General features: G+C 42.1%; 59 protein-coding genes and 1 pseudogene (1 of these 60 running past the window's edge). 38 read left to right on the forward strand and 22 right to left on the reverse strand.

Annotated features, from left to right (window positions below; translation table 11 throughout):
* Both CYK47_RS09015 and CYK47_RS15475 read left to right on the forward strand, forming a co-directional pair.
* Positions 1-194: transposase domain-containing protein (locus tag CYK47_RS09015; protein WP_164709117.1), on the forward strand; the 194-nt coding region annotated here is incomplete at its 5' end.
* 122 nt (positions 195-316) lie between these two features.
* Entirely contained in the window at positions 317-493 is a 177-nt protein-coding gene (locus CYK47_RS15475; RefSeq protein WP_164709173.1) for a DUF7230 family protein, read from the forward strand.
* On the opposite strand, the gene ptsP is transcribed toward CYK47_RS15475, so the two are convergent.
* Positions 490-2,784 (reverse strand): phosphoenolpyruvate--protein phosphotransferase, encoded by a 2,295-nt coding sequence (ptsP, locus tag CYK47_RS09020; RefSeq protein WP_122900977.1) that lies wholly within the window; start codon positions 2,782-2,784, stop codon positions 490-492. The genes CYK47_RS15475 and ptsP overlap by 4 nt on opposite strands.
* Positions 2,785-2,872: 88 nt before the next feature.
* A complete protein-coding gene (locus CYK47_RS09025; RefSeq protein ID WP_122900979.1) occupies positions 2,873-3,355 on the reverse strand; it encodes an RNA pyrophosphohydrolase in 483 nt (160 codons plus the stop codon).
* 182 nt (positions 3,356-3,537) lie between these two features.
* Here CYK47_RS09025 and CYK47_RS09030 point away from each other — a divergent pair, with 182 nt between their 5' ends.
* The 3 genes and pseudogenes from CYK47_RS09030 (at position 3,538) to CYK47_RS09040 (ending at position 6,111) form a co-directional block, all read left to right on the forward strand.
* Positions 3,538-4,188, forward strand: a complete 651-nt coding sequence (locus CYK47_RS09030) for an HAD family hydrolase (RefSeq protein ID WP_122900981.1) — start codon at positions 3,538-3,540, stop codon at positions 4,186-4,188.
* A gap of 119 nt (positions 4,189-4,307) precedes the next feature.
* Complete coding sequence (locus CYK47_RS09035; protein ID WP_122900983.1) at positions 4,308-4,553, forward strand: DUF2789 domain-containing protein; 246 nt, start codon at positions 4,308-4,310, stop codon at positions 4,551-4,553.
* Between the two features lie 166 nt (positions 4,554-4,719).
* Positions 4,720-6,111, forward strand: a pseudogene (locus CYK47_RS09040) (GntP family permease).
* Positions 6,112-6,139: 28 nt separating this feature from the next.
* Here the strand turns inward: CYK47_RS09040 and ovoA are convergent.
* From ovoA to CYK47_RS09055, 3 genes are all read right to left on the reverse strand, one after another.
* A complete protein-coding gene (gene ovoA / locus CYK47_RS09045) occupies positions 6,140-8,251 on the reverse strand; it encodes a 5-histidylcysteine sulfoxide synthase (protein ID WP_122900985.1) in 2,112 nt (703 codons plus the stop codon).
* Positions 8,252-8,342: 91 nt separating this feature from the next.
* Positions 8,343-9,215 (reverse strand): LysR family transcriptional regulator, encoded by an 873-nt coding sequence (locus CYK47_RS09050; protein WP_122900987.1) that lies wholly within the window; start codon positions 9,213-9,215, stop codon positions 8,343-8,345.
* Positions 9,216-9,412: 197 nt separating this feature from the next.
* On the reverse strand, positions 9,413-9,640 hold the full coding sequence (locus CYK47_RS09055; RefSeq protein ID WP_122900989.1) for a DUF2061 domain-containing protein: 228 nt from the start codon (positions 9,638-9,640) through the stop codon (positions 9,413-9,415).
* Positions 9,641-9,890: 250 nt separating this feature from the next.
* Between CYK47_RS09055 and leuC the strand changes: the two genes are divergently transcribed.
* From leuC to CYK47_RS09080, 5 genes are all read left to right on the forward strand, one after another.
* The gene (leuC, locus tag CYK47_RS09060; RefSeq protein ID WP_122900991.1) at positions 9,891-11,324 is read left to right on the forward strand and encodes a 3-isopropylmalate dehydratase large subunit; all 1,434 of its coding nucleotides are present in this window, start codon (positions 9,891-9,893) and stop codon (positions 11,322-11,324) included.
* Positions 11,325-11,338: 14 nt separating this feature from the next.
* A complete protein-coding gene (leuD, locus tag CYK47_RS09065) occupies positions 11,339-11,989 on the forward strand; it encodes a 3-isopropylmalate dehydratase small subunit (protein WP_122900993.1) in 651 nt (216 codons plus the stop codon).
* Between the two features lie 67 nt (positions 11,990-12,056).
* Positions 12,057-12,620: a hypothetical protein gene (locus CYK47_RS09070; protein ID WP_122900995.1), complete on the forward strand. Its 564-nt coding sequence runs from the start codon at positions 12,057-12,059 to the stop codon at positions 12,618-12,620.
* Between the two features lie 40 nt (positions 12,621-12,660).
* Entirely contained in the window at positions 12,661-13,740 is a 1,080-nt protein-coding gene (gene leuB / locus CYK47_RS09075; protein WP_122900997.1) for a 3-isopropylmalate dehydrogenase, read from the forward strand.
* Between the two features lie 124 nt (positions 13,741-13,864).
* Positions 13,865-14,233, forward strand: a complete 369-nt coding sequence (locus tag CYK47_RS09080) for a lysozyme inhibitor LprI family protein (protein WP_122900999.1) — start codon at positions 13,865-13,867, stop codon at positions 14,231-14,233.
* Between the two features lie 63 nt (positions 14,234-14,296).
* Here CYK47_RS09080 and infA read toward each other — a convergent pair whose 3' ends face one another.
* Positions 14,297-14,518 (reverse strand): translation initiation factor IF-1, encoded by a 222-nt coding sequence (gene infA, locus CYK47_RS09085; protein WP_001284370.1) that lies wholly within the window; start codon positions 14,516-14,518, stop codon positions 14,297-14,299.
* A 221-nt stretch (positions 14,519-14,739) separates the two neighbouring features.
* Between infA and CYK47_RS09090 the strand changes: the two genes are divergently transcribed.
* A complete protein-coding gene (locus tag CYK47_RS09090) occupies positions 14,740-15,747 on the forward strand; it encodes an AraC family transcriptional regulator (protein WP_122901106.1) in 1,008 nt (335 codons plus the stop codon).
* A gap of 95 nt (positions 15,748-15,842) precedes the next feature.
* Here the strand turns inward: CYK47_RS09090 and truA are convergent, their stop codons facing one another.
* The 5 genes from truA to asd form a co-directional block, all read right to left on the reverse strand.
* Positions 15,843-16,640, reverse strand: a complete 798-nt coding sequence (truA, locus tag CYK47_RS09095) for a tRNA pseudouridine(38-40) synthase TruA (protein ID WP_122901001.1) — start codon at positions 16,638-16,640, stop codon at positions 15,843-15,845.
* Positions 16,641-16,647: 7 nt separating this feature from the next.
* Positions 16,648-17,622 (reverse strand): asparaginase domain-containing protein, encoded by a 975-nt coding sequence (locus tag CYK47_RS09100; RefSeq protein ID WP_122901003.1) that lies wholly within the window; start codon positions 17,620-17,622, stop codon positions 16,648-16,650.
* A gap of 51 nt (positions 17,623-17,673) precedes the next feature.
* The gene (gene fimV, locus CYK47_RS09105) at positions 17,674-19,041 is read right to left on the reverse strand and encodes a T4P machinery localization factor FimV (protein ID WP_122901005.1); all 1,368 of its coding nucleotides are present in this window, start codon (positions 19,039-19,041) and stop codon (positions 17,674-17,676) included.
* Between the two features lie 77 nt (positions 19,042-19,118).
* Positions 19,119-20,459, reverse strand: coding sequence for a FimV/HubP-related protein (locus CYK47_RS09110; RefSeq protein ID WP_122901108.1), 1,341 nt, complete (start codon positions 20,457-20,459; stop codon positions 19,119-19,121).
* A 137-nt stretch (positions 20,460-20,596) separates the two neighbouring features.
* A complete protein-coding gene (gene asd, locus CYK47_RS09115; RefSeq protein ID WP_122901007.1) occupies positions 20,597-21,715 on the reverse strand; it encodes an aspartate-semialdehyde dehydrogenase in 1,119 nt (372 codons plus the stop codon).
* Between the two features lie 188 nt (positions 21,716-21,903).
* Here asd and CYK47_RS09120 point away from each other — a divergent pair, with 188 nt between their 5' ends.
* The gene (locus CYK47_RS09120) at positions 21,904-23,031 is read left to right on the forward strand and encodes an endonuclease/exonuclease/phosphatase family protein (RefSeq protein WP_122901009.1); all 1,128 of its coding nucleotides are present in this window, start codon (positions 21,904-21,906) and stop codon (positions 23,029-23,031) included.
* A gap of 266 nt (positions 23,032-23,297) precedes the next feature.
* Here the strand turns inward: CYK47_RS09120 and CYK47_RS09125 are convergent, their stop codons facing one another.
* Together CYK47_RS09125 and CYK47_RS09130 are read right to left on the reverse strand one after the other, a co-directional pair.
* Complete coding sequence (locus CYK47_RS09125; protein ID WP_122901011.1) at positions 23,298-24,401, reverse strand: glycosyltransferase family 4 protein; 1,104 nt, start codon at positions 24,399-24,401, stop codon at positions 23,298-23,300.
* A 14-nt stretch (positions 24,402-24,415) separates the two neighbouring features.
* Complete coding sequence (locus CYK47_RS09130; RefSeq protein WP_122901013.1) at positions 24,416-25,351, reverse strand: LpxL/LpxP family acyltransferase; 936 nt, start codon at positions 25,349-25,351, stop codon at positions 24,416-24,418.
* Positions 25,352-25,499: 148 nt separating this feature from the next.
* On the opposite strand from CYK47_RS09130, the gene CYK47_RS09135 reads away from it, so the two are divergent.
* The 8 genes from CYK47_RS09135 (at position 25,500) to ureG (ending at position 31,901) form a co-directional block, all read left to right on the forward strand.
* A complete protein-coding gene (locus tag CYK47_RS09135; protein ID WP_122901015.1) occupies positions 25,500-26,375 on the forward strand; it encodes an urease accessory protein UreD in 876 nt (291 codons plus the stop codon).
* Between the two features lie 149 nt (positions 26,376-26,524).
* Positions 26,525-26,827, forward strand: a complete 303-nt coding sequence (ureA, locus tag CYK47_RS09140) for an urease subunit gamma (protein ID WP_122901017.1) — start codon at positions 26,525-26,527, stop codon at positions 26,825-26,827.
* A gap of 9 nt (positions 26,828-26,836) precedes the next feature.
* On the forward strand, positions 26,837-27,145 hold the full coding sequence (locus CYK47_RS09145; RefSeq protein WP_122901019.1) for an urease subunit beta: 309 nt from the start codon (positions 26,837-26,839) through the stop codon (positions 27,143-27,145).
* Positions 27,146-27,157: 12 nt separating this feature from the next.
* Positions 27,158-28,858, forward strand: a complete 1,701-nt coding sequence (gene ureC / locus CYK47_RS09150; protein WP_122901021.1) for an urease subunit alpha — start codon at positions 27,158-27,160, stop codon at positions 28,856-28,858.
* Positions 28,859-29,053: 195 nt separating this feature from the next.
* Positions 29,054-29,893, forward strand: coding sequence for a DUF2971 domain-containing protein (locus CYK47_RS09155; protein ID WP_122901023.1), 840 nt, complete (start codon positions 29,054-29,056; stop codon positions 29,891-29,893).
* A gap of 98 nt (positions 29,894-29,991) precedes the next feature.
* Positions 29,992-30,477, forward strand: a complete 486-nt coding sequence (gene ureE, locus CYK47_RS09160) for an urease accessory protein UreE (RefSeq protein ID WP_122901025.1) — start codon at positions 29,992-29,994, stop codon at positions 30,475-30,477.
* Positions 30,464-31,129, forward strand: coding sequence for an urease accessory protein UreF (locus CYK47_RS09165; RefSeq protein WP_122901027.1), 666 nt, complete (start codon positions 30,464-30,466; stop codon positions 31,127-31,129). The genes ureE and CYK47_RS09165 overlap by 14 nt, the downstream gene beginning before the upstream one ends.
* A 157-nt stretch (positions 31,130-31,286) precedes the next feature.
* Positions 31,287-31,901, forward strand: coding sequence for an urease accessory protein UreG (gene ureG / locus CYK47_RS09170; RefSeq protein WP_122901029.1), 615 nt, complete (start codon positions 31,287-31,289; stop codon positions 31,899-31,901).
* Positions 31,902-31,957: 56 nt separating this feature from the next.
* On the opposite strand, the gene CYK47_RS09175 is transcribed toward ureG, so the two are convergent.
* The gene (locus CYK47_RS09175) at positions 31,958-33,862 is read right to left on the reverse strand and encodes an ATP-binding cassette domain-containing protein (RefSeq protein WP_122901031.1); all 1,905 of its coding nucleotides are present in this window, start codon (positions 33,860-33,862) and stop codon (positions 31,958-31,960) included.
* 33 nt (positions 33,863-33,895) lie between these two features.
* Between CYK47_RS09175 and CYK47_RS09180 the strand changes: the two genes are divergently transcribed.
* From CYK47_RS09180 to CYK47_RS09230, 11 genes are all read left to right on the forward strand, one after another.
* Positions 33,896-34,141 (forward strand): SlyX family protein, encoded by a 246-nt coding sequence (locus tag CYK47_RS09180; protein WP_122901033.1) that lies wholly within the window; start codon positions 33,896-33,898, stop codon positions 34,139-34,141.
* 117 nt (positions 34,142-34,258) lie between these two features.
* Positions 34,259-35,272 carry a hypothetical protein gene (locus CYK47_RS09185; RefSeq protein WP_122901035.1) on the forward strand — a complete coding sequence of 338 codons (1,014 nt, stop codon included), beginning with the start codon at positions 34,259-34,261 and terminating at the stop codon, positions 35,270-35,272.
* 16 nt (positions 35,273-35,288) lie between these two features.
* Complete coding sequence (locus CYK47_RS15610) at positions 35,289-36,290, forward strand: PIN domain-containing protein (RefSeq protein WP_122901037.1); 1,002 nt, start codon at positions 35,289-35,291, stop codon at positions 36,288-36,290.
* A 70-nt stretch (positions 36,291-36,360) separates the two neighbouring features.
* Positions 36,361-36,810 carry an ammonium transporter gene (locus tag CYK47_RS09195; RefSeq protein ID WP_122901039.1) on the forward strand — a complete coding sequence of 150 codons (450 nt, stop codon included), beginning with the start codon at positions 36,361-36,363 and terminating at the stop codon, positions 36,808-36,810.
* Positions 36,811-36,841: 31 nt separating this feature from the next.
* Entirely contained in the window at positions 36,842-39,481 is a 2,640-nt protein-coding gene (gene topA, locus CYK47_RS09200; RefSeq protein WP_122901041.1) for a type I DNA topoisomerase, read from the forward strand.
* Positions 39,482-39,561: 80 nt separating this feature from the next.
* Positions 39,562-40,320: a hypothetical protein gene (locus tag CYK47_RS09205; RefSeq protein WP_122901043.1), complete on the forward strand. Its 759-nt coding sequence runs from the start codon at positions 39,562-39,564 to the stop codon at positions 40,318-40,320.
* Between the two features lie 75 nt (positions 40,321-40,395).
* Positions 40,396-41,526, forward strand: coding sequence for a glycerate kinase (locus tag CYK47_RS09210; protein ID WP_122901045.1), 1,131 nt, complete (start codon positions 40,396-40,398; stop codon positions 41,524-41,526).
* A gap of 53 nt (positions 41,527-41,579) precedes the next feature.
* On the forward strand, positions 41,580-43,568 hold the full coding sequence (locus CYK47_RS09215; protein WP_122901048.1) for an ATP-dependent helicase: 1,989 nt from the start codon (positions 41,580-41,582) through the stop codon (positions 43,566-43,568).
* A gap of 77 nt (positions 43,569-43,645) precedes the next feature.
* Positions 43,646-43,900, forward strand: coding sequence for an RNA recognition motif domain-containing protein (locus CYK47_RS09220; RefSeq protein ID WP_122901050.1), 255 nt, complete (start codon positions 43,646-43,648; stop codon positions 43,898-43,900).
* A gap of 171 nt (positions 43,901-44,071) precedes the next feature.
* The gene (locus tag CYK47_RS09225) at positions 44,072-44,575 is read left to right on the forward strand and encodes a DUF6586 family protein (RefSeq protein ID WP_122901051.1); all 504 of its coding nucleotides are present in this window, start codon (positions 44,072-44,074) and stop codon (positions 44,573-44,575) included.
* Positions 44,576-44,672: 97 nt separating this feature from the next.
* Positions 44,673-44,951: a hypothetical protein gene (locus tag CYK47_RS09230; RefSeq protein WP_122901053.1), complete on the forward strand. Its 279-nt coding sequence runs from the start codon at positions 44,673-44,675 to the stop codon at positions 44,949-44,951.
* 46 nt (positions 44,952-44,997) lie between these two features.
* Here the strand turns inward: CYK47_RS09230 and CYK47_RS09235 are convergent, their stop codons facing one another.
* The 4 genes from CYK47_RS09235 to CYK47_RS09250 form a co-directional block, all read right to left on the reverse strand.
* Positions 44,998-46,713, reverse strand: coding sequence for a cation:proton antiporter (locus tag CYK47_RS09235; RefSeq protein WP_122901055.1), 1,716 nt, complete (start codon positions 46,711-46,713; stop codon positions 44,998-45,000).
* A gap of 144 nt (positions 46,714-46,857) precedes the next feature.
* On the reverse strand, positions 46,858-47,013 hold the full coding sequence (gene rpmG / locus CYK47_RS09240) for a 50S ribosomal protein L33 (RefSeq protein WP_003654787.1): 156 nt from the start codon (positions 47,011-47,013) through the stop codon (positions 46,858-46,860).
* Positions 47,014-47,025: 12 nt separating this feature from the next.
* Positions 47,026-47,262, reverse strand: a complete 237-nt coding sequence (rpmB, locus tag CYK47_RS09245; RefSeq protein ID WP_000048256.1) for a 50S ribosomal protein L28 — start codon at positions 47,260-47,262, stop codon at positions 47,026-47,028.
* A gap of 163 nt (positions 47,263-47,425) precedes the next feature.
* Positions 47,426-48,874, reverse strand: a complete 1,449-nt coding sequence (locus CYK47_RS09250) for a coniferyl aldehyde dehydrogenase (protein WP_122901057.1) — start codon at positions 48,872-48,874, stop codon at positions 47,426-47,428.
* A 105-nt stretch (positions 48,875-48,979) separates the two neighbouring features.
* Here CYK47_RS09250 and CYK47_RS09255 point away from each other — a divergent pair, with 105 nt between their 5' ends.
* From CYK47_RS09255 to CYK47_RS09275, 5 genes are all read left to right on the forward strand, one after another.
* The gene (locus tag CYK47_RS09255) at positions 48,980-49,678 is read left to right on the forward strand and encodes a TetR/AcrR family transcriptional regulator (protein WP_122901059.1); all 699 of its coding nucleotides are present in this window, start codon (positions 48,980-48,982) and stop codon (positions 49,676-49,678) included.
* 80 nt (positions 49,679-49,758) lie between these two features.
* Entirely contained in the window at positions 49,759-50,625 is an 867-nt protein-coding gene (gene purU / locus CYK47_RS09260; protein WP_122901061.1) for a formyltetrahydrofolate deformylase, read from the forward strand.
* A 210-nt stretch (positions 50,626-50,835) separates the two neighbouring features.
* On the forward strand, positions 50,836-51,675 hold the full coding sequence (locus CYK47_RS09265) for a TonB family protein (protein WP_502697056.1): 840 nt from the start codon (positions 50,836-50,838) through the stop codon (positions 51,673-51,675).
* Positions 51,676-51,695: 20 nt separating this feature from the next.
* Positions 51,696-52,316: a MotA/TolQ/ExbB proton channel family protein gene (locus CYK47_RS09270; RefSeq protein WP_122901063.1), complete on the forward strand. Its 621-nt coding sequence runs from the start codon at positions 51,696-51,698 to the stop codon at positions 52,314-52,316.
* Complete coding sequence (locus tag CYK47_RS09275) at positions 52,316-52,720, forward strand: ExbD/TolR family protein (RefSeq protein ID WP_122901065.1); 405 nt, start codon at positions 52,316-52,318, stop codon at positions 52,718-52,720. The genes CYK47_RS09270 and CYK47_RS09275 overlap by 1 nt, the downstream gene beginning before the upstream one ends.
* Before the next feature lie 25 nt (positions 52,721-52,745).
* Here the strand turns inward: CYK47_RS09275 and CYK47_RS09280 are convergent, their stop codons facing one another.
* Positions 52,746-53,525, reverse strand: coding sequence for an AraC family transcriptional regulator (locus CYK47_RS09280; RefSeq protein WP_122901067.1), 780 nt, complete (start codon positions 53,523-53,525; stop codon positions 52,746-52,748).
* A 105-nt stretch (positions 53,526-53,630) separates the two neighbouring features.
* Between CYK47_RS09280 and CYK47_RS09285 the strand changes: the two genes are divergently transcribed.
* Entirely contained in the window at positions 53,631-54,551 is a 921-nt protein-coding gene (locus CYK47_RS09285) for a DMT family transporter (RefSeq protein ID WP_252150269.1), read from the forward strand.
* Between the two features lie 11 nt (positions 54,552-54,562).
* On the opposite strand, the gene CYK47_RS09290 is transcribed toward CYK47_RS09285, so the two are convergent.
* A complete protein-coding gene (locus tag CYK47_RS09290; protein WP_122901069.1) occupies positions 54,563-55,810 on the reverse strand; it encodes a YihY family inner membrane protein in 1,248 nt (415 codons plus the stop codon).
* Between the two features lie 110 nt (positions 55,811-55,920).
* On the opposite strand from CYK47_RS09290, the gene wrbA reads away from it, so the two are divergent.
* Positions 55,921-56,517, forward strand: a complete 597-nt coding sequence (wrbA, locus tag CYK47_RS09295; protein ID WP_122901071.1) for an NAD(P)H:quinone oxidoreductase — start codon at positions 55,921-55,923, stop codon at positions 56,515-56,517.
* A 20-nt stretch (positions 56,518-56,537) separates the two neighbouring features.
* Here wrbA and CYK47_RS09300 read toward each other — a convergent pair whose 3' ends face one another.
* Positions 56,538-56,921 carry a hypothetical protein gene (locus CYK47_RS09300; protein WP_164709174.1) on the reverse strand — a complete coding sequence of 128 codons (384 nt, stop codon included), beginning with the start codon at positions 56,919-56,921 and terminating at the stop codon, positions 56,538-56,540.
* A 355-nt stretch (positions 56,922-57,276) separates the two neighbouring features.
* A protein-coding gene (locus CYK47_RS09305; protein ID WP_122901075.1) for a xanthine phosphoribosyltransferase crosses the window boundary here: on the reverse strand, positions 57,277-57,671 show its 3' portion. 181 nt of this gene lie beyond the right edge of the window; 395 of the gene's 576 nt are visible here — the last part of the coding sequence; its start codon lies off the right edge, out of view — the gene reads right to left on this strand; its stop codon occupies positions 57,277-57,279.

A 57,671-nucleotide genomic window follows, 5' to 3' on the forward strand; every position in this document is an offset into this window, starting at 1 on the left:
AGAACTGGCTGTTTGCTGGCTCGCTGCGCAGTGGCCAACGAGCTGCCAATATCATGACTTTAATCCAGTCAGCAAAGCTCAATGGCTTGGATCCGTATGCCTATTTAAGTGATGTGCTGAAAAGGCTACCGACACACAAAGTGACCCAAATTGAAGAATTACTGCCACACCGGTGGCAACCCGACCAAAATTAAAAAATAGGTATGGGGTTCAGCGGATGCTTACAGCTTTAAAAGATTGCTATACAACTTGAAATTTTAATTCTAAGGTGCAATATAAGCTTTCACTAATCATTCAATTCAAATGAGGAAATGCAATGGCTAAGAAAAAACAGCCTGAAATCATGGTGCATAATTTTGTGGCGAAACATATGCATGAAGTCAACAAAAGCCAAGTGTTTGTAGACCGTAAAAAGAACGCCAAACGTGGTTATAACAAACACAAAAAAGGGGGATACTCAAATGAATATCTCCCTTTTTTATGCGCGGCTTAAACGCTGACTAAACGATTAGTTTTCACCATATCGCTTAAACCATGGGTTTTAAAATAATATTCAACCCAGCTTTTGACCATTAAAGGATTATTCATTTTTAATACTTTATCGAGCAACTGTTGTGCATCTGTCATTGGAATATGACAAATGGCTTTACGTACACGCAAAATATTACTCGAACTCATCGACAGTGTATTAAAGCCCATTGCCATTAATAAGACTGCCGAAAGTGGATCACCTGCCATTTCACCACATAAACTAATAGGTTTGTCATATTTATGACATTCTTTGACTAAGCGGCTTAAAGCACGTAACACCGAAGGGTGGAAATGTGAGTAGACGTTGGCGACACGCGGATTATTACGATCGACTGCCAACAGATATTGGGTTAAGTCATTAGAACCCACCGAGAAGAAATCGACGAGTTCGGCAAACTCTTCAATTTGTAATAGCACGCTTGGCACTTCGACCATAATGCCAATTTTAGGTTTTTGAATTTTAACCTGCTCTTCTTCTTGTACTGCATGCCAATCACGATCAAGCAAATATAAAGCTTCTTCGACCTCACTAACACTGGTGACCATTGGCAATAAAATATGCAAGTTGTTTAAACCAATACTGGCTTTGAGCATCGCGCGAATTTGTGCAGAAAAAATTTCTGGATGATCGAGGGTAAAGCGAATGCCACGCCAACCCAAAGCGGAATTTTCTTCTTCAATAGCAAAATACGGTAGGTCTTTATCGGCACCAATATCTAAGGTGCGCATGACAACAGGTTTGTTGGCAAAATGACTGAGCTGTTGGCGGTAAATGGTACGCTGTTCTTCTTCACCAGGGAAGCGATCACGCAACATAAACGGAATTTCAGAGCGGTATAAACCCACGCCTTTAGCACCGCGTTGTACACCGCGAACCACATCAATCATGAGGCCTGTATTCACGAATAATTTAACTGCAACGCCATCAGGCGTAATGGCATCGCGGGTTTCATATTGGCGTAAATCTTTCGCGATTTGTTCTTCTTCTTTTTGAATTTCTTTATAACGCGCACGTAAACGTCGTGGCGGATTAATAAAGACGCGTCCTTGATGTGCATCGACAATCATCTCGACATCATCAAGACTATTAATCGGTAGTTCAGTGACACCCACGACAGTAGGAATACCTAAGGCGCGTGCCACGATCACCATATGCGAGTTCATCGCGCCTTCAGTGGTGACAATGGCGGCAATTTTATCGACAGGTAATTCAACCAATGCTGCGGTGGAAATTTCTTCGCCAATTAAAATACTTTCATCGGTCAATTCACGGTGGCTAGCATCGGCCTCTTGTAAAAAGGCCAAAATACGACGGCCTAAATCTTTGAGGTCAGACACCCGTTCGCGTAAATACTCATCTTCCATTTGCGCAAACAAAGCGGTATGTTTTTCAATGACTAACCGCACAGCACCTTGTGCCCAGTTACCATCGCGAATTTCGTCCTTAATTTCCGCAGGCAAGGCATTTTCATCGAGCATACGCAAAAATACACTAAACAAAGCGCGTTCTTCTGCCATTAAGGCATCTTGCATTTTGTCATCAAGCGATTGAATTTCACTGCGTACCGCGGCTACAGCACGGTCGAGCAAAGCCAACTCTTCGCTAATGTCGTCTGCTTCACGATCTGGCACTGCAGCTAAGTCCGCAGGTGGGTAGAGGATAATGGCGCGGCCTAAAGCAATCCCGCCTGAACCTGCCACCCCTTGAAAGGTTTTATAGGCAGGGAGGTTATTGGGTTTACGAAACACATCAATATTACCCACAGCATGGGCATGGGCAATGACCCCTGAAAGCTGGGCGCACAGCGTGACTAAAAACGATTCTGCTGCTTCACTAAAATCTTGTTTTTCTTTGTTTTGTACCACCAGTACGCCCATTACTTTACGGCGATACATCACAGGCACGCCTAAAAATGAGCTATACAGTTCTTCACCCGTTTCTGGCAAATATAAAAAACGCTCATGGCTAGGTGCATCATCTAAATTAACAATTTCTTCACGTTGCCCCACTAAGCCAATCAAACCTTCACTGGTTTGTAGGGAAACATGCCCCACCGACTCAGGTTTTAAACCTTTAGAGGCCATGAGCACATAGCGTTGATTACGTTCATCTAAAAGATAGATGGAACACACATCAACGTGCATGGCCTCGGCCACTTGATTGACCATAATGTCGAGTGATTCATGCAAACTGGTGGACGCATTAATCTCTTGTACAATGCGTCGTAAGGTGTCCAGTTGCATATTCGACATAAAGGCGACTCCCAAGCAGAAGGGGTTAAATTTAAATTTTATTTATAACAAGACTTCACTAAAAAATCTGCATGACATTCAGATTTTTTTAGGGTTTCGCAATGGGTAACTGCTGACACAGTTCGACCATCGCCTTACGGTATACGTCGCGTTTAAAGTTGACAACTTGACCGAGCGGATACCAGTAACTCACCCATTGCCATTGATCAAATTCAGGTGGATCGGAGAGATTCAACTGAATATTTTGTACAGGCGCGGTTAATTTTAATAAAAACCACTTCTGCTTTTGACCAATACATACGGGGTCTGAATCCGTTCGGATATACCGATGTGGCAAACGATAACGCAGCCAACCTTTCGTTTGCGCTATTATTTGGACGTGTTCGGGCAGTAAGCCAACTTCTTCTCTTAGCTCACGATAAAGTGCTTGCTCCGGAGTTTCTCCATGTTGGATCCCTCCTTGTGGAAATTGCCATGCATTGTGACCAATGCGTTTTGCCCATAAAACTTGTCCAGAATCGTTTGCCAAAATGATCCCGACATTGGGTCGGAAACCTTCAGAGTCGATCATTTGGCTACCTAAAATATGTGTAATTTATTTCTTTGCCTTCGGGGATTGTTATTTCTGTGTCCAACGCGAAAAAAGCAAAGTTTAAAAATATTAAAACTGCTATGATCTTAACGAATTTCTATCGACTAGCCGAGATAGATTTACATTTTTTTTCTTAAATTTCAGCTTTTACGAGTATTTTCATGAAATTGGCACTGTTTGATCTCGACCATACCTTACTGAATACCGATTCAGACCACTCTTGGGGCGAATTTTTAGTAAATGAGGGCTTGGTTGATCCAGTACGCCACCGTGCCATGAACGACAAGTTTTATGAAGATTATAAAGCTGGTCAACTTGATCCAATTGCTTATAACGAATTTGTATTTGAGTTTTTAACTCAGCATGAGCATGCTTATTTAACTGAGTTGCATGAGTTATTTATGCAAAAAGTGATTCGCGCGCAAATGCGCCCTGAAGGCTTTAAAGCCATTCAGCGTCACAAAGATGCAGGCCATCAGTTGGTGGGGATTACCGCAACGTCTGATTTTATTACTGCGCCGATTTTCCGTGAGTTTGGGATTACTGAAATTATTGCCACTAATGCAGAAGTAATTGATGACAAATACACGGGTAAAGTGATTAATACGCCGTGTTATCAAAAGGGTAAACTTGAACGTCTAGATCAATGGCTAGAAGGGCGTGATGTAACTGAATCTTGGGCTTATTCGGACTCCATTAATGATCGTTTCTTGCTTGAGTATGCAGACCATGCTATTGCAGTGAATCCTGATGATCGTCTAGAGGCTTTAGCCAAACAACAAGGCTGGGATATTCAAGATTGGTCAATCTAAGCTGATTTTGACTGTAAAAAAGCACTCATCATGAGTGCTTTTTTACATTTTTATACCGATCAAAACACAAATTTGCGTATGCTACTTATACAAATCTAAATAACAAGAAGGATAAAAACATGACGCAAGTACGGCCACGTATGACCCATTTATTTGAGCAATTGGGTTTGGATAGTTCAGAAGAAGGCATTGCCTTATTTATTAGTACCCATCAACTCAATGCCCAGACTAAAATTACCCAAGCCGATTATTGGACTGAGGCACAGCGCCAATTTTTAGCTGAAAAAATCAAATCTGATGGTGAATGGGCTATTATTGTTGATCAATTAAATGAATCTTTACATGAAGATTCCCTCATAAAATGATTCACGCTTTTACCCATCTGTCTGTAGGTGGGTAAAACTTGATTGTCTTAGATTATAAAATCAAGCAGCCAAAAATCATGTCTGGCCCTGAAATATGCGAGCTGGCCATTAAAAATGATGATAAAAAAGTTACGGATAACAATAAGATAAAAATCATGGAGTTAGAATGGGTACATTTGCAATTATTATTTCATTGGCATTACTGATGTTTTTTGCTTATCGGGGGATTTCAGTATTAATTTTGGCGCCCATTATGGCAGCAGTTGCTATTTTACTCTCGGGTGATATGGCCTACCTGATGCCACAATACACTGAAACCTTTATGTCAGCCTTGGGCGGCTATATTTTAAAATTCTTTCCCATTTTTTTACTGGGTGCCTTATTTGGGCAGTTGATGGTGGACTCAGGGGCTGCATCGAGTATTTCTCAATGGATTATGCGCAAATTAGGGCATAAACGCGCTATTTTGACTGTGGTCACGGCATGTGGTGTATTGACTTATGGTGGGGTGTCTTTGTTTGTGGTGGCTTTTGCCATTTACCCGATTGCTAAGTCGATGTTTCAAGCCGCCAATATTCCAAAGCGCTTAATTCCGGGTGCGATTGCTTTGGGCGCATTTACCTTTACTATGACTGCATTGCCTGGTTCACCTTCGATTCAAAATGCGATTCCAATTCCATTTTTTGGCACGAATGTTTTTGCTGCCCCAGGTATTGGAATAATTGCAGGGTTGATTATGTTTGCTTTGGGCTGCATGTGGCTACAGAGCCGTGCTAATAAAGCCTATAAAAATGGTGAAGGCTATGGTGTGGATACCCAAGAGGCAGAGCAGCTACACGCGAGTGTAAGCAGTGCAAGCGAGATGCCCATATTTTTAGCATTTTTACCATTGCTGTTGGTGATTGGAGTTAATGCTTTGTTTACCTATATCTTGTTTCCTCATATGGATTTGAGTGCTCTAAAAGAAGTTTATCCACAATTAGATCCGAGTAAACAAACAGGTTTATGGGCTTTGGTCATTGCATTGATGGTGGCATGTTTAAGCTTGATTTTATTGCGTTTAGGTAAGTGGCATAACCTAAAAGAAACGGTGAATAAGGGGGCATTGGGTTCAATGCTACCGATTTTTAATACTGCTTCTGAAGTAGGTTATGGCGCTGTGATCGCGTCTTTAGCAGGTTTTGTGATTATTCGCGACATGGTGTTAAATGTATCCAGCAATCCATTGATTTCTGAAGCGATTGCCATGAATATTTTGGCAGGTATTACGGGTTCTTCCTCTGGCGGGATGTCGATTGCTTTATCCACCTTGGGGAGTGACTATCTAGCCATGGCAACTGCTGCGGGCATTAACCCAGAATTATTACATCGTATTGCAACTTTGGCCGCAGGCTGTTGAGGTACTCTACCTCATTCAGGTGCAATTATTACCTTATTGTCGATTTGTGGCATGACGCATAAACAATCTTATGGCAACGTCGCCATGTGCACAGTCGCAATCCCGATGGTCGCGCTTGGTGTGGCGATTAGCTTGGGAACGTTATTTGGATCATTCTAAACCGCAAGCGCCTAAACAGGCGCTTGTGCTAAGCTTTACGCCGCCATAGTGTGATTTCACTTAAACTATGCTGAAATTTACGCTGCGTTTCACGAATAACAAATTCCACATGCTGCGGCGCATGCAGCAGTTCAAAATGTGGACTAAGCAAAGCTGTTAAACCATCCAGCGTTGTAAAGTTTTCGGCATTTTGCTTAAAGCCGCCAACCCATTCACTGCGTTCGGTATGTTCTGTCAGCCATGTATAAGGTGAGGTCAGCATCAGCACACCGCCAACATTTAAACGCTCATGAATGGTGCTTAATAAAGCTTTAGGATGATGCAGACGATCAATTAAATTGGCCGCTAAAATAAAATCGTAACCTGTAAACTGCGCTTTTAAGTTACATGCATCACCTTGGAAAAATTCCACTTTATCACCAACATCATCTAGGTTGAATTGAGATAAATGACAAGATTTATGTTCAATCAAATCACCTTCGGTGCAGATGCTATAATGTACTGTTTGCAGCGCTGCTAGTTGCACGCCGTGTTGAATAAAACGGGCCGAAAAATCAATCGCTGTGACTTGATCAAAATAGCGTGCCAATTCAAAGCTGGCGCGTCCAGTGGCACAGCCTAAATCTAAAGCCTTATGTTGGGGCAGTTGTGCGATGGCCAGTTGCACTAAGCTTTGTGCAAAATTGGCTACGCCAAAATAGCATGCACCATATTGAAACTCTAAATATTCCGCGACCAATTTATCGGTTTCATAGCGTGACGCAATTGGCTTTGAATCTTGTTCGGCTGCTACATAACGAAAGCCTGCATGTTGGAAAAAATGCCGTCTAAAGGCATAACGTGCAGAATGTAAAATCTCATTGCCACTGGAAATCCATGAACCGCCTTTGATCAGGTGATGCTGTCCATCAAAGGTTGGAGTACTAAAATCATCATAAATTGGATGTACCATAAAACCATCAAACGGATAGATGGGTGTTTCAGTCCATTGCCAGACATTGCCTTGTACATCATAAAAGTCGCCATGCGCGAATTGGTTAATCGGGCAAGAAGAAGCAGCTACTTTTAATTGTAAATTGGCCTGTTGTTGAATCTGCTCAGGGCTTAAACCTGTATTTTGGTAGAGGGCATACCATTCATCTTCACTGGGTAGACGGATCTTTTTTCCACTGAGCTGGGTTTTCCACTGACAAAAGGCTTTGGCTTCATGATAATTGACTTCGACAGGCCAATCCCAAGGCATAGGCACGACGTCAGTCATTAAGCGTAATTGCCAACCTTGCTCTGTCGCTTGCCAAAAAGTCGGATGCTGGGCTTGAGAAAATTTAAGCCATGCGCAGCCTTCATCTGTCCAAAACTGGCTTTGGGTATAACCTTGATCTTCAACAAAATCTAAAAACTCTTGATTACTCACCAAATAGCGACTGGCACTAAATGCGTCCAGCTGGGCTTTATGAATGCCGTATTCATTGTCCCAACCATAATAGGGATTGGCTTGGGTCTTATATAAACAAATCTCTGTGGCAGGAACGGGCAATAGATCATTATTAGGCGCAGGATGATGTTGCGGATAAGGGCGCCAAGCGGGATGCTGCCGTACATATTCGAGCTTTTGTTGCCGAATCAATACCGAAGAAGTTTCTAAATGGATGCGCTCATGTTCGATGCCCATCATAATCGGCCAACACGGATGCTGCCAATTGACAGGGACTGGCATAGCAATGTGATCGATCACATCTAACACCACCTGTTTGACCTGTTGGCGATAGGCTTGGACTTGTGCAATGCTCGGCCAACTATAATGACTGTCATCTAAGTCATCCCAACTCATTTCATCAACACCCACTGCAAATAACGATTCAAAGTGAGGATGAATCCGTGCAGGAATGAGTTTGGCCAGCAACAATTTATTGATAAAAAATGTAGCCGTATGCCCATAATAAAAAATTAAGGGATGACGTAGGGCAATGGCCTTAGTGTAAAAGCCTTGCTCAGTGAGGCATTCAAATAAAGATTCATAACAGGCAAAGGTTTCTAAAAAATAGCTGCGTATGTCTTGGCGTAATTGTTCTGGATCAATTTGTTGTAAGTTGGGAGAAAAATGAAGCTGCGTGGCGCGTTCTAAAACCGGTTGCTGCATAAACTGCTCCGCTTGTTATTATAAAAAAAGACCAGTCGAAACTGATCTTTTTAATGTACGCGAAGTACTTTTCGTTGTATGTAAACAATTTTTAATCGGGTTGCTGTGGCGACATTAAACTGACTAAGGCTTGAGCGGCTTTCGATTGACTGCGTCCCGGATGCCACACCATGCCCAATTGACGATGCATTTCTAAATTAATGTCGAGTTGCTGAAGATCATCACTCACCATCGTCTTAGGCAATACCGACCAACCCAGTCCAATCGACACTAACATGCGAATCGACTCAAGTGGATTATTGCTCATGGTCACTTTAGGTTTGACCCCTTGCTTCTCAAATTCAGCCAAGGTGATTTGCGAGGTATAGGTTTGCGCAGCAGGTAATAAACTTGGATAAGCAATTAAATCCTGCAAACTTAAATTTTGTTGCTGTGCCAAAGGATGAAAAGGTGCTGCAACAAAAACCAACGGATCATTCCAAATGGTGACATATTTAAGCCGACTATCGAGCTGTGGCGGTAGCGTTAAAAACGCTAGCTCTAAATCACCAGCCAAGACTTGCTCGTGGGCTTGTTCTGAATCCACAAAACGTACATCTAAACGTACATTTGGATAATCTTGCGCATAACGACGTAAATGATGTGGCAAATGATGCAAACCAATATGATGACTGGTGCCTAATTTTAATTTGCCTTGCACCTCATTTTGTTCATGGCTTAAGGTGTGATGAATATCACCCAGTTCATTGAGCCAATTTTTAACTTTAGGCAACAGTGAATGTGCGGCATGGGTGGCTTGTACCCCGCGACCAGCAGATTCAAATAGCTTTACCCCAAAGTACTCTTCTAAACTATGAATACGTTTAGTTACAGCGGGTTGGGTAATAAACAGCTGATCAGCTGCCATGGAAATTGAACCCGTTTCCATCACTTTGACAAAGGCTTCAAAGGCTGCAAGATTCATAAGCGCTCATCCATAAAGTTTTTTTATGCTTATTTCATTATTTATAAGTTTTTATATTTAAGCAAAGAGAAAATGCAAAAATTACGTCAAAATATAACCAGTTGAGTAGCTTTTAGGCGCTTATTTTTATCTATTGCTCAACTATCTATAAAAAAAGGTCACTAAAATCAGTGACCTTTTACGGAGCAGCCCATTTTTTACACCTGTTGCATGGTTTGATTTTTTTTATCCCATACTCGCTCATGGAAGAAATAAGCCACTGCTTGAATCGTCGGTTCTAAAATACTTAAGGTCATTGCCATCCAAATGCTACCTGTGACAAAGTAGCCGACTAACATCGCAACTGTAATGTGCATGACATAGTAACTTAAGGTTTTTTTAAACATACGTTGATTTTGATCAACAAAGTTTTGAATATGTGCCATGAAACTGCTCCTTACAAGGTGAGGTATTTGCCAATGAGTAAATAATAAGTATTCTCATTTAATTTGTAAAAACGAATATATTTTTAAAATTAATAGGAAAAACAGATTAATGTTTAAGCCAAGTGGATAGGGGTTAACCTATTAATAAAAGTTTTCAAATTAATAAAAATGATAAATTAGATTTATGGTATTAGCTGTTTATAATCAAAGTTAATGAAAGAATTTACCCAGTCCAGTGGAGCAAATCGACATGGCAGGCGAAACCCAACAAGCAAAAACATTGTATGACAAATTATGGGACGACCATCTAGTAAAACAACGAGATGATGGCTCGAGCTTACTTTATATTGACCGTCATTTATTGCATGAAGTGACCTCTCCACAAGCCTTTGAAGGCTTACAGTTGACAGGTCGTAAACCTTGGCGTTTAAGTGCTAACGTGGCAACCCCTGACCATAACGTACCAACCTCTAAAAAAGAGCGTGCCGAAGGGATCTCAGGGATTGAAGATGATACCTCTCGTATCCAAGTGCAAACTTTAGATGACAACTGTAAAACCTTTGATGTAGTGCAGTTTGATATTAACGATGTACGTCAGGGTATTGCACATGTAGTAGGTCCTGAGCAAGGTTTAACTTTACCGGGTATGACAGTGGTGTGTGGTGACTCACATACAGCAACACATGGTGCATTTGGCTGTTTGGCACACGGTATTGGCACATCGGAAGTTGAGCATGTCTTGGCAACCCAATGCTTAGTGCAAAAGAAAATGAAAAACATGTTGGTGCGTGTTGACGGTAAATTAGGTCAAGGCGTAACACCAAAAGATGTCGTATTAGCGATTATTGGTAAAATTGGTACCGCAGGTGGTACAGGTCATGCCATTGAATTTGGTGGTCAAGTGTTCCGTGATATGTCAATTGAAGGGCGTATGACGGTATGTAACATGGCCATCGAAGGAGGTGCGCGTGTGGGTATGGTTGCTGTTGATGAAAAAACCATTGAATACGTAAAAGATCGTCCATATGCGCCTAAAGGCGAGCAATGGGATCAAGCAGTTGCGTATTGGAATACGTTGCATTCGGATGAAGGCGCACACTTTGATACCGTTGTGGTATTACAAGGTGAAGAGATTGAGCCACAAGTGTCTTGGGGTACATCTCCTGAGATGGTGATTCCTGTATCTCAAGCAGTTCCAACGCTAGAACAAGCCAAAGATGAGGTACAACGTAATGACTGGACGCGTGCTTACCAATATATGGGCTTAAATGCAGGTCAAGCATTGGCTGATATTCAATTAGACCGCGTATTTATCGGTTCTTGTACCAACTCACGTATTGAAGATATCCGTGAAGCTGCCAAAGTAGCCAAAGGCAAAAAAGTCGCTTCAACGATTAAACAAGCCATGGTGGTACCAGGTTCTGGTTTAGTGAAAGCACAAGCAGAAGCTGAAGGCTTAGACAAAATCTTAATTGAAGCGGGCTTTGAATGGCGTGAGCCGGGTTGCTCAATGTGTTTAGCAATGAACGCAGACAAATTACAACCGGGTGAACATTGTGCGTCTACTTCAAACCGTAACTTTGAAGGTCGTCAAGGTAATGGTGGTCGTACGCACTTGGTGAGTCCAGCAATGGCGGCGGCTGCGGCAATTGCAGGTCACTTTGTTGATGTACGTTCGTTCTAAGAGGAGCAAAGAGCATGAAAAAATATACCGTTGAACAAGGTATCGTTGCACCATTAGACCGTGCCAATGTTGATACAGATTTAATCATTCCAAAACAGTTTTTAAAATCAATTAAGCGTACTGGTTTTGGTGCTAACCTTTTTGATGAATTACGTTATTTAGATGAAGGTTATTTGGGGCAAGATAATTCAAAACGTCCTTTGAATCCTGACTTTGAATTAAACAAGCCACGTTATCAAGGTGCGTCAATTTTGATTTCTCGTGCCAATTTTGGTTGTGGTTCAAGCCGTGAGCATGCGCCGTGGGCATTGGAAGAATACGGTTTCCGTACCGTGATTGCGCCAAGTTATGCGGACATTTTCTTTAACAACAGCTTTAAAAATGGCATGTTACCTGTGATCTTGTCTGAAGAGATCGTGGATCAGTTATTTAAAGAATGCTTTGCTACAGAAGGCTATCAACTGACGATTGATTTAGAAGCACAAGAAGTACGTACACCAAGTGGTGAAAGCTTTAAATTTGAAGTTGATCCATTCCGTAAACATTGTTTATTGAATGGTTTGGATGATATTGGCTTAACTTTACAAGCGGCTGATGACATTCGCGCTTATGAAGAAAAAACCAAAGCAGCACGCCCTTGGGTATTTAACGAAATTCGTGGCTAAAGCCATAGCTTCGATTGTGAAGTCTTGCTAACATTTTGTTCAAATTTCATTGGCATTCGGTAGCAAGATGAAAAAAACATGCTTTAGCGGTTTGGTACTGAGCGCAGTCATGCTACTCAGTGCCTGCCAACTGGTAGATACTGCACAAATCAAACATGTGCCTGAAACGAAAGCTACGCAAAACAATGCGTTAATTTATTGTTCAGGCACAAATAATTGCGAATTTGAGCGTTTTAATACGATTCAAATTATGGATAGCGATAAACAAAAAGTATATCGTGAAGCCATACAGGCAAAAATTTTGCGTTTGCAACAAAGCCATATTGGTAAAAATAACGCCTTATATTTGTCGGTGCCAGCAGGTTCACATGAATTAGTGTTACGTTTTTATCCCATCTCTCAAGATCGTGCGGAAAAACTACACTTAATTCATAAGTTTAAAGCGAAAACCTCTTACACTTTACAAATGTATCGTAAGCGTAATACTACTCACAGCACCAGTCTACTGAAAGCTTCCGTACCTGATCCGCTGTGTGTTGATTTAAAGCAAGAGCAAAAGACCATACGTCGTTTTTGCAAACCTTATGACGCTTTAACCGGCCTCGGTGAGTTTGTAGAACAAAAACTTTAATCAGACTAAATTTTTTAGTCGTGTATCAATGGAATATCTCATGTCAAAACATATTTTGATTTTAGCTGGTGACGGCATTGGCCCTGAAATTGTAAAAGCTGCTGAACAGGTCTTAACGTCTGTTAATGACAAATTCAATCTAGGTTTGACATGGGAACAAGGTTTATTGGGTGGAGCAGCAATTGATGCTCACGGTGCACCTTATCCAGAAGTGACTTCTGAACAAGCCAAACGTGCTGATGCAATTTTACTTGGCGCAGTGGGCGGTCCAAAATGGGATACGATTGAACGCTCAATCCGTCCTGAGCGTGGCTTATTAAAATTACGTTCTGAGTTAAATCTATTTGCTAACTTACGTCCGGCAATTTTGTATCCACAATTGGCAGGGGCTTCAAGCTTAAAACCTGAAATCGTGTCTGGTTTGGATATCTTAATTGTACGTGAATTGACAGGTGGTATTTACTTTGGTCAACCACGCGGTATCCGTGAACTAGAAAACGGCGAAAAACAAGGCTTTAACACCGACGTATATGCTGAATCTGAAATTAAACGTATTGCCAAAGTTGCTTTTGAAATGGCAAAACTTCGTGGCGGCAAAGTATGTTCAGTAGATAAAGCCAATGTACTTGAAGTGACTGAGCTTTGGAAGCAAACGGTGACTCAGTTACATGCTGAACAATATTCAGAGATCAATTTGTCACATATGTACGTGGATAACGCAGCAATGCAATTGGTACGTGCGCCAAAACAATTTGACGTATTGGTAACGGGTAACTTATTTGGCGATATCTTGTCTGATGAAGCTGCGATGTTGACTGGTTCGATTGGTATGTTGCCATCTGCATCATTAGATGAAAATGGTAAAGGTATGTATGAGCCATGTCATGGTTCTGCACCAGATATCGCAGGTCAAAACATTGCCAACCCACTCGCAACCATTTTATCGGTTGCTATGATGCTGCGTTATACTTTCCATGAAGAAGCGGCAGCGAAAGCGATTGAAGATGCAGTAGGCAAGGTATTAGATCAAGGTTTACGTACTGCCGATATCATGTCAGAAGGCATGAACAAAGTTGGTACAGTGGAAATGGGTCAAGCCGTTGTTGCAGCATTAAACTAATTTAAGTTTAAAACCTTTAAAAAAACGCAGTCTTAGACTGCGTTTTTTTGTGCTGCAAAATTGTTACAGAAGTCAGTCTAATTTACTTTTAAAGTAAAATGATGCAGTGACAAGGAGTGGCACAATGCTAAAACTATGGGCACTTTTTATGCTGATGGGGATCAGCAGTGTAAGCTTGGCAAACAACTGCGAAAACCCACGCAATACTTATGATGATGTATATTGCATCAATCAAGTTTTTCATAATGCAGATCAAGAACTCAATAACAGCTATGCAGAGTTAAGAAAACATTTGAACCAAAGCCAAAAAAACACCTTAAGGCGTTCGCAACTGGCATGGATTAAGCAACGTGATGCCAATTGCTCGAATGAAGCACAAGGTATGGTATTTGTGCAGTGCAATTTAGATGAAACTACAACGCGTAATGCATGGTTGCGCGAGCGTATTCGGGAATGTAAGACCATTGGTTGTCAGAGCAAACGGCTGTATTAAGTCATAAAAGCGAAAACATAAAAAAAGCCACTTTAAATAGTGGCTTTTTGCTTACACTAAAACTTAGCGTGCACGATAAGTGATACGACCCTTAGTCAAATCATAAGGTGTCATTTCAACTTTTACACTGTCGCCAGTCAAAATGCGGATATAGTGTTTACGCATTTTACCAGAAATGTGAGCAATCACTTCGTGACCGTTCTCTAAACGTACACGGAACATAGTATTAGGAAGCGTCTCGGTGACAACGCCTTCGAACTCGATGAGTTCCTCTTTATTGGCCATAGCCTACCTGAATGAATAAATTGGAAAGGTGCAAATTATAGTCAATTTTTTTGCCAAATACAAGGCAGCAAAGGGACACTGGTCGCTTAGGTGAGAGTAAAATAAGCGAACGCACAGTATACAGATTATGATGAAAATCAAATGCACAGCAGTTGTGACTTGTCACAATCAAAGTTAAGCTCAATCTTATGGTTTTATGGCAATACAAGGAAGGTTTAGGCGTGGGTCAGCTAACGGATGCATCAGTGGTATTACGCTTGGGCTATCAAGCACTACGCCGTGCAGGATTACCAACCGAGAAGATTTTAACTAAAGCTGGTGTGGCACTCAATCAGGTACAAACCAATAGGCGCACGCCTTTAAGTGCACAGCATGCTTTTTGGAGTGCCGCAGAGGATGTCTCGGGCGATAATGATATTGGCTTACATTTGGGTGAACATTTACCTTTGTATCGTGGGCAGGTCATTGAGCATTTATTTTTAAGTAGTGATAATTTTGGTGGAGGCTTAAAACGTGCCTTGGCTTATCAACGACTGATCAGTGATGCCTTTCATGCGGTATTGGTCATTGAAGAGGGACGTTGTTATTTAAGTAATGGTACGCGTGGCAAAGCAGATAACTTTGTCAATCGACACTTTACTGAGTGTGCCATGGCAGGGGTGATACGCTTTTTTAAATTTATGACAGAAGGACGTTTTGAGCCTTTATATATTGATTTTAATTTTGAGCAAGGCGCGGCAGATGAAGAATATCTACGGGTCTATGGCTGTCCTGTGAGCTTAGAGCAAAGAGAAACCCGTTTGTATTTTGATGCTAGCGTGTTGGATTATCCATTGTGGCAAGCCGAACCTGAGCTGATACAATTGCATGAGCAATTGGCACTAGAAAAACTACAAGAGTTGGCACGTTATGATTTGGTAGGTGAAGTTCGCCGTGCCATTGGCGCGACCTTAGAAAGCGGTGAAACCACCTTAGAGACGGTAGCGGCACAGCTTAAAATTACCCCACGGCGTTTACGTACCCAGCTCAGTGATGCACAGACAAGCTTTCAACAAATTCTATCTGACTATCGTTGTCGTTTAGCCAAACGCTTACTGGCAGGTACCAATGAAAGTATTGAAAAGATTGTTTATTTAACGGGTTTTTCTGAACCAAGTACCTTTTATCGGGCTTTTAAACGCTGGAGCAATGAGACGCCAGTGGAATATCGTAAGAGAAAGCAGCGTTAGAATCCCTCCTTAGCTCCCTTTACAAAAGGGAGAAATGATCCTTCTTTTAAGCCAAGAGAAACACTACTTCACAAGAGGAGGGACTATTTAATCATTTATTCAGGCATATTCAGCCAATGTGGGCCAAGCGGCATTTGCGGTAACTCAAACTCAGCAGGATAGTCGGCATGGATAAAATACAAACCATCAGGAGGTGCGGTAATGCCTGCGGCAGAGCGATCTTCGGCGGCAAAGATATGATCAATATGATCAACTTCATACATGCCTTGACCAATTTCAAGTAAGCAGCCCATGATATTGCGTACCATGTGATGCAAGAAGCCATCGGCTTGAATATCCAATACTAAATAGCAACCATGCTGAATGAGACGACAGTGGCTGACATGACGCACAGGTTGATTAGATTGGCAGGCTGCTGCACGAAAACTTTCAAAGTTATGCGTGCCTTCAAACTTTTGTGCAGCTTGTATCATCTTTGCGAAATTAAGTGGCTGATAAACATGTGTGACTTGCTTGTGCAATAAGGCAGGGCGCATGGGATTGTTATACACCACGTAACGATAACGACGTGCTTTGGCTTTAAAGCGCGCGTGGAAGCTGTGATCCATCTCTTTAATCCATTGGATCGAGATATCTTTAGGCAACTGACTATTCGCGCCCATGAGCCAACCTCGCAGAGGACGCAGCGCATGAGTGTCAAAATGCGCGACCATGTTGGTTGCATGTACGCCTGCATCAGTCCGACCTGCGCCATGCAACATAATTGGCTCATTGGCAATTTTGCTGAGTACTTGCTCAATCGTTTCTTGTAAGCTGACTACGCCTGCCTGCTGGGTTTGCCAGCCGCGATACTGCATCCCACAAAATTCAATACCAATGGCAAAACGTTGCATAGTGACCTCAAGAGTTTAGTGATTCATGCCAATGAGCACGGCGCTCATCTACGGTCGGGTATTGTAAATAGATTTTAAAGGCTTTTGCATAAAGATCTGCATGGCTTGCACAATCACTGCTTAAAATCTTGGCATGACTGAGCCATGCTGAAACCGCATAGCGTTGATCCAAACCGCCAAAGGGTACTTGACTGGTCAGTAGTGTCAAACAGCCCGCCTCATAGATAGCGTTGAGCACTTCGATGATGGCAGCATCAGCATGTAAGTTGCCAATGCCAAAACCTTGCAGGATCAATACATCAGGCGGGTCTTGGCAGATCTGTTGTAACTGCTTGATATGCTGTTTTAAGCTCAGTGGTTGCCACATGAGGTTTAAACAGCGGAAATCATCGGCGCGGGCCAAGTCACGCTCGCTGATCTGATAGTGCTGCGCATGGGCATCAAAGGATTCATCGGCTGCTAAACCTGCAAAGGCATCAAGTTCAATACTGTGCTGTTTCAGTACTGTTTGGGCATGCAGCAATTGATGATGGAAGGCCACATAGACACCACTTGGATATTTAAGCACCGAATATAAAGCATGGTTTAAATTATCTAAGGCATCAGTAAATTGGCGTAGATCATTGCCTTGTACATTGAGCAAAGGATATTGACTACCTGTCACCACTACATGCGCAGACTGACCTAAAAAACGCGCCAATAACGCTGCTGCATAGCTTAAGGTGTCCGTGCCATGAATAATGACAAAGTGTTGATAATTTTGCTGCTGCAACATTTGAATTTGTTGAATCAGTTGTAGCCAATCCTGCGGCGTACAAGCACTACTGTCTTTAATACATGGCGCAATAAAGCATTCAATTGCTAATTCTTTAGCTAAGATTTTTTTAAGCTCAGGAATAAACTGAGCGGCTGGCATAGGACTAAGTGGTTCGCCCACACAGCCAAAAGTACCGCCCATATAAATTAACGCGATTTTTTTCATATAAAAAAGCAGCCAAGGATGACTGCTTTATTTTAGAGCGAAATGCACGCTTTAGGCGATTTTATTTCGTAACGTGTTGGCAATGTGACGTTGCTGCTCGTTATAGCTAGTATCTTGTTCAGCCAATAGGGTTTGAGCCGAATCGTAAGCACCTAAACGAATATATTCAGCGGCTAAACGTAAGTTTAAATCTGCTTCGCTAATTTGACCCAGCGCAGGGAACAATTGTAACAGTGGATCATTGGCTTCGACTGTAGGCTGCGTAGATGGTTTCTCTTCGCTTGTGATAGCCGCTGGTGTTTCAAGCTTAAACTCGAAATCTTGCGCATTAAGCTTGCGATCAGCTGCTGCTTGAGGTTGTGTAGATAGCTGCGGCGTTGGCACAGGATCAAGACTAAATTCTAGCTTAGGTTGTGCTGTAGCTGGTTGATCAAGATTAAACTCTAGCTCGTTTTTAGCGGGTGCTTTAGCAACAGCGGCATCTGCTAGATTAAGATTGCTTGGCTGAGTACTAGGCGCAGATGTTGAATCTAAATTAAATTCTAATTCAGAAGCTTGAGCTGCTTTGTTTGCATTAAAGCTAAACTCAAGGCTATTGTCGGCAGGGGCTGCTTGCACTGGAGCTGTTGGTGTTGCGGCAGTTTGATCTAAATTAAAAGCAAAATCTAGAGATTTTTCTTCAGTTTTACTTTCAGTTGCCGCAACTGGAGCAGGGCTAAATTCTAAAGGCTGCGCAGGTTGTGCAGCTTTTTGTGGCTGACTAAAGCTGAACTCAAGTGGTTTTTGCTCTTGTGCTTCAATAGGTGCTTTAACTTCAACTTGCGGCTCAACAGTTTCAGTTGGTTTAAATTCAAGCGGTGCTTGAGTTTTAGGGGTGGTCACTTGTTCTTGTAGTTGATCAAATGACACAGAATTAGCTGCCAATTGCGCTGCTTGCGCCTCAGCTTTTGCTTTGGCTTCTTGAGCAAGTTTTTGCTCATGCGCATCACGTTTGGCCTGAGCATCAGCCAAAATATCATCTAACTGCAAAGAGCGTAAATGTGTGAATAATTGATTAATCGCAAATTCATCATTTTGCAGTAAGTGTAAATCGAGCAACATCAAATACAATTCATGTTGACCATTGTCACGATTTAAGGCTTGGTTAATTTGCGCTTCAGCAGCAAAATAATTGCCATCACGCATTTGATTTTCAATATGGCGACGTAATTCCGGTGCCAGAGGCGAGCGCTGATTAGCTACTAAGCCGCTTTGCTTGGGCTGTGCTACAGGCTCTGAGCTGATTGAGCTGCTGGTTTTGGCTTTGCTCTTGGCAGGTGCGGCTTTTTTGGCTGGTTCAGCCTCTTTATTGGCCTCACGTTTTTTTAAGATCAGTGCAATGACCAATAATAGAATAAATGGAAGCACGTATAACAGCATGTGAATTAACCCCTTGTGGAGAGCAGTCTAGTTAAGCTGCACCCACCAAAAAATCGTTGTAGTAACACCCAAATTGGTCATTTTTTCTGTACTTGCTGCGCTTTAAGTTGCTGCTGCAATTGCGCGAGGCGAGTATTTAGTACTTGAATTCTATGATCCTTTTGCTTAAGCGTCTGATCCAAGTGTGTTACGTTTCTCTGTAATTTAACGCTTTTTTCACGAGCTGTCATAACTTTTAATGCTAACTGCTCAGAGCTTTTAGTGCTTTGTTTGCTTTTTTTCGCAGAACCTTGCACAGAATCCGCTTGTTTCTCTGCCACTAAACTCATTTGTGCCTCATTTAAGCGATATTTGGCTTTGCCTGATTGCTTAGTGGTCACTTGAGCTAAGTCCTGTGTGGCGATTTTATCTTGCGCGATCAAGCTTGCTTCTAAGTTAAAATTGAGCGTTGCACCACGTCGCAATTTATTTGGATCACCACCAATAAATGCTTGTGGATTATTGGCTTGAATATCTCGCATTACCACCGTGGTAGACAGTTGATGTTGCTTGGCAATTTGTGCAGAAATACCCCATAAAGATTCATTTTTTTGCACCACATGCTGCTGAGTTGCACTTGGTAGTGCGGATGCTTTTACAGGCTGTGTAGTGCTTGTATTCATTTGAGAAACAGATGCACTTGGATCAAAAGCCGTACTGGCTTGGCTATGTAATGGTGGTGGCGCGATTTTTTGCACCACCAATAAATTTTCTTGTACAGCTTGATTAGCGACGGGCTTAACAGTGGCACTGGCACTAGCTAAGGATGGTGCTGTAGTTTGTGCTGATGCAGTAGCGACCGCTTGAGCACTGAGCGCAGTGCCTTGTAATAAAGGTGGCGCTGAGTTTTTGACTTGCAAAGGTTTTTCTGTGGCAACCATAGTGGTCTTTGTTGCATTGTGTTGGGTAGCAATAGGTAAATTAAGCGCGATTTCTTCTTCACGTACCACTTTAACAGGCACTAAGCTTTTTTCTTGCACAGGATTTTGCTGCACTTCTAGATCGGCTAAACGGGTTTTAATATGTTGCAAGCGTGTAGCGCCAGCATGTTGAATTTTCACCACTACATTTAATTCGGTTTCGATCACAGGGCGTGACGAGGTGATGGTAATCACTCCAGTATCACTACTCGATTGACGTACAAAAAAACTTAAATGCCCCGGTGGTTGATGATGTACCCCTAAATAATTTAAATCTTCAGCAGTGGCTAAACCCACATGTAAAGGTTGGTTGGGGTCGGCATGTTGAAAGGAAATTTCAGCATAGAGTAATTCCCCAGGTGCAGATTGCACTTCAATTGGCATAAGATTTAAGGCATAAATTTGCTGTGAAACTAAACAGCTAAAGACGGTTAATTTAAATTTATTATGAAAATTCATTTTATATAGTTCGTCGAGCTCTAAAGCTTTGTTGGTGAAAAAACCTAAGCTTAGTTTACTCAATAAAACCAAAGAGTAATAGATCAGACACAAAAAAGCCGGTCAATGTGACCGGCTTACTATTTGCTTAAGTAAAATTAAGCATTTTTGTAATCAATTAAAATACGTAACATACGACGTAATGGTTCAGCAGCACCCCAAAGCAATTGGTCACCGACAGTGAACGCGCCAAGGTATTCTTTACCCATGTTCATTTTACGTAAACGACCCACAGGAACAGTTAAGGTACCAGTGACTGCAACAGGAGTTAAATCTGTCATAGACGCTTCGCGGGTATTTGGCACCACTTTTGCCCACTCGCTCGACTGACGAATCATATCTTCGATTTCGTTTATTGGAACGTCTTTTTTCAGCTTTAAGGTGATCGCTTGTGAGTGACAACGCATTGCACCAATACGTACACAGTGACCATCAATTGGTACAATTTGCTGATTGCCTAAGATCTTGTTGGTTTCAACTTGACCTTTCCATTCTTCTTTAGATTGACCGCTCTCTAATTGCTTATCGATATACGGAATTAAAGAACCCGCTAAAGGCACGCCAAAGTTTGCTGAAGGGAAGCCTTCACCACGTTGTAATTGCGCAATTTTAGAGTCAATGTCTAAAATTGGTGAACGTGGGTCATCAAGTAGATCTTTGGTATTGTTATATAAATAACCCATACCTGTGATCAACTCACGCATATTTTGCGCGCCAGCACCTGATGCTGCTTGATAAGTCATTGAAGTTGCCCATTCCACCAAGTTGTTTTGGAATAGTGAACCTAAGCCCATCAACATTAAAGATACGGTGCAGTTACCGCCCACGAAAGTTTTCGTGCCTTTGACTAAACCATCTTTAATCACATTCATGTTGACTGGATCAAGGACAATAATCGCTTCATCGTCCATACGTAGGGTAGACGCTGCATCAATCCAGTAACCGTTCCAATTTTCAGCTTTGAGTTTTGGGAAAACTTCAGATGTATAATCACCACCTTGGCAGGTAATAATGACATCCATTTGCTTCAGACTATCAATGTCTGTTGCATCCATAAGTGCTGGGGCAGTTTTACCGCCAAATGCAGGGGCTTCACCGCCTGCATTACTGGTAGAGAAATAAAACGGTTCGAAATGAGCGAAATCGTTTTCTTCAACCATACGTTGCATAAGGACGGAACCAACCATCCCGCGCCAACCGACCAGACCTACTTTCATGTCACTTTGCCTCGGTGCGTAAAAAAATAAAAAGGGATTCGAGTGTATCAAAAGGGTGTTGAACTGCAAGCTTTAGATCAGCAAAACAGCAACAATATTGTCCAATATATCTTGTTTATGTTAGATGCAAAATTGATATAAATTTATAAATCAAGAAAAAATTAAGAATATCAAAAGGAGAGGGGTAAATGCTGTGGATTGAGATTTTGGCGGGACTGGTTATCTGGCTCAGTTTTTGGTCATTGATTCCTCGTGATGAATGGTGGTTTCGCGGTGCGGATTTTCCACGCTTACAAATTTTGTGTTTAGGTTTTATTGCTTTTTTGGCTTTGCTGTTTTGGTCAGGCGAGTGGGATACACGCCGTTATGTGTTTTTAACCTTACTGATTGCGGCGCTGGCTTATCAACTTAAAATGGTCTTGCCTTATACTTTTATTTGGAAAAAACAGGTGGCCAGTGTCCGCCCCGACCAGCTCGACCCACAAAAACAGATTTCGTTATTGGTCTCGAATGTATTAACCCCGAATAATAAATATCATCTTTTAATTGAAGAAATTGAAAAATATCAACCTGATATCGTATTGACCTTAGAAACAGATCAAACTTGGCAAAATGAGTTGGCATGTATCGAAAAAGATTATCCTTATCGTGTGCCTGTGCCTTTAGATAATCTATATGGCATGCATTTGTATAGCAAATTACCCCTCAAAGACAGCGAGGTGAAATTTATCTTAAGCGATGAAATTCCTTCGATTCATACCACAGTTAGACTGCGTTCTGGTCATGAAGTGCAGCTATATTGCTTGCATCCTAAACCACCAAGTCCTACAGAAGCCAAAGACTCGACCTTACGTGATGCTGAACTGTTGATTGTCGGAGATCAAATTAAAGATTTGGATGAAAGCTGTATTGTGATGGGTGATCTGAATGATGTGGCATGGTCACGCACCACGCGACTCTTTCAACGCATTAGTGGGCTGCTGGATCCGCGCGTGGGGCGGCAATACGTGAATACGTTTCATGCCAATTATCCGTTATTGCGTTGGTCGCTGGATCATATTTTTCACAGCACTGACTTTGCCTTAGTGGATATGCAACGTCTGCCACATATGGGCTCAGATCATTTTCCTGTATTTGTGGTGTTACAAACAGGACGCGTTTTTGAGCAAATTCAAGAAGAGCTTGAACAAACCGATGCCGATGAAGACGAAGCACAGGAAGCGATTCAAGAAGGCATTGCGAAAGCAGAACAAGAGGAAAAAATCGTAACCGATGATATGGCACAAGATTATAAAGATGGCACTAAAAAGCCCTAAGTATAGCTGTGATGCTGTAAGCATTTGCGTACAGTAAATGAGGCGTGCTGCCTATTGGCATCAGGTTTAGATTGGCCTAATCTAAGTTTAACAGCGCAAGGACATGGGAACGGAATATCTCACTAAGGAAGACGAATGCTGTAGGAGTTGAGCATCACGGATATGATGTTGGCATGGAAAACCACACAATAAAAACAACAATAATATTGTAAACACAACCTTATAAAGCCCGAGTTTTACAGGATGTAGAACTCGGGCTTTGACTATTATTTTGCTAGAATTTGCTGATATAACGCCAAAGTCTGGTTACACATATCATCTAAACTAAACATATTCACGGGCGCTACAACTTGCGGTTGTTGAATATGCTGCTTGAGTGTTTTTAACAAAGTCGCTTGATCATCTACCGGCACTAAACCTTGCGGATAAAGATGACTTAAGATTTCAGCTACCCCGCCACGTTGCCAAGCAATCACAGGCGTACCTACCGACAAAGCTTCGAGTACTGTACGCCCAAAGGTTTCTGCTTGATTAGACAAAGATAAAGTTAGGTCAGAAAAAGCCAACCATTCGCGAATATCGGAACGATGACCGACAAGGGTAATGTGCTTGCTTAAACCTTGCGCCTGAATATTGCTTTTTAGCTCGTCTAAATACGCCGCTTTTTTTGGGTCTGCGCCACCGACTACGACCGCATGTGCTTGTGGAAACTCGGCTTTAATCTGCTGCATGAGGGTAATTAAGGTTTCATGACCTTTGAGGCGCGTAATACGACCGGGCAAACAAATTAAAAATTTATCTTTTAGCTCAGGAAATTCCTGCCAAGTTCTGGTCTGCCACTCATGAGAGGGCTGATAACCATGTGGAAATGCTGTTGGGTCAATACCACGGTAAATCCGCACAATATCTTGTGGTGGGCAGTTTTTATAATTTTGGGTGATGTAATCGACCACGCTATCCGATACCGCAATGACTTTTTCTGCTTGAGTCATAATTTGGCTATAACGGTTAATGGAGTAAAAACCATGTACTGTGGAAATTAAATGTGGACGCTTGTCTTTAGGGATACCTTTTAAGGCAAAATGGGTCAGCCAAGCCGGTACGCGCGAACGCACATGTACAATATCGGGTTGTTCTTGTTTGATGAGCTCACGTAGCGGAGTAATTTGCCATAAGCTCGATAAGGCTTTTTTATGAATGGCAAGTGTGCAATGTTTAGAGCCTTGTGCTTCTAATTCAGCGACTAAACGACCACCGTTCGACACCACCACAGATTCATGACCAGCTTGAACTAAGGCACGCGCGATTTCTAAAGTACCGCGCTCGACACCGCCACTATTAAGTTCCGGCAATAACTGCATGACTTTCATATCAACTTCCTGCCTTAGTAAATTTTGTCATAGCCTTGTGGGCGAGTTTTAAAACGACGATGGAACCACATATATTGCGTTGGTGCGATGCGTAACTGCGCTTCAATAATTTGATTGGTACGCGTGGCATCGGCCAGTTCATCTTCGCTTGGGAAGTTGTCGAGTGCTGGCTCAATAATAATGTGGTATTGCGGGTCTTTAATATCGCCGTGACGATAAAAATATAACGGAATCGCAGCAGCTTTGGTCATTTTCAGTAAACGACGATGTGCGGTTACTGTTGCCGCAGGCACGCCAAAAAACGGTGCCATCACGCCTTGTTTTAAGCCAAAGTCTTGATCGGGGCTATACCAAATTGGGCGACCATTTTTTAAATGACGGATTAAACCCCGCATATCATCATGATCAATCTGATTTTGATAAATCGTATGTCGGCAGCGATAAATCAGCATATCGAGTAGCGGATTATTCTGCGGACGATACACCACATCAGGATCAAAGAACTGCGCGCAGGCATAACCACCCGCATCTAATAACGTCGAATGCGTACCTAAAATCAGCACGCCTTTGCCTTGGGCTTGCGCCTGTTGAATATGCTCTAAACCTTCAATTGTCACCCGACCTTGAAACCATTTTGGCGTATACCATGCATTGAGGGTTTCAAAAATTCCGAGCATTTGGTCAATAAACACCTGACGCGCGTTGTCTTGTAATTGTTGCGCTGACCATTCAGGAAAACACACTTCCAAATTGCGCAGTGTGGTTTTACGCCGTGATTTTAATTTTTTAAAAGCAAAACCACCTAAAAGATGCGCCAGACGTTGTTGCACGGCCCACGGTAACATAGCCAACAGCATCAGTAACACAATACCTACCCATATGCCCCAATATTTAGGCAACAGGAATGACCACTCAAATTTACCGGGCTGATAGGTGCGTTTTTGACTCATAACAACTGAATTAAAGCAAATAAGCGCAGCAGTTTAGCACGAAGCACAAATGAAAGCGCAATTTGCCCCAAAGCCGCCTTTGCTAGAAATTGGTGCAATTATTGCTTAAGCAAGCCACTGCGGAAATTTTTTGTCATTTGAGGGGATTATGAATCAAGCCTTAGTAACGCCCAAAGCAAATGCCACGCAATATTGGTTTGCCAGACTGGAGCTTGACTTTGTTGCTGCGAAAAAATGCACCATTTTAAAGCACAGAAAACATGCAGGTCCTGTTCGAGTGCAAAAAATGTTATGGCCGGAAAAAACTGGCGTTTGCCATGCCATTATTGTGCATCCACCTGCGGGGATTGCGGGGGGAGATCATTTAAGCTTTAACATGCAGGCCAGCCAAGCAGCCCATGCCTTAGTGACGACGCCGGGGGCGGGAAAATGGTATAAAACTAATCAAAAACAAGCCTTTCAACATATTGAAATTACAGTGAAAGATTCTGCGATTTTTGAATGGCTGCCGCAAGAAACCATGCTCTTTAATGGTGCATGTGCCAATTCATCCACCAAAATTATGCTCGATCAAAGTGCAAGTTTTATCGGTTGGGATATGTTGGTGCTTGGTCGACAAGCTTGTGCTGAGCAATTTACTCAAGGAAGTTACCAAAGCAGCTTGCAATTGTATCGGGATGACAAATTATTAGTCACCGATCGTTTAAATTTTAGTGGGAATGACCGCTTTTTAAGCTCGTGTTTAGGCATGCATGGTCAGGCAGTGATGGGCAGTTTGTGGGCTGTCGCTCCACCAGCACAGCGCAATAACATGACTTTAGAGGCTCAAATTGATCAAATCCGTGAATTGATGATGCGGATGCAGGTCAATGTGCGCTTAACACTGCTCGATGATGTGATGACAGCACGTTATTTAGGCAATGATGTGCGTCATTGTCATGATGCCTTTGCCGCCATTCGAGCCAAGTTGCGCCGCTATTGGTTTGATCTAGATGAAGAATTTCCAAGAATTTGGCGGACTTAATTTTATCCTCATCCCAACCTTTTCCTAAAGAGAGAAGGCGTTTTTACATAGGTGTAAATTTCTCTTTTCTATAAGGAGAAGGCTAGGGAGAGGCGTCTATAGCGTGCACACCTTTTGCATTGAAAAAATTGAAGAATAAGGAATGAAATATGGAACTTAATCCTACAGAAAAAGACAAAATGTTGATCTTTACTGCGGGTTTAGTCGCAGAGCGTCGTAAAGCGCGTGGTTTAAAACTCAATTATCCAGAAGCGATTGCGTATATCTCAGCAGCATTGTTAGAAGGCGCGCGTGATGGTATGAGCGTGAGTGAACTCATGCATTATGGCACCACTTTGTTGAGTCGTGATGACGTCATGGATGGTATCCCTGAAATGATTGCTGAAGTGCAAGTTGAAGCCACTTTTCCAGATGGTTCAAAGCTTGTCACTGTGCATCAACCGATTGTCTAGGAGCGCGTTATGATTCCGGGAGAAGTAATTACCTTAAACCAAGACATTGAAATGAATGTGGGTCGTGAAACCTTAAAAATGCGTGTGGCTAATGCAGGCGATCGTCCTATTCAAGTCGGTTCACATTTCCATTTTGCCGAGGCCAATGATGCATTGCAATTTGATCGCGAACAAGCGCGAGGTTATCGCCTGAATATCGCAGCAGGAACAGCGGTACGTTTTGAACCGGGGCAAAGCCGTGATATTGAATTGGTGGCATTAAGTGGCAAACGTGAAGTGTATGGCTTTGCGGGTCGTGTGATGGGTAAGTTGGATTAAGGGGAAATAACAATGAAAATGTCACGCCGTGCTTATGCAGAAATGTTTGGCCCCACTGTGGGCGACCGCGTTCGTTTAGCCGATACCGAACTGTTTATTGAAGTGGAACAAGACCTCACGACCTATGGCGAAGAAGTCAAATTTGGCGGTGGTAAAGTCATTCGTGATGGCATGGGACAGTCGCAGCTTTTAGCGGATGATGTTGCTGACACCGTGATTACCAATGCCTTAATTGTCGATTGGTGGGGCATTATTAAAGCCGATGTCGGCTTAAAAAATGGTCGTATTTGGAAAATTGGTAAAGCTGGAAATCCCGATATTCAACCTAATATTAGCATTCCACTTGGTGCTGCAACTGAGGTGATTGCAGGCGAGGGGCAGATTTTAACAGCAGGTGGTGTTGATACCCATATTCATTGGATTTGCCCACAGCAAGTGGAAACTGCATTAATGTCAGGTGTGACCACCATGATTGGCGGTGGTACAGGTCCTGCAGCAGGCACATCAGCAACCACAGTGACGCCCGGCCCATGGCATATTGCCACCATGCTCCAAGCCATTGATGATTTACCGATGAATATTGGTTTATTGGGTAAAGGTAACTTAAGCCAACCAGAACCGATTGCAGAGCAAATTCGTGCAGGTGTGGTGGGTTTAAAGCTGCATGAAGATTGGGGTTCAACGCCTGCCGCGATTGATAACTGTTTGACTGTGGCGGATGAATTTGATGTACAAGTGGCGATTCATACCGACACCTTAAACGAAAGTGGTTTTTTAGAAGAAACCTTAGCCGCATTTAAGAATCGTACCATTCATACCTACCATACCGAAGGTGCAGGCGGTGGACATGCGCCTGATATTTTAAAAGCCATTGGTCAGCCGAATGTGTTGCCATCGTCAACCAATCCAACCCGTCCTTATACCATCAACACCATTGATGAGCATTTAGATATGCTGATGGTGTGTCATCATTTAGACCCTGCGATTGCCGAAGATATTGCCTTTGCAGAAAGTCGGATTCGCCGTGAAACCATTGCAGCCGAAGATATTTTGCAGGATTTAGGTGCGATCGCCATGATGTCATCCGATTCTCAAGCCATGGGGCGTGTCGGTGAAGTGGTAATTCGCACATGGCAGACCGCGCATAAAATGAAAGTACAACGTGGTGCTTTGGAAGGCGATACCGCGCATCGTGATAATGAGCGCGTGAAGCGTTATATTGCCAAATATACGATTAACCCTGCCATTACGCATGGTTTAAGTCATGAAATTGGCTCAATTGAAGAAGGTAAACTTGCCGATTTAGTGTTGTGGAAGCCGGCATTTTTTGGCGTTAAACCGTCGATGATTATTAAAGGCGGGATGATTGCGGCTGCACCGATGGGTGATATTAATGCTTCGATTCCAACCCCGCAGCCAGTGCATTATCGTCCGATGTTTGGTGCCAATGCGCGTGGTGTGCATAACACCTGTATTACGTTTTTGTCGCAAGTGGCGATTGATGCAGGGGTACATAAAACTTTAGGTTTAAATAAGCTGATTAGTCCATGTAAAGGTACGCGTAATATTTCTAAAGCGGATATGAAGCACAATACCTATTGTCCTGTAATGGAAGTCGATCCTGAGATTTATGAAGTTCGGGCAGATGGGAAATTATTGACTTGTGAACCTGCAGAAGTGTTGCCAATGGCGCAAAGGTATTTCTTGTTTTAAGAATCACCCTAAATCCCTCTTTTTCAAAGAGGGACTTTCCTCCCTTTTCTAAAGGGAGGTTAGGAGGGATTTAATAATGGCGATGTTTTTTCTCCCTTTGAGAGAAGGCTAGGATGAGAGTGCTAACTCTTGAATTAGTTGTATAAAAGGTATACAAGCGAATTTATCTAGGACTTAAAAAAAGAGAGAGTTAACTTGCTGAATATTTCTGAATATCCTTTTGTATATCAAGATGAAGACTATATTTATTTATATAAACATCAGCCTATAACAGATAGTCGATTAGAGCTTTTAACAAAAGGAACAATCAGCTTTACTAAGCCCGATAAATTTAATGACCCTTTCGATTGTGTTTATGCGGTTGATGAGAGTTATCATTATTCTGCAGAGGAAATTCAAAAGAAATTTTTGGAGCATTTCAAGGAAAAAATTTCAATAGAAGAAGCTTTGAATTTATCAAAGAAAATGATTGAAAAAGAAAGTCAGGCAATCAACGATTTAACATATTTTTCAGATATCAATAGCTTAATAGGGATATGTTGCTTAAATCATAATCCTTTAAACATTCTAATGTGGTCACATTATGCAGATTTTCATAAAGGGTTTTTAACAGAATTTAAGTTTAGAAAAATTGATTTACTTAACTCAAGCTTGAACTATTTAAATTTTTTACCGATTCCTGTTAGCTATATGGATGAAATGCCAGTAATTGATAGAGAAACTAGGTTAGATCCAAAAAATAAAATAATAGAAATTTATACATCTAAGGCAGCTGAGTGGAGCTATGAAAAGGAATTTCGTGTAATTAAAACTAATATAAATGATCCAATTCAGGTGCTTCCATATCGGGATCTAATTTGCTCGGTTATAGGTGGTCTAAAGATTTCTCCAAAAGATGAAGAAAAATTACAGAAGATATGCTCAAAAAATAAGATACCTTATTTTAGGACAAGCAGGGTATCCAACTCTTTTGGATTAACTGTTCCAAATCATCATCAGCTTGATGTTGAAAAAAGTAAAAAGCTGCACCAATAAAACTCATAATTGGCATAAAAAATGCTTACTTTTGAAGCAAAAATTACAGCGCTTTAGCCACTTTGGCTAAAGCCTGATTTGCGACAAAAAGGAACAGCATGAAGGTCTATACACAAAGAATCGAAAGCATTGCAGAGGGCACACGCTTCGACACGCTGCAACTCACATTTGATACCCGCCAAAAAAGCCGTTTTCGCGCTACTTTAAATAATGGCACAGACATTGGTGCAGACTTACCACGTACTGGTATTTTGCGTAGTGGCGCATTTATTGCCACCGAACAAGGCGATATTTTACGTATAGATGCCAAACCTGAACGCCTCATGCAGGTTGTGGCACAAACTGATTTTGATTTACTCAAAGCCGCTTATCACTTAGGTAATCGTCATGTTCCACTGATGCTTACCCCAAGCGCACTATATTTTGAACCTGATCATGTATTGGCTGAAATGGTTGAAGGTTTGGGTCTTACTGTTCAAGAAGTCGAGCATCCGTTTGAGCCGGAAAGCGGTGCCTATGCCCAACATGCCCATGAACATCGTTTAAGCCCAATTAAAGCGATTCACGCTCATGCCCATCACTAATGCCGCGCAATTGCTCAAACTACTCACATTATCCTCTACGGCTTTGCCTGTGGGTGCCTATTGCTATTCGCAAGGGGTAGAAAGCGCGATTGATCAAGGTCTTATTTTTGATGAAGCATCCAGCATTGCCTATTTTGAGGAAGTGCTTGAAATGCTGTTGCTGCGCTTTGAGTTGCCGATTTTAAAACGCTTAATGCAAAGCTATGACCAAGCCGATGAATTTCAATATTGGGTAGATATCTACCGTGCGAGCCGTGAAAGTAAAGAACTATTAGCAGAATCCAAACAACTGGCATTTTCTTTAAATGCTTGGATTAGAGATGTCATTAAGCTGCCTGTGGTAGTCAAAAAGCAATATGGTTTTGTGCCTGTCTATGCAGAACTTTGCGGACGCTTAAAGTTAAATCCAGCCGATGTCTTAACTGCATATACCTTTACCGTACTTGAAAATCAGGTCTTAGGTGCAGTGAAAACTGTACCACTGGGGCAAATGAGTGGGCAGCGGATTTTATGGCATTTACATGCATTGGTGCCTGATGTGGTTGAGCGTGCTTTGCAGCGAAAAGATGAAGAATTAAGTAGCGCTTTACCTAGTTACGCCATGCTGAGTATGGCACATGAAACCCAATATTCACGGTTATTTAGATCTTAACAATCCCTTCAAATCCTCTTTGTATCAAGCAGGATTAAAAATTGAATCAATATTCCCTCTTCCTATGAGAGAGGGCTAGGCAGAGGGAAATCCTCACCCTTGCACAGTATTACTGCTCACCTCCTAAAAGGAAAGGGCTTTTATAAGGAAAATTAACATGACAGAACGTTCTCCACTTCGCGTTGGTATTGGTGGTCCAGTGGGTTCAGGTAAAACAGCATTGACTTTAAATTTATGTCAGGCTTTACGTGAAAAATACAATATGGCGGTGGTGACCAATGACATTTACACCAAGGAAGATTCCAACTTTTTAACGCGTAATGAAGCCATGAGTCCTGATCGTATTGTGGGAGTCGAAACAGGGGGGTGTCCGCATACCGCGATTCGTGAAGATGCCTCAATTAACTTGGCAGCCATTGATGATTTATGTGAAAAGTTTGATGGTTTAGAATTAATTATTATTGAAAGTGGTGGTGATAACTTAGCGGCAACGTTTAGCCCAGAACTGTCTGATTTAACCTTGTATGTGATTGATGTAGCCGGTGGCGAGAAAATTCCACGTAAAGGCGGGCCAGGAATTACCAAGTCAGATTTGCTGATTATCAATAAAACGGATTTAGCACCCATGGTAGGTGCTAATTTATCTGTGATGGATCAAGATGCCAAACGCATGCGTGGCGATAAACCCTTTTTATTTTCTAATATGAAAACCCAAGATGGTCTCAATCAGATTATCGAATTTATTGAAAAACAAGGTTTGTTTAAATCTTAAAGTATAAAAATAGCCAAAAAAAACGCCGCATTCAGCGGCGTTTTTTTTAATTGAGATTATTTGGTCATATTGTCCAATTCTTCCCAACGTTCTAATTTTTCAAGCAAAATCTCATCAATTTCGCCTAAACGCTGTGATGCTTTAGTTGCAGCATCTACATCACTTACAAACCATGAACCATCCGCAAGTTTTGCTGAAAGTTCTGCTTGTTCCGCTTCAAGTGCCGCCATTTCAGTTGGCAGTTGATCGAGTTCACGTTGCTCTTTGTAGCTAAGCTTTTTCTTCGGGGTTTGTACCACAACAGTTGCTGCAGCATCTACTTTCGCTTGGGCTTTTTTCGCGGCTGCTTTCGCTGCTAATACAGCAGGGTCTGGGCGCTGTTGTAAGTAGTCTTGGTAACCACCGATGTATTCATCAATGTTACCTTTACCATCAAATACCCAAGTTGAAGTCACTACGTTGTCCATAAAGGCACGGTCATGCGAAATTAACAGCAATGTGCCTTTATAGTCGCCAAGCATCTCTTCTAATAGCTCAAGTGTCACCATATCCAAGTCGTTGGTTGGTTCGTCCATCACAATGAGGTTAGATGGTTTAAGCAGCAACTTGGCTAATAAAATACGGTTACGTTCACCACCTGATAAGGCTTTGACAGGGGTACGCGCACGCTCTGGGCTAAACAAGAAATCTTGTAAATAGCTATAGATATGACGACGATGACCGTTCACATCCACATGATCTGAACCTTCAGACACGTTATCTTTGACTGATTTTTCAAGATCAAGCGCATTACGTAATTGGTCGAAGTAAGCCACCTCTAATTGCGTACCAGTTTTGACGCTACCAGTATGGGCAATTTCACCCAAAATCGCTTTAATTAACGTGGTTTTACCTACACCGTTATCACCGACTAAACCAATACGGTCGCCACGTAATACCAATGCCGAGAAGTTATTGATAATCGGCTCTTGGTTGTCAAACTGCACGCTTAAGTTGTCAATTTCAAATACAACCTTACCAGAACGCTGTGCATCTTGAGTGGCCATTGCCACTTTGCCTTGTTGGAAGCGACGTGCTTTAGATTCTTCACGCAATGCTTTTAAAGCACGTACACGACCTTCGTTACGGGTACGACGCGCTTTAATGCCTTGGCGAATCCACACTTCTTCTTCAGCGAGTTTTTTCTCAAATAAAGCGTTTTGTTTTTCTTCCGCTTCCATTTGCTGTGCTTTGAGCTCTAAGTAACGTGAATAGTTACCTTCATAGCTACGCAAAGTACCACGATCAAGTTCCACAATACGTGTTGCGACGTTATCGACAAATGAACGGTCATGCGAGATAAACAATAAGGTTAAATTGTTTTGATCAAGTAAGAATTTTTCTAACCATTCAATGCTTTCTACATCTAAATGGTTGGTCGGTTCATCGAGTAACAACACATCCGGTTGGGTTAATAACGCGCGTGCCAATAACACACGGCGTTTACGACCACCAGATAAGTCAGCAAGATCAGCTTCAGGGTCTAAGCCCATCTTGCTTAAAATTGAATTTACTTTGGTTTCTAATGCCCAGCCATCGAGCTGATCCATTTGATGTTGTAAGTGACCCATGCGATCGCAGGCATCCATATCACCCAATACGCAAGATTCACTCGCCGCATGATAATCACGTAATACTTGTGCTGCTTCACCTGCACCATCCGCCACAATATCTGCCACACGACCCGAATCCATTGGCACGTCTTGGGCAAGCATGGAAATTGTGACCCCGTTTTGCAGGGAAACTTCGCCGTTATCCGGTAATAAACTTCCCTCAATCAGCTTGAGTAAAGTAGACTTACCTTCACCGTTACGGCCAATCAAACACGCTCGTTCGCCACGTTCTAAGTTAAAATTCGCGCCGTCGAGCAAGGCAGGTCCACCAAACGCAAGTTGGACATCCCTTAAAGTAATATAGGCCATAATGTTTCCTGAAATCCCAAATGAGGACTTTAAATGACTAAACAACAAAATCTAAATGATCTAGCGTCATTGTCCGCACCCATTGAAGATTTGCAAGTCCGAATTGCATTTTTAGACGATTTAGTTGATCAGCTCAATGATCAAGTGGCGCGTCAGGCATTGGAAATTGCTGATTTAAAAAAACAAATGCAGCTTTTGTACCGCCGTGTGGAATCGAGCGATTTATCGGAAGGTATTGCGACATTTGACCCGATGACCAATCGTCCACCGCATTACTAAGGCTTTGCGTTATTTAAGGCGATGACATGCTTAGGGTGGAGAAAGCCACAGATTTCATTTGACCTTTGTGCTGCTTATGGTTGTAATGCTTTGGTTTTGTTATCACCCTAATGCACTATGTCTGATAAAGTTGTTTTACTTGACCTTGAGAACAATACCCCGAGCTTAGCATTGCTGCGTAACATCATGCAGCATTATCCGGTGCTGTATGTGTTTAATGCCACTGGAAAATTTGAATTTGCCTTAGAAGATTTGACGGAATTTGCCGCTTGGGTGAGCAGTGGTCAGGTGGTGATTTTAGATGTGGTTAAGGCTGAGTATAAAGAATTTGAATATGCCGTATTGGCTGGACAGTTACTCGCATTATTAGCTGAAGATAGCCATGTGGAAATTATCTCAGCCATGGATTCGAGTGTGGTGCTGTTAGAATTATTACAAAGCTCCAATATCAGTGCGCATTTAATTCAAGTACAAAGCGAACAGCAAAGCGCACATGCAGCAAAATTCACGTTGCCAAGTGTAGATAAAATTAAAAAGCAACCGCAATTACAATTGGTGAAGCAGTATTGTGATGCGTTAGCCAAAATGACCGGCAAACCCAACACCATTGAAAAGCTTAAAAATTCTTTAGTGAATGTCTTACAGATTGTGCCTGAGAAAGCGCAAAATTTAGTCGGCATGCTGATTAATCTAAAATTAGTGAAACGCTATGATGAGCAGATTAATTTTCGTAAAAAAGTATTAAAACAATGGGCACAGCTCAATTTAGCCGAAGAGCAACCACATAGCAAAGCAGATGATTTAAATGCTGCCATTGCTCATCTAAAGATTGACAAACCAGACACAGCAGCGCCCGCATCTTCTACTGTAGCGAGTACTACTATTCAAACTGCGCAGCAAGAATTATTTAAAAACTTTGCCAAAATTGATCCTGTGCAATTAGAAGTGGCACGTCGTTTACGTGAGCTCAAAGATCAAAAACCTAAAGACATTTATGCACTCCGCGATTTACTTGAAGCGCTATTTCCCAATGCCGATATTCGTTTGTTGCTCAAAGAGCTGATTGAAAAAGGCTATATTTATTGGAATGGGCACGAAGTCATCTATAGCCATGAAATGTTTTTAAATTAAAAAAAAGGGCAACAAGATGAAGAAAATTTTATTGCTCGATATCGAAAATTTGCATAAATCTGAGCAGGATTTGCTTAAGTATTTAAAAAATTATCTTAACGTTTATTTGATTTATGCTAAATCACCAGTCAACTTTTCTTTAGATGGGGTGGTGGCTTTATCCCCCTATCTCAGTAATGGTAAACTTAAAATTATTAAAATGCCTAAAGTTGGCAAAGATGCGGCGGATTTTGGTTTAGCCTTTCTTGCCGGCCAGCTTTCAGCACAGCTTAAAAAAGATATTGCATTTGATGTGATGTCAAATGATCACTCGATGCAATACGTTGTTGATCTACTCAAAATGAATAAGTTTGATGCAAAAATTATTCATGAAAAACCATTAGTTGCACCACATGTTTCTAAAGAGATTAAAGCCAATAATGATATTAATAAACATCTTTATCAATACTGTTTAAACTTAGCCAAGGCTAATTTTTCTCAGCCTGCAAAAATTGAAACTTTAATTAATTCACTCAAAGCTAATCTTAAATGTGATGATGCCGTAGCCAAGGTGGTGATTGAAGAATTAAAGAAAATTAAAGTGATCAAGGTCAATGAAAATAAAGTTCAATATCAACCTACTGCTATTGCTAAATGGTTACAAAATTTAGCACATTTGGCTGAAACGGCTGAAACGGCTGAAACGGCTGAAACGGCTGAAACGGCTGAAACGGCTGAAACGGCTGAAACGGCTGAAACGGCTGAAACGGCTGAAACGGCTGAAACGGCTGAAACGGCTGAAACGGCTGAAATAGCAAGAATTGAAAATAAACTCAATGAAATCTGTTTGCCAATTAAGCAATATTTTAATGATCACCCAAAGCATATCCCACAATATCAGGCGAGTTTTGAAGCATTATTGGCAAAGTTTCTGTATGCCAATGAGGTTCAGTCAGCCTTTGATTTGTTGATCAAATATGGGCTAATTACGGTGAATGCGAGAAAAATGAGTTATCACAGTATTTTAATTGGTGATTAATTTCGACGTAGCCACTTGCCTTTTCTATTCGGCTTATGCAACTCTAATAATAGAACATAAAGGTTGAGCTATGGATAACGTTGGAATTTGGGTTGTCGTTTTAATTGTGGTATTTGTTTGCGGTTCAATTTTTGGTCTACGCGTCAGCCCACGAGAAAAAGCTTTAGGTGAGATGCGCGAAAAGGCTCGCAAAATAGGACTACATCCGCGTTTAGTGGCTGCACCAGATTGGACAAAAGTGCCAATGGCAACAGAAAATCGTGCCAGTATGGTGGCGTATTACAGCATTTTAATCCCCGATGCGCGTTTACATTTAATGCGTGCCCGTGTGGTCGACCAAAAACTTGAACTGGTGCATGGTGATCAGAAGTTCCAAGGTTTAGCGGTTGCATTAAAGGGCATTTATGCTATTGATATGCAAGCCAACTGTGTAGGACTCTATTGGGATGAAGAATCAGATCTGAAAGCCACACAACTTGATGAGATGAAAGCTTTGCTTGAATCTTTGGCTCAACTTTAACTTTTAATATTTTAGTAACGACGGTTTAATTATGGCGAACGCTCCTCGATCCACATCCAAAAGCACGACAGCAAATCCTGATGCTGCGAAAAAGCGTGCATTAGTGATTGTGGAGTCGCCTGCAAAAGCGAAAACAATCAATAAATACTTAGGTTCTAACTACATCGTAAAATCGTCGGTGGGTCATGTGCGTGACTTACCAACCAGCGGTGGCGCTAAAACCACAGAAAAAAAACCAGCAACGCGCACCAAGTTGAGTGAAGAAGAAAAAGCACTCAAAGCGCAAAATGCCTTAATCAAGCGTATGGGCGTAGACCCTGAGCATGATTGGCAAGCTCAATACCAAGTTTTGCCAGGCAAAGAAAATGTCGTGGCGGAGCTGAAAAAACTTGCAGCCGATGTTGATGAAGTTTACCTCGCAACGGATATGGACCGTGAAGGGGAAGCAATTGCGTGGCACTTAAAAGAAGTGATTGGTGGTGATGACTCACGTTATCAACGTGTGGTATTTAATGAAATTACCAAAAATGCCATTCAAGAAGCCTTTAAACATCCTGCACGTTTAGACATTAATAAAGTCAATGCACAGCAAGCACGTCGTTTCTTAGACCGTGTGGTGGGCTTTATGATTTCGCCATTACTGTGGGAAAAAATTGCCCGTGGTTTATCGGCAGGTCGTGTGCAATCGGTTGCAGTAAAGCTTGTGGTTGAGCGTGAACGTGAAATTCGTGCCTTTATTCCAGAAGAATATTGGCAAGTGTTTGCAGATACGAAAGCCCAAAACGACCAAATTCGTTTAGAAGCGGTGAAGCAGAATGGCAAAACCTTAAAACTGCGTAATCAAGCCGAAACTGAAAGTTTATTAAAGCTGATTGAAAATGCAGACTATAAGGTGGTGAGCCGTGAAGATAAGCCAACCAAGGTGAATCCAAGCGCGCCTTATATCACCTCAACGCTACAACAAGCGGCAAGCACGCGTTTAGGTTTCTCTGTGAAGAAAACCATGATGCTGGCGCAGCGTTTGTATGAAGGCGGTTTCATTACTTATATGCGTACTGACTCGACGTTCTTAAGTGATGATGCAGTGAGTATGGTGCGTGGGCATATTGAAACCGAATACGGTACTCAATACTTGCCAGAGCAGCCAAATCGTTATGGTAACAAAGCAGGCGCACAAGAAGCGCATGAAGCAATTCGTCCATCCAATGTGGCACTTAAAGGCGATAGCCTTGCCGGTGTAGAGCGTGATGCACAGCGTCTTTATGACTTGATTTGGCGTCAGTTTGTTTCTTGCCAAATGAACCCTGCGCAGTATCTTTCATCAACGATTTTAGTTGATGCCAATGGTGTGGAACTCAAAGCCAAAGGTCGTACTTTAGTGTTTGATGGTTTTACCAAAGTACGCGGTGCCAATAAAGCCGAAGACGATATTTTATTGCCAGCGGTAAAAGTGGGCGAAGTATTAACGCTTGAAAAGCTTGATCCTTCACAGCACTTTACCAAACCACCTGCGCGTTTTACCGAAGCTTCTTTGGTAAAAGAATTAGAAAAACGTGGCATTGGTCGTCCATCGACGTATGCTGCAATTATTTCCACCATTCAAGATCGTGGTTATGTAAAACTCGACAACCGCCGTTTATTTGCTGAGAAAATGGGTGAGATTGTTACCGATCGTTTAGACGAAAACTTTAACAACCTGATGAATTATGCCTTTACTGCAGATTTAGAAGGTCAGTTAGATAAAGTCGCTGATGGCGAGCAAAACTGGAAAGATCTACTTAATCAATTCTATGGCGACTTTAAGCAGCGTTTAGGCAAAGCCCAAGGTGAAGACGGTATGCGCCGTAATTTACCTGTCGAAGTGGATGCAGTGCATTGCAAAGAATGCGAACGTCCAATGCAGATTCGTACTGGTACGACGGGTGTATTCTTGGGTTGCTCAGGTTATAACTTACCGCCTAAAGAACGTTGTAAGGGCACACTGAATTTAACCCCTGTAGAGTCACTTGCAGCACTCTCTGATGATGAAGCCGCAGAAACCGCAGATTTACTCTCGAAAAAGCGTTGCCCAATTTGTGCAACTGCGATGGACAGTTATGTGGTCGATGGTGGTCGTAAATTACATATTTGCGGTAACAACCCAGACTGTAGCGGTTTTGAGCTTGAAGAAGGCGAGTTTAAAATTAAAGGCTACGATGGTCCAACCATTCCTTGCGACAAGTGTGATGGCGAAATGCAGCTTAAAACCGGTCGTTTTGGTCCATACTTTGCCTGCACCAGCTGTGACAATACCCGTAAAGTATTAAAGAGCGGTCAGCCTGCGCCACCGCGTGTTGACCCAATTAAAATGGAACATTTGCGTTCAACCAAACACGATGACTTCTTTGTGTTACGTGACGGTGCAGCAGGTCTCTTCTTAGCAGCGAGCAAATTCCCGAAAATTCGTGAAACGCGTGCGCCTAAAGTCGCTGAAATTCGTACCGTGGCAGATCAGCTCGATCCAAAATATCAATTTATTTTGCAAGCGCCAGATGTTGATCCTGAAGGGAATGCAACGATTGTGAAATTCAGTCGTAAAAACCAAGCGCAATATATTGGTTCGGAAACGCCAGAAGGCAAAGCCACCAAATGGTCATTGGTCTATCAAGATGGCCAATGGGTTGAAGGCTAAACCTGCTTAACAAAAATGCTGACTATAGGTCAGCATTTTTTTATACACTCATTTTTAAAATTAAAAAAATGATGTGCAGTATGTGGAAAAAAATTCGCATGAGTATTTTGCTGATAATTTTAGTGTGGGCGGCGGTTACCACATGGCAAGATTATCATCCCAATTGGCAGCGGCCAATTTTCGTGTTGCTGCATCCGATTAATGCTGATGGTGATGCTAAAACTGCGGCTTATTTACAGCAGTTAAGCATGCAAGAATATCTCGAACTTGCACCGTATTTGCAGGCGATGTCAAAACGCTATCGTGCTCCAATTCAGGTGTATTTTCAGTTGGGGCGTGAATTACAGCAAGCACCGCCTGTATTACCACAACAAGGCGCTTGGCTGAGTTATATGTTATGGAGCTTAAAATTCCGTTTTTATGCATGGCGTCAACATCAAAGTAGTGATGGTTCACCCAGTGTTACCTTGTATTTAAACTATCAACAAGGTCATGCAGGGCAGCCCTTGCCACATTCTACTGCTTTACAAAAGGGGCGTATTGGTGTGGTGCATTTGTTTGCCACAACAAGGCAGCGTGAACAAAACCAAATTATGATTTTGCATGAATTACTGCATGCCTTTGGTGCCAGCGATAAATATGATTTACTCACAGGTGAACCAATTTATCCACACGGCTATGCTGCACCTGAACAGCGGCCTTTGTATCCACAGCAAAAAGCTGAACTGATGGCGGTACGTATTCCAGCATCTACACATAGCAGTAAGATGGCTCAAAATTTAAAGTCCACCGTGATTCAAATGCGTACTGCACAAGAATTAGGTTGGATTGCGGATTAGTGCCTGACTTAACTATTAGGGCATGTTTGCCTTGCTGTATGTTTGACTGCAGCATCTAGGGATGGAGAAATCACAATGACAACTTTTGTACTGGCACCCGATTCATTTAAGGAAAGTCTGACGGCACTTGAGGCGTGTCAGGCCATGCAGCGTGGTATTTTAGCAGTTGAGCCTGAGGCGAGCTGTATTGCAGTGCCTATGGCGGATGGTGGTGAAGGTACGCTAGAAGCGCTGTTATATGCCTGTCAGGGTGAGAAAGTGGCTTGTCAGGTGCAAGGCCCATTGCCAAGCCAAAGTATTAGCACTTATTTTGCAGTCATTGATGCCGGTAAAACCGCTGTGATTGAAATGGCTAAAGCTAATGGCATAGATCTACTTAGCCCCGAGCAGCGTAATCCTATGCTGACCTCCACCTATGGTACGGGGCAAATGCTATTACAAGCGCTCGATTTAGGTGTGAGTCAAGTCATCCTCGGTTTGGGTGGCAGTGTCACTAATGATGGAGGTAGCGGCTTGGCACAGGCGCTAGGTGCACGCTTTTATGATCAAGAGGGCAAGGCACTTGCTGTATGTGGCGGCAATCTAAATCAAATTGCTCATATCGATTTATCGCAACTTGATGCGCGCTTAAAACAGATAGAGATTGTGATTGCGTCGGATGTCAATAATCCACTCTATGGAGCCAATGGTGCTGCACATATTTTTGCCCCGCAAAAAGGCGCAGATGCTGCTATGGTTAAGCAACTCGATGCCAATCTTCAACATTATGCAGCACAGGTGGAACAGGTCGTGGCTAGAGATTTTTCCAAGCATGCAGGGGCAGGCGCAGCTGGTGGTTTAGGCTTTGGTTTAATGGCATTTTGTGGTGCCACAATGCAATCTGGCGCTGAACTTGTGATTGAGCAGACAGCTTTAGATCGCAAAATCCAAAGTGCTGATTATGTGCTGACTGGGGAAGGTAAAATTGATGGACAAACGCATTTAGGTAAAACCCCGTTTGCAGTGGCACAAGTGGCAAAACGCTTGAATAAACCTGTAATTGCTTTTGCAGGTGTGCTTGGAGATGACATTCAAGCGTTATACACACAAGGTTTTAGCCAAATTATTAATATTAATCCGCCTAACATTAACCCAACCCAAGCGATGCAAAATGCAGCGCAGCACTTAGAACATGCCACTACAGCATGGCTACAGCAGCAGAAATAAGACAGCATTTTTTCTGCTAAAATAAGCAGCGAAAAGCCAACAGATGCCGAATAATGAGTTTAGACACCTTAATCGATGAATTGAATCCGCAGCAAAAACAAGCGGCCACCACGCGAGCACAACATAGTTTAGTCTTAGCCGGTGCAGGTTGTGGCAAAACCAAAACCATTGTGGCGCGCGCGGCTTATCTCATTGCACAAGGTGTCCCTGCCAATCAAATTCAAATTTTAACCTTTACCCGCCGTGCAGCGAGTGAAATTGTATCGCGGGTAGAATTGGCATTAGGCGAACAAGCCAAAGGTTTACGTGCTTCGACCTTCCATACCTTTTGTATGTATTTACTGCGCCGTGTGCCGAAAGCCTTTGGTTTAGAAAATTTCACCATTATTGATCGTGATGATCAATTGATGATGTTTCGTTTAATTCGTGGTAAAGACGATAAGAAAAATCCCAATGCTTTACCTGCGCCTAAAGACCTGTGTGATTTATATTCTTTTGCCCGTAATAACCGGCAAAAACTCTCGCAAGTTTTAGCAGCCAATATGCCGGAATTTGAGCTTTATCACGCACAAATTGCTGACATCATGCAAGAATACGAAGCGCGTAAAAAATCGCGTAACTTCTTAGATTATGATGATATTTTGGCAATTGTCGCGGCAGCCTTGGCGCAATCTGAAGGCTTAGTCGATTACGTGGCAGGCTTGTGTCAGCATATGTTGGTCGATGAGATGCAAGACACCAATCCATTGCAATGGGCATTACTTGAGCCACTTAAACAACGTATTTCACTGTTTTGTGTAGGTGATGATGCACAATCAATTTACGGCTTCCGTGGCGCTGACTTTGAAAATATCCATCATTTTAAAGATCGCGTGCCCAATGCTCAAATTTATAAACTTGAGCAAAACTATCGCTCTACCCAAGAAATCTTAGATTTATCCAATTGGTTATTAGAGCGTAGTCCGATTCAGTATGACAAACGCTTAGAAGCGCATCGTGGCGATGGCATCAAACCCCAAATGCATATTTTCCCCAATGAGTTTGACGAAGCTAAATGGATTGTGATTGATATTAAAGAACGGCATTTTTTAAATGCTGCACCGTGGCGTGATCATATGGTGTTGGTACGTTCTAGCTTTGCTGCACGCAGTATTGAAGCGGCCTGTATTCAAGCCAATGTACCGTATCGTTTTATTGGCGGTATGAAATTGCTTGAAACCGCACATGTCAAAGATTTAATTAGCTTACTACGCGTAGTGGCTAATCCTATGGACGATATTGCCTGGATGCGCTTTTTAACCTTATGGCCGGGTGTCGGGGATGTTGGTGCAAGTCGTTTAGCGCAAAAGCTGTTACAGGCCACGCAGATGGATGAGGTATTTAACGAGTTAGAACGTTTTGGCAAAGTCCCTTTGCAAGCGATTTTAATCATGAAGCAAATGCAAGAGCTGCGTCATGAAGTGAAACATTGCGTGACTTTAGGCATACAAGCGCTTGAACAACAGCTCAGTGACAATTACAAAAAAGATTGGCATAAACGCCAAGGCGATTTTGAGCTCGTCAAACAATTGGCGACCAAACATAACCAACTCAGTGAATTTTTAGAAGAATACGTACTCGATCCTGTCTCTATCTCAGAAGTTGAACGTCAATCTGATATGGATGTGGTGACCTTAATTACCATTCATTCGGCCAAAGGCACAGAGCAAAAGGTCTGTTATGTTGCCAATGTGTCGGCAGGGCAATATCCACATGCGCGTGCACAAGGCGATTTTGATGCCATTGAGGAAGAGCGCCGCGTGTTATATGTGGCTTTAACCCGTGCGCAAAACGAATTGATTTTAACCAAACAAAGTTTAAGTCATTGGGCAGTCACTAAAGTCGATGAGCAAGGGCGCAAACTAGAAAGTTATTTCCTGAATGAACTCAGTCACTTGCTCTGTAATATGCAAACCCATAGCCGTACTCGTCAGCAAACGGTAAAAAGTGCCTTGATTGAACGTCAGTCGATTAATTTAGATTTTGGCATTGATCTCGATTAAACTAGGGCTCAAAGATACGTATTCAAAAAGTAAACTAGGCAAATACTTTTTGATGATTTTGCCTATTGGAAGATGTAATGAAAATTTTAGTGCGTAATTTAGAACGTTCAGTGACCGAAACTGAATTACTTGACCTGTTTAAAGCATACGGTAAAGTAGATGAAACTGTGGTGGTATTAGATGCGGCAACAGGTAAATCTAAAGGCTTTGGCTTTGTTGAAATGCCAAATCCACGCGAAGCGATTAAAGCGATTAAAGGTTTAAATACTTTAAAGGTCAAAGGCATGGGTATCCGTGTTAAGGCTGCTGAAGAGAAGCCAAAAGCTGAATAATTTAAAAAGGCGCGTAATGCGCCTTTTTGATGTTTTATATCTAAATAATGTTCAAAAAAGAAACGAATTAAAATCATATTGTTAGACTAGAATAAATAATTGATTGTCAAATAAGCGAGCAAGATTTAACTTAGAAGCGCCAAAATCAAAAAACATATTAAGGACAAGCACATGTCTCGAGTTGCTCGTTTCCATGCTGATCGAACCAATCAGAAACTTTACTTTAGCCGTTTGGCTTGCCAACAGGCAGAACAAACCGAACATGTTCAACAAGCGCAAGCACAGCGCGAAGCTGCAGTTTTTCATTTGCATGGTGCTATACTGGCATTTTTGCAAGAGTTAAGCCGTTATTACCGTTTAAATGATCCTCAGCCGACTTTAAAATCCATTGAAGAACTTATGGCCGCCAAAGGGCAAGTCTCACCTGAAATTAACGTATTACAGAAATTAGCGAAGGACGGTTTTATTGCTGAGTTAAAACGTGCCTATCGCTTAGCGCAATATGCACCAGAACCTTCTGCACCAGAACCTGAAAGTGAAACCTCATCAAATTTAATTATTAAAGTGACACAAAGTCCGCAGGCATGGTTACCAGATAGCAAAATTTTGCGCGAGTGGCATCGTGAACTGACTGAGCTGATTGAGGGTTTTCGTAACGAAATGGTAGAATTTTAAAGCTTTTACTTGTAAGTTAAAGGCTTGCCCCAATCTCAACAGTACAGTCACAGCAATGCAATTGTTGTTTTGCCACCATGTTGACCATGGAGAAACTATGTCTATTGAACAATTAAAGCAATTATTTGGTAATCAAGAAGCCATTTTAGAATTGGTTCAACTTGAAAGTGGTGAATTAGCATTGCGTAATGCTGGTTCAGAAGAGAAACCCCTAGTCACGATCCAATTTAATGATGAAGTGAAAGCTTTACTGGGTGATCAAACTGCGGTTATTGCGCAAAGTATGATTCAGGCAGCCTTGTTTGGTTTACTTGAACAACAGATGAATGAAATGCAAGCGCAAGTGGTGGATGAAAAGCCCAAATATATGAGCTAAAAAACGCGCCTTGAGGCGCGTTTTTTTTAATGTTCTAAGCGAAGCCTTAGTGACTTGGACTTTGATGATGCGCCAATTCAATTTGGTTTAAAATATGATTACTCATATTGGTGGCCATTTCTTCTTTGGCATAATATACATCACCAATATTGTCACGACGAATCACTTCCGCTTCTTCCTTACTTTCGGCACAGAGTAATATTTGAATCTTGGGATTTAGGGTTTTTGCAATATCCACGATTTTATGAATATCAATAATATCCATAGGTGAAAGCACCAATAAACGTGCATGTTGAATATGTGCCTGAATTAACACACTTGCCTCTGTAGCAACACCCGATACCGCAGCAATGCCTTTTTCACGTAAGTTTTCTACAATTTCACGGTTTTCTTCGGCAATCACCACTTTAATATTATTGTGCATTAAAGTTTGGGTAATCCGACGCCCCACCTCGCCATGCCCCACCAAGACCACTTGATCGCGTAGATAATCTTGAGAGACTTCATCTGGCAGCATTGCCAAAGGGTCACCACTACGCTCTAATAAACGTGCCAAATAAGAGCGCTCACGAATCCAACGTTGTACTGGTTCAATCGCGGCAAAAATAAAGCTGTTTAAGGTAATGGAAATTAAAGCACCCGCTAAAATTAAGTTTTGACCCTCAAGTGACAGTAAGTTTAGCGATACCCCTAAGGCTGCTAAAATAAATGAAAACTCACCAATTTGCGCGAGGGATGCACCCACAGTTAAGGCGGTATTAATTGGATAGCGGAAAAATAACACCAAGGCCATGGCAGCAAGAGTTTTACCCACCATGATAATGGCAACAACGGCTAAAACATGTAAGGGTTGTTCGAGCAAAATTCGTGGGTCGAATAACATCCCTACCGCAACAAAGAATAAAATGGCAAAAATTTCACGTAATGGCAGGGTTTCTTCTTCTGCACGATGACTAAAATCGGATTCTTTGACCACCATGCCGGCAAAGAAAGCGCCCAATGCCATAGAGACACCAAACACTTTATAGGCACCAAAGGCAATCGAAATTGCCGCAGCGACTACAGTTAAGGTAAATAGTTCGCGTGAGCCAAGACGTGCCACCACTTGCATAATTAAAGGCACGACACGTTTACCAATAATCAGCATAAAGGCAATAAAGCCTGTAACTTTGAGTAAGGTAATGCCTAAGGTAAGCCAGATATTTTCATTTGCTGCGCCTTCGATGGCTTGACCACCGAGCAAGACTGCTGTGGCTGGTAATAAGACTAAAGCCAACACCATGACTAAGTCTTCAACCAGCAGCCAACCTACGGCAATTTTACCGTTAACAGATTCGAGTAGGCCACGGTCGCCTAGGGCTTTGAGTAACACCACTGTACTGGCACAAGAAAGACTCAAGCCAAAAATCAGCGCCGCGCCAAAGCTCCAGCCCCACATCATGGAAACGCCAATTCCTAAAAGTGTGGCGACTGCAATTTGCAAAATAGCACCGGGTAGGGCAATGCGTTTGACTTGCATTAAATCATTTAACGAAAAATGCATTCCTACGCCAAACATTAAAAACATTACCCCCAGCTCCGCCAATTGATTGGCAAGGGCAAGATCACCCACTACCCCTGGGGTATTAGGGCTAATTAAAATACCGGCAATCAAATAACCGATTAAGGGGGGCAAGCGTAAACGTGCGGCAATATAGCCAAAGACCAATGCCAAGCCAAAGCCGACAGCAAGTAAAATAATCAGATCTACGTCATGAGGCACTAAAAACTCCTTTAAGCTGCATGTGGGGTAAAAATAAAAGCATGAAAAATGCCAAGAAATGCCCTAAAAGTGTAACAAGCTGAATAAAAAAAGTGCAAAAAAAAACGACCCACAAGGAGTCGTTTTTTTGCAAGAAGGCTAAAATTATTTAATTTTAGCTTCTTTGAAGATTACGTGTTGACGGATTTTTGGATCAAATTTTTTGATTTCCATTTTTTCCGGCATAGTACGTTTGTTTTTAGTCGTGGTATAGAAGTAACCTGTACCAGCTGTAGAAACTAGACGAATCTTATCACGCATTGTAAGGACTCCTTAGATCTTTTGGCCTTGAGCACGAAGATCAGCAACAACCTTTTCAATGCCCAATTTATCAATGATACGCATACCTTTAGTGGTTAAACGAAGACGTACAAAACGTTTTTCGCTTTCTAACCAGAAACGGTGGTGATGCAGGTTCGGCTCGAACCGGCGTTTAGTTTTGTTGTTGGCGTGTGAGACGTTGTTACCAACGACTGGACGCTTGCCGGTAACTTGGCAAACCTTAGACATGGTGTAACTCCAATGATTTAGCCAACAGCAAACCTGTTTGGCCAGTCAAAAATAAAGGATGAATTCATTCAAGGGGCGTTTTATACCAAAAATGCGCTTAAAAGACAAGCGATTTTCTTTGAAACAAGGCATGACCCTGTCTGATAGGTTATGCCTTAATCAGTTAACGCAATAGAAGCTTCGAAATCAGTTTATGAATCGGCTTATTAAAAGGCGGCAGAATGAATTTTAAGCTATACAGCTTAGGATTCGACATTACCGACCGTTCATGCGACAAACTGAAGAAACCCTCTGGACCGTGATATTTGCCCATACCAGATGCACCAACACCACCAAAAGGTAGATCGTCCTGTGCGACATGGGTAATAACCGTATTCTGTCCAAAGTGCCCTGAATGGGTACGCTGTGCGACATAATTCGCACGTGCGCGGTTAAAGTCGAAGTAGTATAAAGCAAGTGGACGCGGACGGCTATTAATAAAGTCGATTACATCGTCAATTTGATCATATTCTAGTATCGGAAGTAGCGGTCCAAAGATCTCTTCTTGCATAATTTGCATGTCTTCAGAGACTTTGGTGAGGAGGGTCGGGACAATCTTTCGTGTACCCGATAAGTCCTCTTTTTCTTTATAAATTTCAATAATATCTGCACCTTTATCTTGGGCGTCACTTAAGTACTTTTGCAGACGTGAATACTGTTTATCGTTAATGATAGCCGTGTAATCTTGGTTATCTTTAAAGGCTGGATACATTTTGTTCACATAAGCTGTGAAGTGCTGAATAAACTCTGCTGTTTTACCTTTTGGCAAGAACATATAGTCTGGTGCAACACAAGTTTGCCCCGCATTCCAGAGTTTTCCTGCCGCGATTCGCTCGGCAACATCTTGTATCGGCATAGATGAATGCACCAATACGGGTGACTTACCACCCAACTCTAGAATGACCGGCACTAGGTTGTCTGCTGCGGCTTTCATGACAGTTTTACCCACCGCAGTTGATCCGGTAAAAATCATTTTATCAAAAGCTAAATGACAAAATGCATCCGAGATTGCACCACCACCATTGACTACAGCGACTAAATCCTGTGGGAAAGCCTCTGATAATGCCACTTCTAAGACTCGACCAAAATGACTCGATGAACTAGACACTTTAATCATGGCATGGTTGCCAGCCGCTAAAGCACAAATCAACGGGCCAATCGAAAGCAGCAGTGGATAATTCCACGGTGCAATAATGCCCACCACCCCTAAAGGTTGATATTCCACCCAACCTTTGGCAGGTTGATGAATCAGGGCAATACGGCGTTTAGATGGTTTCATCCATTGATGGATATGTTTAGAGTAATATTTGATTTGCTCTAAACAGGTTAGGAGTTCGCCAATCTTGGTTTCACTGATAGAACGGTTGCCATAATCTTTGTTAATGGCTTCAGCAAATTGATCTTGGTATTTGATTAAAATGCGTTTTAGACGACTTAAACGCTCAATACGTTCATGGGCGCTTGACAATGGATGACGTAAATAAGCAGTCTTTTGCAAGGTCAAAATGTCAGTTAAATCTTGCAGATCAAAACGTTGAGCGGTCATAGAAGTTGTTTTTGTTTGACTGTTCATGACGTGATACCATAAAACGAAAGCGATGTATAAAATTTTTAGAGCAAATGCTCTAATTGTCAAGCAACTTTATGTTGCCTGTAGGGTTATTTTTCGGAAAAACGCATGTCTCATTCCAAAACTTTGAAAACCAAAGAACGAATTTTGCAGTTGAGTTTGCAACTGTTTAATGAGCGTGGCGAGCGTTCGGTCACCACCAATCATATTGCCGCTGAGCTGAATATGAGCCCAGGCAACCTGTATTATCACTTTCGCAATAAAAACGAAATTATTAAAGAGCTGATGGCCCAGTATCAACAGCAAACTTTAGAAATGCTGGCCTTGCCTGAGGATCGTATTTTAGATGCCAATGATAAGATTCGCTATTTTCAAGTGCTGAGTAGTCAATTATGGGCCTATCGTTTTTTGCATCGTGATGTCTATCATCTGGTCGAAAATAACGAAGATTTCAGGCAAATCTATCCACGTTTTGCCAATCAAGTCATGCAGCAAGGGCAAAAGATTTATAAAGCCTTTGTAAGGGCTGGCTTAATGGAAATGACCGACTCAGAAATTGAAGCCTTAACCATCAATCTATGGATTGTGCTGACCAACTGGACCAACTTTTTATATATGTCAGGGCATATTAGTGATTCTAATCATTTAGAAGAAAAGTGGGTCTGGCAAGCGCTGCGCCAAATGCTGTTTTTAGAAGGGGCTTATTTACGTGGTGAAAGCCGTGCCACTTACGAAAACTTGTTGGAAACTCTAGGCCCATCTGAATTATTCGGCCATCTTAGCAGCGTTGCTGATCCAGAAATGTAATCTGCTATTTAGAAAGGTTTAGAAACACGTTAGAATACTCGGCTTATTTTTTTATTAGTTTACGAGTGCGATCAACCAACATGAATATGAGTACTGCTAACACAGCACGTTTACTGATTACTTGTGAAGATAAGCCAGGAATCGTGCAGGCTGTATCGAGCTTTTTGTATCATCAGGGAGCAAACATTACCGCACTTGATCAATACGCGACTGAAGCTCAAGGCGGACGTTATTTCATGCGTGTTGAGTTTGAGTTAGATAACTTACAAAGTCGTAAAGAAAGCATTATTCAGACTTTTGCGGTCAATGTTGCTGAGCGTTATGACATGCAATGGCGTTTAGCTTTAGTCAGCGATGTTAAGAAAGTGGGCATCTTGGTCTCTAAAGTAGATCATGCCTTACTTGAGCTATTATGGCGTCATGCGCGTGGTGCACTGCCATGTGAAATTACCAAAGTGGTGTCTAACCATGAAACTTTACGTGAGTCGGTAGAAAACTTTGGGATTCCATTTGAAGTTGTACCGGTAAATAAAGACAACAAGCGTGAAGCATATGCTCAAATTGATGAATTGATGCAAGGCAACGATTTGCTGGTATTAGCACGTTATATGCAAATTCTCGATGAAGAATTTGTAGAAAAATGGCAGATGAAAGTCATCAATATTCACCATTCATTCTTGCCAGCGTTTGTTGGGGCAAACCCTTATAAACAAGCGCATGAAAAAGGCGTGAAACTGATTGGTGCAACGGCACATTATGTGACTGCTGACCTTGACCAAGGTCCAATTATTGAACAAGATGTAGAGCGAGTAAACCACGACTTTACTGTTGAGCAATTACGTGAACTTGGTCAGGATGTAGAACGTAATGTGTTAGCGCGTGCAGTCAAATGGCATTTAGAAGATCGTATTATTGTAGATGGCAATAAAACTGTTGTTTTCCAATAATTTGAAAATCTAGTCCAGGAAAAGGGGGTACACAATGTATACCCTTTTTTTATCTGCATCATTTGAAAAAGTCATCAAGATTGTCAAATTAATAGTTGCAAATGAAAACACTTCTCATTTATCATGTTGCCACTTTAATTGTATGAACCGATAAGCTTGATTTATTCATTGCAGTCAATAAATTTTGCTTTTACAAGGTAACAGATTCTAATGAGTCAGATGTCTACACTAAGCCCTCAAACGCCACACCCGATGAAAAAGAAATTAATCACGGCACTCGTGGCAGTGGCCCTAGGTCATGCTGCTGTGCTATGGGGTTTGGCACATATGAAGACACCTGAACTCAAACCCGTTGAAAAAGAGCCACTTAAAGTTCGTTTTGTTAAAATTCAAGAACAAGTCAAACCTGAACCACCCAAACCTAAAATAGAACCTAAAAAAGAAACACCGCCACCACCACCTAAAGAAGTGAAAATTGTCCCAAAAGAGACACCACCGCCACCACCTAAAAAAGTGGAAAAAGTGGAACAGGTGAAGAAAGCGGAAGCGCCAAAACCAGTGGCTAAACCAGTTGAAACACAACCGCAGCCGGTCGCAAAACCTGCGCCTGTAGTTGAAACCAAAGTTGTACCTAAAGCAGAAGTAGTGGTTGCACCACCTGCACCGCCAGCACCAAAAGCTGATCCAGCTCCACCTGCACCGCCAGCGCCTAAGGCTGAACCAGCACCAGCTGCACCGCCAGCGCCAGCCGCACCTAAATCGGTATCGATTGGTGGTGCAGGTGTACAATGGAGTCGTTCGCCTAAGCCGCAATATAGTAACAAAGACTTACAAGGTGAAACTCGCCGGGTTGTGGTGCATATTGAAGCGGATGAAAAAGGTAATATTAAAGTGGCGCGTGTGACCCAATCGAGTGGTGTACCTGCTTTAGATGAAAAAATTCGTCGCGCTGTGATGAGTGCAAAATTCAAACCATATAAGGAAAATGGTGTCGCTTATCCGATTTCGGCTTCGCAACCATTTGAATTAACGTTGAATCCTAACGGCTAACATTTATTAGGAGTTCGAGTATGAACTTTTCAGTTTACTGGGAACATGCAGATGCGGTGAGTAAAACGCTGTATTTCGTGTTATTGGCGATGTCAATCGCAACGTGGACCGTATTGGTACTGCGTCTATTAGGGACACGTCAGCTTAAACAGATCGCTTATGCTCAACTGTCTAAAGCCTTGACGGGTTTAAAAGCCAAGTTTGCCCCGCTTAACTTTGAGCAACGTAAAGCTGTGGCAGAACAAGCTTTACTACGCCAAATTGCTACAGAAAAAGCGTCGGCAGAAAAAGGTGTTGCAGTCTTGGGTACTATTGCATCACTTGCACCATTTGTAGGTTTATTTGGTACAGTATGGGGCATCTTCCACGCACTGGTTGCTGTAGGTAAAAGTGGTCAAGCAGGTTTGGCACAAGTAGCAACTCCAGTTGGTGAAGCACTGATCATGACCGGTTTTGGTTTAGCAGTCGCGATTCCTGCGGTAATTGCCTATAACATTTGCACACGCTTTAACAAAACCTTAAGCAACGAATTACAAGACCATGCACACAGCTTGTTAATTGACACCATGTTGCAACAAGACAGCGCTGCGAAAACAGAAGCGACTGCAGCACAAAAAGGTTTAGTTGGAGGTCAAGCTTAATGGCTTTTCAATTGGGTGAAGACAACGATGCAGGCATGAATGAGATGAACCTCATTCCGCTTATCGATATTATGTTGGTATTGATGATCATCTTTTTGGTGACAGCCACTGTTGCTAACCCATCAATTCCATTAACCTTACCACAAACGACTGCGGAAATTGTTGATCTACCACCAGAGCAAATTCAAGTCAGCATCAATGCCAATGGCGATGTGGCTTGGGATGATCAAGTGATCAGCTTAGCGGAATTAGAACAGCGTTTAACAGATGCAGGTCAAGCTGAACGTCAGCCAACCTTAATTCTAAAAGCGGACAAAGAAGCACGTTATGATACTGTTGCACAAGTGATGTCACGGGCGAGTGGAGCCGGACTCACCGATATTGCCTTTGCAACTGAGAATTAAAAAACAGCGCCCATGTGGCGCTTTTTTAATGCTTACGAAATTGATCCGGGCTGATATGCATCCAACGTTTAAACATCTGAATAAAACTTGATGCATTGCTATAGCCTAAATCCAAAGCAATGCTCTCCACGGTTTTACCTTGATTGAGCAGTGTTAACGAGGTCATTACTTTTAAGCGCTGTCGCCATTCGTGGATCGACATGCCTAACTCTTTTTTTGCATAACGTGCCAAAGTGCGCTCAGTCATATGATGTAAGACTGCCAAGTCTTTTAAGCTACTTTGATCATGTAAATACTGTTCTAAATAACGCAATACAGGCTGTAACTTGGCATGTTGGCTGTGCGGTAAATAATTCTCTATTAAGGGTGCATGTTGTAATTGATCGAGTAACACTTGCAACAAACGTAAATGCTCATTTGCTGCTAAATCAGGATGCTGTTTTAGATGTTGCAACACAGCATTCACCAATGGTGAAGTCAGCAAAATACCGGCTTGTTTAGGCAGGGCATGACATAAGCTTTCATGCACATATAAGGTGGCATGCGACACTTCAGTACGATTTAAACCGCTGTGCTCTAAATGCGGTGGCAACCAAATGCCATAGGGGGGTGGCGTAATGTAATCGGTATGTTGGATGCTGACCTGCATGACGCCATCAAAAGCATAAATAAACTCACCCCAAGCATGCCCATGTGCTGGGTAGATCGATGCAGCAGGATCATGACGAAAATCAATCCAAAGCGGTGCTGCAATCAGATCATTGGTGGGCAGTTGTTTTCCTAAAGCATATTGTTGAAGTGGCATGATTGACGTTGCCTGAATTTATAGATGAGTTGTCTGTTTTAAAGTATATCTCGTATTTCAGACATGGTTATAGTGGCGCTTGATTTTTAGTTTGAGTAACTAGTCGTGCAACAGCGTAAAGCATTGGATTTACAGGCATCAGGTTTAATGATTGTGCTATGTATGATTTGGGGCATTCAACAAGTGGTGCTCAAGCTCGCTGCACTAGATATTAGCCCTATGATGCAAATTGCGCTGCGTTCTGGCATTGCGGCAATCTTAGTTTATCCCTTGATTCCCAAAGGCACGCAGCTTTTCAATACAGCGTATTTGCTGCCGGGTATTGGTTTAGCTGTGCTCTTTTCAGCTGAATTTTTATTGGTGGCACAGGCATTAAGTTACACCAGTGCTGCTCATACCGTGGTATTGCTCTATACCGCGCCTATTTTTGTCGCTTCGGGTTTACATTGGAAATTGCCTGATGAGCAGCTGAAACCCTTGCAGTGGGGCGGCATTGCTGTGGCGTTTATGGGGATTATGATTGCATTTTTAGCACGAGAGGGGCAGTCTCTGTCTAGTCAAGTGTTATGGGGCGATTTCATGGCACTCGGCGCAGGCATGATGTGGGCATTAACCACCATTTCCTTACGTTTAAGTAAATTAAGTGAGGCTGCACCCACGCAAACATTGTTTTACCAATTGCTTGGAGCGTTTATTTTCTTGTTACCTATTGCCTACGCATTGGGGCAAACCCAAATACATTGGAGCACGCTGGCGATTTTTAGCATGTTGTTTCATGTGTTGGTGATGTCACTGTTTAGCTTAATGTTATGGTTTTGGTTGCTAAGAAAATATTTAGCCAATGGTTTGGGGGTATTTTCATTTTTAACTCCTGTATTTGGCGTGCTGTTTGGGATGCTGTTTTTAAATGAAACTGTAGAGTTTAATTTTATTATTGGCACAATCTTGGTGATGTTTGGCGTGATGCTTGTCAGTAGTGGGCAATGGTTGCTGGAAAAATGGCAGAAAAAAACCCTCAAAGTTTGAGGGTTTGGTTTTTAGTTGCGATCTAAAATTTTGGAGAGTGGAATCGAAAGTTTGGCAGCTAAATAATCATCGGCATCAATCAGCGCAGGACCGAGTTTCTGCATCCATTCATCATCAGGATGAATATTACCGACATCTTTACGCTGTGGTAGGGTATAAGGCAATTGGCGATAAAACTGCCAAAAATCGACTTCGTTGAGGTTGCGCGATAATACATAGTCATTGTTGTCGGTTCGTTGAATTAAGTTTTGTTTTTCAAGGAGATCAACATAGGTCGGCCAACAGCCAATTTCTTCACGGCCTAAAACCTCTAAGGCTTGCGATTCGGTTACCGGTTTACCTAGCTTCTGCTTGGCATAAAACAGTTCTAATAAATCTAGCAGCATAATCAGTGGATGGCGTTTTTGCTCTTTTTCTGAATTAAACGCGGTCATGGCAAAACTAATTTCCACACCCAATAAAATGATATTCCAAGACAAATATATCCACAGTAAGAAAATCGGCACTGCTGCAAAAGCACCATAAACAATCTCATAACTGGTAAAGTTGGACATGACAAAACCAAATAAGTTCTTTAAGGCTTCAAAAACCGTAGCACTAAAAATACCCGCCACTAAAGCTGATTTAATCGGTACATTGCGGTTGGGAATAGTCCAATACAAAATAAAAAAGCCTAAAAAAGTCAGACCAAAGGAAATAGCCCACAGTACAAAGGCGCCATTCAGCTCATAGCCGGCAAAGTTATTACTTAAGACATTGAGGGAGGCTAAAGCAGAAGAAATCACAAAAGCGCTCCCAAGTAAAATCGGGCCTAAAGAAATAATCGTCCAATAGCGCATAAAGCCCATAATCCCGCCACGGGTTTCTTTCACTCGCCAAATACGGTTAAACGCAGTTTCAATACTGGTCAGCATCATGACTGTGGTAATAAACAGAAATAAGATACCAATCACTGTTAAGTTACTGGATTTATCAGCAAAGGCACTTAAGGCTTTATCAAAGGCAATGGTGGTTTTAGGTAAAAAATTGCTATAAATCAGTTGTTGAATTTGTTGTCGGGCAGGTTCTAAGGCTTTAATGGAAGAAATAATCACTAAAAATACCGTGAGCATAGGCACCACAGCAAATAGGGTGGTATAGGTTAAGGAACCCGCTTGATCACGACATTTATCTGCTTCAAAACGACGTACAACAAACAAGATAAACTGAAACCAAGTGTGGTCATAAAAGGGAATTTTTTTGACTAACTTTTCTAACATACGCGCAACATCTCAATTCTTTTAATGTATTTGTCCATTTTGCAGCTTTAAGCTTAACCAAAAAAGCCGCACAATACCGTATAGTTTTCTTTTTTGTGACTTTGATACTCATGACCGAAGCTTACGTTCTCGTGCTGTATTACAGCAAATATGGTGCCACCAAGCAGTTGGCGCATTTGATTGCCGATGGTGTGGAAGCAGCAGGTATGTCGGTAAAAATTCGTACTGTACCCAATCTGGCGACTGTAGTGACTGAAGCCGCGCCAAGTATTCCAGATGAGGGTGATATTTACTGTACATTAGATGATCTAGCCAATTGTTCTGCTTTGGCCCTAGGTTCACCTACACGTTTTGGCAATATGGCAGCTGAAATGAAGTACTTTTGGGATCAAACCACCAGTCTGTGGTTAAGTGGCGCTTTACACAATAAACCCGTGTGTGTATTTACCTCATCGGGTTCTATGCATGGTGGGCAAGAAAGCACCTTGCTGAGTATGTTACCGCCTTTATTCCATCATGGTATGTTGATTATGGGCTTAAGCAATGTGCATCCAGCTTTATCCAATACTAAAAGTGGCGGCACACCTTATGGGGTGAGTCATGTTAGTGGAACACGCCATGAAAACAGCATCAGCAGTGATGAAAAAGCGTTGTGTATTGAACAAGGTAAGCGTTTAGCAAGGGTCGCTAAACAACTGCAAGGTTAATGAAAAAGTGAGTCTTAGACTCACTTTTGTGTTTCTGTAGCAGTAACTTCTGCTTTAAAACGTTTTTTACATTTTAAGCAGCGGAAATCAGCAAACAAATTGCGATCAACCATCACGCCAGCTTTTTTACCCGCTAAATTACCCAAAACACCACCAGTCACGCCGACGGTAATGGCACCAACAAATGTACCAATGGTACCGCCCACAATCACGCCAAGTGGCCCTGCGGCAACTGCGCCAATTGCTGCGCCTGTTGAGGCACCTGTAGCTGCACCACCCACTGTACCTGCAGTCGCACCGGCTGAGGTCATCAACCAACTCGCAGCCGTTTTTAAGCCACCTTCATGGTCGCGCTTTTCAATTTGATCGCTGCCACATTTCGGACATTGCATAGGTTTTTCCATAAACGTTCACAAGATTGCTGGCTTTGATCATAAAGAACAATCGGCAAAAAGTGTATGCTTATTTGTGAAGATTTAACCAAGCTCAAGGAGATAATATGCTCAAGAAAATCGGGAAAGTCTTACTTAGCCTAGCAATGGCCAGTCTTAACTGTACTATCCTAGATGCTACAGTTGCTTGATAAGTTAAAATATTTTCTACTCTTAGAAACAATCCGCACAACACATCTTCATTCAGAGTGATTAAAGTTGTGTATTAAAGCAGTTATATATGAAAGTGCTGTCAGGCTACATTTTTGCAAATCTAGAGCTAAAAAAAGAGCACTTAGGTGCTCTTTTTAGATTGAAACGTTTTAGCTTAGTCGCGAACGAATTCTACTGTGCCGTTGCCTAAAGACTTGACGCGCGCTAATGATTCTACGCGGTAGCCTTTTTCAAGCAAAATATCACGACCAGGTTGGAATGATTTTTCAATCACAATACCAATACCCACAACTTCAGCTTCTGCTTGATGGATTAAATCGGCTAAACCAAGTGCAGCTTGACCGTTGGCCAAGAAGTCATCAATCACTAACACTTTGTCGCTTGCGCTGATGTGTTTATTCGAGATGGCGATCGTACTTTCAGTTTGTTTGGTAAAAGAGAATACTTTAGAACGATATAAATCATCTTTTAACGTTAAAGATTGATATTTACGCGCAAAAATAACTGGCACGTCAAGTTCTAAACCCGCCATCACTGCAGGTGCAATAC

This window comes from Acinetobacter sp. B51(2017), from assembly GCF_003711395.1.
In the GTDB taxonomy this organism is placed as follows: domain Bacteria; phylum Pseudomonadota; class Gammaproteobacteria; order Pseudomonadales; family Moraxellaceae; genus Acinetobacter.

Coding starts and splice junctions, on each gene's coding strand:
- CYK47_RS09275 (WP_122901065.1), top strand. CDS start 52,316: ATGGCTTTTCAATTGGGTGAAGACAACGATGCAGGCATGAATGAGATG.
- truA (WP_122901001.1), bottom strand. CDS start 16,640: ATGCAACGTTTTGCCATTGGTATTGAATTTTGTGGGATGCAGTATCGC.
- CYK47_RS15610 (WP_122901037.1), top strand. CDS start 35,289: ATGAAGAAAATTTTATTGCTCGATATCGAAAATTTGCATAAATCTGAG.
- CYK47_RS09300 (WP_164709174.1), bottom strand. CDS start 56,921: ATGGAAAAACCTATGCAATGTCCGAAATGTGGCAGCGATCAAATTGAA.
- CYK47_RS09130 (WP_122901013.1), bottom strand. CDS start 25,351: ATGAGTCAAAAACGCACCTATCAGCCCGGTAAATTTGAGTGGTCATTC.
- CYK47_RS09250 (WP_122901057.1), bottom strand. CDS start 48,874: ATGAACAGTCAAACAAAAACAACTTCTATGACCGCTCAACGTTTTGAT.
- CYK47_RS09050 (WP_122900987.1), bottom strand. CDS start 9,215: ATGAATCTTGCAGCCTTTGAAGCCTTTGTCAAAGTGATGGAAACGGGT.
- leuD (WP_122900993.1), top strand. CDS start 11,339: ATGAAAAAATATACCGTTGAACAAGGTATCGTTGCACCATTAGACCGT.
- fimV (WP_122901005.1), bottom strand. CDS start 19,041: ATGCTGTTATACGTGCTTCCATTTATTCTATTATTGGTCATTGCACTG.
- asd (WP_122901007.1), bottom strand. CDS start 21,715: ATGAAAGTAGGTCTGGTCGGTTGGCGCGGGATGGTTGGTTCCGTCCTT.
- CYK47_RS09125 (WP_122901011.1), bottom strand. CDS start 24,401: ATGAAAGTCATGCAGTTATTGCCGGAACTTAATAGTGGCGGTGTCGAG.
- CYK47_RS09205 (WP_122901043.1), top strand. CDS start 39,562: ATGTGGAAAAAAATTCGCATGAGTATTTTGCTGATAATTTTAGTGTGG.
- infA (WP_001284370.1), bottom strand. CDS start 14,518: ATGGCCAATAAAGAGGAACTCATCGAGTTCGAAGGCGTTGTCACCGAG.
- CYK47_RS09255 (WP_122901059.1), top strand. CDS start 48,980: ATGTCTCATTCCAAAACTTTGAAAACCAAAGAACGAATTTTGCAGTTG.
- purU (WP_122901061.1), top strand. CDS start 49,759: ATGAATATGAGTACTGCTAACACAGCACGTTTACTGATTACTTGTGAA.
- CYK47_RS15475 (WP_164709173.1), top strand. CDS start 317: ATGGCTAAGAAAAAACAGCCTGAAATCATGGTGCATAATTTTGTGGCG.
- CYK47_RS09210 (WP_122901045.1), top strand. CDS start 40,396: ATGACAACTTTTGTACTGGCACCCGATTCATTTAAGGAAAGTCTGACG.
- CYK47_RS09100 (WP_122901003.1), bottom strand. CDS start 17,622: ATGAAAAAAATCGCGTTAATTTATATGGGCGGTACTTTTGGCTGTGTG.
- CYK47_RS09035 (WP_122900983.1), top strand. CDS start 4,308: ATGACGCAAGTACGGCCACGTATGACCCATTTATTTGAGCAATTGGGT.
- topA (WP_122901041.1), top strand. CDS start 36,842: ATGGCGAACGCTCCTCGATCCACATCCAAAAGCACGACAGCAAATCCT.
- leuC (WP_122900991.1), top strand. CDS start 9,891: ATGGCAGGCGAAACCCAACAAGCAAAAACATTGTATGACAAATTATGG.
- ptsP (WP_122900977.1), bottom strand. CDS start 2,784: ATGTCGAATATGCAACTGGACACCTTACGACGCATTGTACAAGAGATT.
- ureC (WP_122901021.1), top strand. CDS start 27,158: ATGAAAATGTCACGCCGTGCTTATGCAGAAATGTTTGGCCCCACTGTG.
- leuB (WP_122900997.1), top strand. CDS start 12,661: ATGTCAAAACATATTTTGATTTTAGCTGGTGACGGCATTGGCCCTGAA.
- CYK47_RS09030 (WP_122900981.1), top strand. CDS start 3,538: ATGAAATTGGCACTGTTTGATCTCGACCATACCTTACTGAATACCGAT.
- CYK47_RS09025 (WP_122900979.1), bottom strand. CDS start 3,355: ATGATCGACTCTGAAGGTTTCCGACCCAATGTCGGGATCATTTTGGCA.
- CYK47_RS09220 (WP_122901050.1), top strand. CDS start 43,646: ATGAAAATTTTAGTGCGTAATTTAGAACGTTCAGTGACCGAAACTGAA.
- CYK47_RS09180 (WP_122901033.1), top strand. CDS start 33,896: ATGACTAAACAACAAAATCTAAATGATCTAGCGTCATTGTCCGCACCC.
- CYK47_RS09175 (WP_122901031.1), bottom strand. CDS start 33,862: ATGGCCTATATTACTTTAAGGGATGTCCAACTTGCGTTTGGTGGACCT.
- CYK47_RS09290 (WP_122901069.1), bottom strand. CDS start 55,810: ATGTTAGAAAAGTTAGTCAAAAAAATTCCCTTTTATGACCACACTTGG.
- wrbA (WP_122901071.1), top strand. CDS start 55,921: ATGACCGAAGCTTACGTTCTCGTGCTGTATTACAGCAAATATGGTGCC.
- CYK47_RS09225 (WP_122901051.1), top strand. CDS start 44,072: ATGTCTCGAGTTGCTCGTTTCCATGCTGATCGAACCAATCAGAAACTT.
- CYK47_RS09120 (WP_122901009.1), top strand. CDS start 21,904: ATGCTGTGGATTGAGATTTTGGCGGGACTGGTTATCTGGCTCAGTTTT.
- CYK47_RS09165 (WP_122901027.1), top strand. CDS start 30,464: ATGCCCATCACTAATGCCGCGCAATTGCTCAAACTACTCACATTATCC.
- CYK47_RS09215 (WP_122901048.1), top strand. CDS start 41,580: ATGAGTTTAGACACCTTAATCGATGAATTGAATCCGCAGCAAAAACAA.
- CYK47_RS09270 (WP_122901063.1), top strand. CDS start 51,696: ATGAACTTTTCAGTTTACTGGGAACATGCAGATGCGGTGAGTAAAACG.
- rpmB (WP_000048256.1), bottom strand. CDS start 47,262: ATGTCTAAGGTTTGCCAAGTTACCGGCAAGCGTCCAGTCGTTGGTAAC.
- CYK47_RS09230 (WP_122901053.1), top strand. CDS start 44,673: ATGTCTATTGAACAATTAAAGCAATTATTTGGTAATCAAGAAGCCATT.
- CYK47_RS09195 (WP_122901039.1), top strand. CDS start 36,361: ATGGATAACGTTGGAATTTGGGTTGTCGTTTTAATTGTGGTATTTGTT.
- ureE (WP_122901025.1), top strand. CDS start 29,992: ATGAAGGTCTATACACAAAGAATCGAAAGCATTGCAGAGGGCACACGC.
- ovoA (WP_122900985.1), bottom strand. CDS start 8,251: ATGCAGCAACCGGTTTTAGAACGCGCCACGCAGCTTCATTTTTCTCCC.
- CYK47_RS09265 (WP_502697056.1), top strand. CDS start 50,836: ATGAGTCAGATGTCTACACTAAGCCCTCAAACGCCACACCCGATGAAA.
- CYK47_RS09055 (WP_122900989.1), bottom strand. CDS start 9,640: ATGGCACATATTCAAAACTTTGTTGATCAAAATCAACGTATGTTTAAA.
- CYK47_RS09110 (WP_122901108.1), bottom strand. CDS start 20,459: ATGAATTTTCATAATAAATTTAAATTAACCGTCTTTAGCTGTTTAGTT.
- ureA (WP_122901017.1), top strand. CDS start 26,525: ATGGAACTTAATCCTACAGAAAAAGACAAAATGTTGATCTTTACTGCG.
- CYK47_RS09145 (WP_122901019.1), top strand. CDS start 26,837: ATGATTCCGGGAGAAGTAATTACCTTAAACCAAGACATTGAAATGAAT.
- CYK47_RS09080 (WP_122900999.1), top strand. CDS start 13,865: ATGCTAAAACTATGGGCACTTTTTATGCTGATGGGGATCAGCAGTGTA.
- CYK47_RS09185 (WP_122901035.1), top strand. CDS start 34,259: ATGTCTGATAAAGTTGTTTTACTTGACCTTGAGAACAATACCCCGAGC.
- CYK47_RS09135 (WP_122901015.1), top strand. CDS start 25,500: ATGAATCAAGCCTTAGTAACGCCCAAAGCAAATGCCACGCAATATTGG.
- ureG (WP_122901029.1), top strand. CDS start 31,287: ATGACAGAACGTTCTCCACTTCGCGTTGGTATTGGTGGTCCAGTGGGT.
- CYK47_RS09070 (WP_122900995.1), top strand. CDS start 12,057: ATGAAAAAAACATGCTTTAGCGGTTTGGTACTGAGCGCAGTCATGCTA.
- CYK47_RS09280 (WP_122901067.1), bottom strand. CDS start 53,525: ATGCCACTTCAACAATATGCTTTAGGAAAACAACTGCCCACCAATGAT.
- rpmG (WP_003654787.1), bottom strand. CDS start 47,013: ATGCGTGATAAGATTCGTCTAGTTTCTACAGCTGGTACAGGTTACTTC.